49 protein-coding genes and 1 pseudogene (2 of these 50 only partly in view) are annotated in these 57,508 nt (G+C 71.3%); 16 read left to right on the top strand and 34 right to left on the bottom strand.

Annotated features, from left to right (window positions below):
- The 5 genes and pseudogenes from ACFT32_RS41040 to ACFT32_RS41020 all read left to right on the top strand — a co-directional run.
- On the top strand, positions 1-504 hold the final stretch of the coding sequence (locus tag ACFT32_RS41040) for a glycoside hydrolase family 30 beta sandwich domain-containing protein (RefSeq protein WP_382499379.1). It extends 924 nt beyond the left edge of the window; only the last 504 of its 1,428 coding nucleotides appear in the window; the start codon falls outside the window, past its left edge; the stop codon is at positions 502-504.
- A gap of 102 nt (positions 505-606) precedes the next feature.
- Positions 607-1,581, top strand: a pseudogene (locus ACFT32_RS41035) (non-reducing end alpha-L-arabinofuranosidase family hydrolase); the annotation flags it as partial.
- A gap of 118 nt (positions 1,582-1,699) precedes the next feature.
- Complete coding sequence (pulA, locus tag ACFT32_RS41030) at positions 1,700-7,111, top strand: pullulanase-type alpha-1,6-glucosidase (RefSeq protein ID WP_382499378.1); 5,412 nt, start codon at positions 1,700-1,702, stop codon at positions 7,109-7,111.
- 74 nt (positions 7,112-7,185) lie between these two features.
- Positions 7,186-8,805 carry a SpoIIE family protein phosphatase gene (locus ACFT32_RS41025; RefSeq protein WP_382499377.1) on the top strand — a complete coding sequence of 540 codons (1,620 nt, stop codon included), beginning with the start codon at positions 7,186-7,188 and terminating at the stop codon, positions 8,803-8,805.
- Positions 8,806-8,833: 28 nt separating this feature from the next.
- Positions 8,834-9,190: a 5-carboxymethyl-2-hydroxymuconate Delta-isomerase gene (locus tag ACFT32_RS41020; protein WP_382499375.1), complete on the top strand. Its 357-nt coding sequence runs from the start codon at positions 8,834-8,836 to the stop codon at positions 9,188-9,190.
- 12 nt (positions 9,191-9,202) lie between these two features.
- Here the strand turns inward: ACFT32_RS41020 and ACFT32_RS41015 are convergent, their stop codons facing one another.
- The 3 genes from ACFT32_RS41015 to ACFT32_RS41005 form a co-directional block, all read right to left on the bottom strand.
- Positions 9,203-9,892 (bottom strand): TetR/AcrR family transcriptional regulator, encoded by a 690-nt coding sequence (locus ACFT32_RS41015; RefSeq protein ID WP_382499372.1) that lies wholly within the window; start codon positions 9,890-9,892, stop codon positions 9,203-9,205.
- Positions 9,893-9,986: 94 nt separating this feature from the next.
- Positions 9,987-11,909, bottom strand: coding sequence for a hypothetical protein (locus ACFT32_RS41010; RefSeq protein WP_382499370.1), 1,923 nt, complete (start codon positions 11,907-11,909; stop codon positions 9,987-9,989).
- Positions 11,910-11,957: 48 nt separating this feature from the next.
- Positions 11,958-12,485, bottom strand: coding sequence for a tetratricopeptide repeat protein (locus ACFT32_RS41005; protein ID WP_382499368.1), 528 nt, complete (start codon positions 12,483-12,485; stop codon positions 11,958-11,960).
- A 145-nt stretch (positions 12,486-12,630) separates the two neighbouring features.
- On the opposite strand from ACFT32_RS41005, the gene ACFT32_RS41000 reads away from it, so the two are divergent.
- The gene (locus tag ACFT32_RS41000; RefSeq protein ID WP_382499367.1) at positions 12,631-13,077 is read left to right on the top strand and encodes a hypothetical protein; all 447 of its coding nucleotides are present in this window, start codon (positions 12,631-12,633) and stop codon (positions 13,075-13,077) included.
- A gap of 55 nt (positions 13,078-13,132) precedes the next feature.
- Here the strand turns inward: ACFT32_RS41000 and ACFT32_RS40995 are convergent, their stop codons facing one another.
- The 9 genes from ACFT32_RS40995 to ACFT32_RS40955 all read right to left on the bottom strand — a co-directional run bounded on the left by ACFT32_RS40995 (position 13,133) and on the right by ACFT32_RS40955 (position 21,614).
- The gene (locus ACFT32_RS40995) at positions 13,133-14,713 is read right to left on the bottom strand and encodes a DUF1996 domain-containing protein (protein WP_382499365.1); all 1,581 of its coding nucleotides are present in this window, start codon (positions 14,711-14,713) and stop codon (positions 13,133-13,135) included.
- A gap of 203 nt (positions 14,714-14,916) precedes the next feature.
- On the bottom strand, positions 14,917-15,570 hold the full coding sequence (locus ACFT32_RS40990; protein WP_382499363.1) for a LuxR C-terminal-related transcriptional regulator: 654 nt from the start codon (positions 15,568-15,570) through the stop codon (positions 14,917-14,919).
- Positions 15,555-16,820 carry a sensor histidine kinase gene (locus ACFT32_RS40985; RefSeq protein ID WP_382499361.1) on the bottom strand — a complete coding sequence of 422 codons (1,266 nt, stop codon included), beginning with the start codon at positions 16,818-16,820 and terminating at the stop codon, positions 15,555-15,557. Before ACFT32_RS40985 ends, ACFT32_RS40990 begins: the two co-directional genes overlap by 16 nt.
- Positions 16,821-16,922: 102 nt before the next feature.
- Positions 16,923-17,933 (bottom strand): SDR family oxidoreductase, encoded by a 1,011-nt coding sequence (locus tag ACFT32_RS40980; RefSeq protein ID WP_382499359.1) that lies wholly within the window; start codon positions 17,931-17,933, stop codon positions 16,923-16,925.
- A 94-nt stretch (positions 17,934-18,027) separates the two neighbouring features.
- On the bottom strand, positions 18,028-18,615 hold the full coding sequence (locus ACFT32_RS40975; RefSeq protein WP_382499357.1) for a winged helix-turn-helix domain-containing protein: 588 nt from the start codon (positions 18,613-18,615) through the stop codon (positions 18,028-18,030).
- A gap of 120 nt (positions 18,616-18,735) precedes the next feature.
- Positions 18,736-18,858, bottom strand: coding sequence for a hypothetical protein (locus tag ACFT32_RS40970; protein WP_382499356.1), 123 nt, complete (start codon positions 18,856-18,858; stop codon positions 18,736-18,738).
- A 167-nt stretch (positions 18,859-19,025) separates the two neighbouring features.
- On the bottom strand, positions 19,026-20,057 hold the full coding sequence (gene glnII / locus ACFT32_RS40965; RefSeq protein WP_382499354.1) for a glutamine synthetase: 1,032 nt from the start codon (positions 20,055-20,057) through the stop codon (positions 19,026-19,028).
- Positions 20,058-20,415: 358 nt separating this feature from the next.
- Positions 20,416-21,144 (bottom strand): hypothetical protein, encoded by a 729-nt coding sequence (locus ACFT32_RS40960; protein WP_382499352.1) that lies wholly within the window; start codon positions 21,142-21,144, stop codon positions 20,416-20,418.
- Positions 21,145-21,254: 110 nt separating this feature from the next.
- Complete coding sequence (locus ACFT32_RS40955) at positions 21,255-21,614, bottom strand: arsenate reductase family protein (protein WP_382499350.1); 360 nt, start codon at positions 21,612-21,614, stop codon at positions 21,255-21,257.
- Positions 21,615-21,843: 229 nt separating this feature from the next.
- Between ACFT32_RS40955 and ACFT32_RS40950 the strand changes: the two genes are divergently transcribed.
- Positions 21,844-22,158: a hypothetical protein gene (locus ACFT32_RS40950; RefSeq protein WP_382499347.1), complete on the top strand. Its 315-nt coding sequence runs from the start codon at positions 21,844-21,846 to the stop codon at positions 22,156-22,158.
- Here the strand turns inward: ACFT32_RS40950 and ACFT32_RS40945 are convergent.
- Positions 22,146-23,219 (bottom strand): aldo/keto reductase, encoded by a 1,074-nt coding sequence (locus ACFT32_RS40945; protein WP_382499345.1) that lies wholly within the window; start codon positions 23,217-23,219, stop codon positions 22,146-22,148. The two genes, ACFT32_RS40950 and ACFT32_RS40945, sit on opposite strands and share 13 nt — an antisense overlap.
- Positions 23,220-23,314: 95 nt before the next feature.
- Here ACFT32_RS40945 and ACFT32_RS40940 point away from each other — a divergent pair, with 95 nt between their 5' ends.
- Positions 23,315-23,926: a TetR/AcrR family transcriptional regulator gene (locus tag ACFT32_RS40940; protein ID WP_382499344.1), complete on the top strand. Its 612-nt coding sequence runs from the start codon at positions 23,315-23,317 to the stop codon at positions 23,924-23,926.
- A 16-nt stretch (positions 23,927-23,942) separates the two neighbouring features.
- On the opposite strand, the gene ACFT32_RS40935 is transcribed toward ACFT32_RS40940, so the two are convergent.
- From ACFT32_RS40935 to glnA, 7 genes are all read right to left on the bottom strand, one after another.
- Positions 23,943-25,133 (bottom strand): winged helix DNA-binding domain-containing protein, encoded by a 1,191-nt coding sequence (locus ACFT32_RS40935; RefSeq protein WP_382499632.1) that lies wholly within the window; start codon positions 25,131-25,133, stop codon positions 23,943-23,945.
- A 100-nt stretch (positions 25,134-25,233) separates the two neighbouring features.
- The gene (locus ACFT32_RS40930; protein WP_382499341.1) at positions 25,234-26,868 is read right to left on the bottom strand and encodes an alpha/beta fold hydrolase; all 1,635 of its coding nucleotides are present in this window, start codon (positions 26,866-26,868) and stop codon (positions 25,234-25,236) included.
- A 40-nt stretch (positions 26,869-26,908) separates the two neighbouring features.
- Entirely contained in the window at positions 26,909-27,496 is a 588-nt protein-coding gene (locus ACFT32_RS40925; protein WP_382499338.1) for a hypothetical protein, read from the bottom strand.
- A 4-nt stretch (positions 27,497-27,500) separates the two neighbouring features.
- Positions 27,501-28,418 (bottom strand): zinc metalloprotease HtpX, encoded by a 918-nt coding sequence (gene htpX / locus ACFT32_RS40920; protein WP_382499337.1) that lies wholly within the window; start codon positions 28,416-28,418, stop codon positions 27,501-27,503.
- 97 nt (positions 28,419-28,515) lie between these two features.
- The gene (locus ACFT32_RS40915) at positions 28,516-28,887 is read right to left on the bottom strand and encodes a signal peptidase I (RefSeq protein WP_382499335.1); all 372 of its coding nucleotides are present in this window, start codon (positions 28,885-28,887) and stop codon (positions 28,516-28,518) included.
- Between the two features lie 50 nt (positions 28,888-28,937).
- A complete protein-coding gene (locus tag ACFT32_RS40910; RefSeq protein WP_382499333.1) occupies positions 28,938-29,237 on the bottom strand; it encodes a hypothetical protein in 300 nt (99 codons plus the stop codon).
- Positions 29,238-29,346: 109 nt separating this feature from the next.
- Positions 29,347-30,756 carry a type I glutamate--ammonia ligase gene (glnA, locus tag ACFT32_RS40905; RefSeq protein ID WP_382499331.1) on the bottom strand — a complete coding sequence of 470 codons (1,410 nt, stop codon included), beginning with the start codon at positions 30,754-30,756 and terminating at the stop codon, positions 29,347-29,349.
- A 210-nt stretch (positions 30,757-30,966) separates the two neighbouring features.
- On the opposite strand from glnA, the gene ACFT32_RS40900 reads away from it, so the two are divergent.
- Positions 30,967-31,434, top strand: a complete 468-nt coding sequence (locus ACFT32_RS40900) for an RDD family protein (protein WP_184596315.1) — start codon at positions 30,967-30,969, stop codon at positions 31,432-31,434.
- Between the two features lie 79 nt (positions 31,435-31,513).
- Here the strand turns inward: ACFT32_RS40900 and ACFT32_RS40895 are convergent, their stop codons facing one another.
- The 4 genes from ACFT32_RS40895 to lipB form a co-directional block, all read right to left on the bottom strand.
- Positions 31,514-32,215, bottom strand: a complete 702-nt coding sequence (locus ACFT32_RS40895; protein ID WP_382499328.1) for a DUF4191 domain-containing protein — start codon at positions 32,213-32,215, stop codon at positions 31,514-31,516.
- 76 nt (positions 32,216-32,291) lie between these two features.
- On the bottom strand, positions 32,292-32,504 hold the full coding sequence (locus ACFT32_RS40890; protein ID WP_382499327.1) for a hypothetical protein: 213 nt from the start codon (positions 32,502-32,504) through the stop codon (positions 32,292-32,294).
- A 261-nt stretch (positions 32,505-32,765) separates the two neighbouring features.
- Complete coding sequence (lipA, locus tag ACFT32_RS40885) at positions 32,766-33,731, bottom strand: lipoyl synthase (RefSeq protein ID WP_382499324.1); 966 nt, start codon at positions 33,729-33,731, stop codon at positions 32,766-32,768.
- A 94-nt stretch (positions 33,732-33,825) separates the two neighbouring features.
- Positions 33,826-34,626, bottom strand: coding sequence for a lipoyl(octanoyl) transferase LipB (gene lipB, locus ACFT32_RS40880; protein WP_382499321.1), 801 nt, complete (start codon positions 34,624-34,626; stop codon positions 33,826-33,828).
- A 238-nt stretch (positions 34,627-34,864) separates the two neighbouring features.
- On the opposite strand from lipB, the gene ACFT32_RS40875 reads away from it, so the two are divergent.
- Positions 34,865-36,343, top strand: coding sequence for a regulator (locus ACFT32_RS40875; protein WP_382499320.1), 1,479 nt, complete (start codon positions 34,865-34,867; stop codon positions 36,341-36,343).
- Between the two features lie 53 nt (positions 36,344-36,396).
- Here ACFT32_RS40875 and ACFT32_RS40870 read toward each other — a convergent pair whose 3' ends face one another.
- Positions 36,397-37,812: an NAD(P)/FAD-dependent oxidoreductase gene (locus ACFT32_RS40870; RefSeq protein WP_382499317.1), complete on the bottom strand. Its 1,416-nt coding sequence runs from the start codon at positions 37,810-37,812 to the stop codon at positions 36,397-36,399.
- Between the two features lie 225 nt (positions 37,813-38,037).
- On the bottom strand, positions 38,038-38,934 hold the full coding sequence (locus ACFT32_RS40865; RefSeq protein WP_382499315.1) for a TIGR01777 family oxidoreductase: 897 nt from the start codon (positions 38,932-38,934) through the stop codon (positions 38,038-38,040).
- Positions 38,935-39,005: 71 nt separating this feature from the next.
- Here ACFT32_RS40865 and ACFT32_RS40860 point away from each other — a divergent pair, with 71 nt between their 5' ends.
- The gene (locus ACFT32_RS40860) at positions 39,006-39,503 is read left to right on the top strand and encodes a GNAT family N-acetyltransferase (protein WP_382499312.1); all 498 of its coding nucleotides are present in this window, start codon (positions 39,006-39,008) and stop codon (positions 39,501-39,503) included.
- Positions 39,504-39,525: 22 nt separating this feature from the next.
- Here the strand turns inward: ACFT32_RS40860 and ACFT32_RS40855 are convergent, their stop codons facing one another.
- Entirely contained in the window at positions 39,526-40,710 is a 1,185-nt protein-coding gene (locus tag ACFT32_RS40855; protein ID WP_382499310.1) for a MarP family serine protease, read from the bottom strand.
- Between the two features lie 190 nt (positions 40,711-40,900).
- On the opposite strand from ACFT32_RS40855, the gene ACFT32_RS40850 reads away from it, so the two are divergent.
- Both ACFT32_RS40850 and ACFT32_RS40845 read left to right on the top strand, forming a co-directional pair.
- The gene (locus ACFT32_RS40850; RefSeq protein WP_382499308.1) at positions 40,901-41,821 is read left to right on the top strand and encodes a peptidoglycan recognition protein; all 921 of its coding nucleotides are present in this window, start codon (positions 40,901-40,903) and stop codon (positions 41,819-41,821) included.
- Entirely contained in the window at positions 41,818-42,012 is a 195-nt protein-coding gene (locus ACFT32_RS40845; protein ID WP_382499306.1) for a hypothetical protein, read from the top strand. The genes ACFT32_RS40850 and ACFT32_RS40845 overlap by 4 nt, the downstream gene beginning before the upstream one ends.
- Here ACFT32_RS40845 and ACFT32_RS40840 read toward each other — a convergent pair.
- From ACFT32_RS40840 to ACFT32_RS40810, 7 genes are all read right to left on the bottom strand, one after another.
- On the bottom strand, positions 42,002-42,523 hold the full coding sequence (locus ACFT32_RS40840; RefSeq protein ID WP_382499303.1) for a DUF4240 domain-containing protein: 522 nt from the start codon (positions 42,521-42,523) through the stop codon (positions 42,002-42,004). The genes ACFT32_RS40845 and ACFT32_RS40840 overlap by 11 nt on opposite strands.
- Positions 42,524-42,576: 53 nt before the next feature.
- A complete protein-coding gene (locus ACFT32_RS40835) occupies positions 42,577-43,563 on the bottom strand; it encodes a helix-turn-helix transcriptional regulator (protein ID WP_382499301.1) in 987 nt (328 codons plus the stop codon).
- A 59-nt stretch (positions 43,564-43,622) separates the two neighbouring features.
- Positions 43,623-46,325, bottom strand: coding sequence for a pyruvate dehydrogenase (acetyl-transferring), homodimeric type (gene aceE, locus ACFT32_RS40830; protein WP_382499299.1), 2,703 nt, complete (start codon positions 46,323-46,325; stop codon positions 43,623-43,625).
- A 267-nt stretch (positions 46,326-46,592) separates the two neighbouring features.
- Positions 46,593-47,216: a GntR family transcriptional regulator gene (locus tag ACFT32_RS40825; RefSeq protein ID WP_184596340.1), complete on the bottom strand. Its 624-nt coding sequence runs from the start codon at positions 47,214-47,216 to the stop codon at positions 46,593-46,595.
- Between the two features lie 234 nt (positions 47,217-47,450).
- Positions 47,451-49,244, bottom strand: coding sequence for a 2-oxoglutarate dehydrogenase, E2 component, dihydrolipoamide succinyltransferase (gene sucB / locus ACFT32_RS40820; protein WP_382499297.1), 1,794 nt, complete (start codon positions 49,242-49,244; stop codon positions 47,451-47,453).
- 62 nt (positions 49,245-49,306) lie between these two features.
- Entirely contained in the window at positions 49,307-50,695 is a 1,389-nt protein-coding gene (lpdA, locus tag ACFT32_RS40815; protein WP_382499295.1) for a dihydrolipoyl dehydrogenase, read from the bottom strand.
- A 280-nt stretch (positions 50,696-50,975) separates the two neighbouring features.
- The gene (locus ACFT32_RS40810) at positions 50,976-52,502 is read right to left on the bottom strand and encodes a leucyl aminopeptidase (protein WP_382499293.1); all 1,527 of its coding nucleotides are present in this window, start codon (positions 52,500-52,502) and stop codon (positions 50,976-50,978) included.
- 355 nt (positions 52,503-52,857) lie between these two features.
- Between ACFT32_RS40810 and ACFT32_RS40805 the strand changes: the two genes are divergently transcribed.
- The 3 genes from ACFT32_RS40805 to ACFT32_RS40795 all read left to right on the top strand — a co-directional run.
- Complete coding sequence (locus ACFT32_RS40805) at positions 52,858-54,891, top strand: hypothetical protein (protein WP_382499290.1); 2,034 nt, start codon at positions 52,858-52,860, stop codon at positions 54,889-54,891.
- 114 nt (positions 54,892-55,005) lie between these two features.
- Positions 55,006-56,529 carry a GT4 family glycosyltransferase PelF gene (gene pelF / locus ACFT32_RS40800; RefSeq protein WP_382499289.1) on the top strand — a complete coding sequence of 508 codons (1,524 nt, stop codon included), beginning with the start codon at positions 55,006-55,008 and terminating at the stop codon, positions 56,527-56,529.
- A protein-coding gene (locus ACFT32_RS40795) for a hypothetical protein (protein WP_382499287.1) crosses the window boundary here: on the top strand, positions 56,526-57,508 show its 5' portion. Its footprint extends 529 nt past the window's final position; 983 of the gene's 1,512 nt are visible here — the first part of the coding sequence; its start codon is at positions 56,526-56,528; its stop codon lies beyond the right edge, outside the window. Before pelF ends, ACFT32_RS40795 begins: the two co-directional genes overlap by 4 nt.

Genomic DNA, 57,508 nt, shown 5'->3' with positions numbered 1-57,508 from the left:
ACCTGGAACGAGGCCTGGGACGACGGCAGCGGCTACGACGGGTTCACGGTCGCGGGCGCCGTGCACGACGCCCTGACCAAGGGCAACACCAGCGGCTACGTGTACTGGTACGGCGCCTCGACCGGCGCCACCCGTGGGCTGATCCAGATGGACGGCGCGAACTACCGCGTCTCCAAGCGCCTGTGGGCCCTCGCGAACTACAGCCGCTTCATCCGCCCCGGGGCCACCCGCATCGGCGCCACCACGACCGACGGCAACCTCAGGCTGTCGGCGTTCCGCAACACCGACGGATCGGTGACGGTCGTGGCGCTCAACGCGGCCGGCAGCGCCACCCCGGTCTCGTTCGGCCTGCGGAACCTCGGCTTCACCACCGGGACGGCGACCCCGTACCTCACCAACGGCTCCCAGGGCATGGCCCGGCAGTCGGCCGTGCCGGTCGCCGGGGGATCCCTGAAGGCCACGGTTCCGGCCCGCTCGCTCGTCACCTACACCCTCACGCGTTAGGAGAGACGATGCGCCTGACAAGGCACTTGGGAGTCCTGATCGGAGGCCCCGTCCCTGTTACTGGGTGCCCTGGTGGCGCCGTCCGCCGCGTCCTCGGAACAGCGGGCGGCGGCCCTGCCCGGCAGCTTCAAGTGGAGTTCCAGCAATGTGCTGATCTCCCCGAAGTCGGACGCGAGTCACCAGCTCAGCGCCATCAAGGACCCGTCGGTCGTCTACCACAACGGCCGCTGGCACGTGTTCGCCAGCACCGCCAGCACCAGCGGCGCCTACAACATGGTGTATCTGAACTTCGCCAGTTGGCAGGAGGCCGCCTCCGCGCAGCACCACTATCTGGACCAGACGGCGATCGGCGCCGGGTACAAGGCGGCACCGCAGGTGTTCTACTTTGCGCCGCAGAAGCTCTGGTACCTCGTCTACCAGACCGGCGACAACGCCGCCTACTCGACCACGGCGGACATCAGCAACCCCAAGTCCTGGACCGCGCCGAAGAAGTTCTACGCGAACGGCATGCCGCAGATCATCAGGGACAACATCGGCAGCGGCTACTGGGTCGACTTCTGGGTCGTCTGCGACAGCGCCAAGTGCTACCTGTTCTCCTCCGACGACAACGGCCATCTGTACCGCTCGGAGACCTCGCTGGCCGGCTACCCGAACGGCTTCACCAACACCGTCATCGCGCTCCAGGACTCCAGCAAGTACCGCCTCTGGGAGGCCGCCAACATCTACAAGATCAAGGACTCGAACACCTATCTGCTGCTCAACGAGGCGATCGGCACCAACGGCAAGCGATACTTCCGCTCCTGGACGTCGAACAGCATCGCCGGCACCTGGACCCCGCTGGCCGACACCGAGTCCAACCCCTTCGCGCGCTCGAACAACGTCACCTTCAGCGGCACCCCCTGGAGCCAGGACATCAGCCACGGCGAGATGGTCCGTCACACCAACGACCAGACACTCACGGTCAATCCGTGCCGGCTCCAGTACCTCTACCAGGGCCTGAACCCCTCGGCGAGCGGCCCCTACAACACGCTCCCGTGGCGGCTGGGTCTGCTGACGCAGACCAACTCGACCTGCTGACGGTTCTGCTGAAATTTCTTTCCAACAGTTTCAGGACTCTTGCTGTAAGTGTTTCGGCGGCGATACGGTCGCGCGGGGTCGGACCCGTGAGAGCCGCAATCGCAAGGAGTCCACGTCAGTGATACCGAGATGGCGTGCGCCCTCAAGGCGCCGAACCTCCCGTGCCGGACGGGTCGCCGCGGTCACCGCAACCGCGCTGGCCGCAGCGCTCGTCCAGCCTCTCGCCGCCAAAGCGGCCACCCCACCGGCGCCCCCGTCCGACGCGAAGCTCGCCGCCGAGCCCGCCCGGCACGACGCGACCCGTGAGCAGTTCTACTTCGTCCTCCCGGACCGCTTCGCCAACGGCGACCCGCGCAACGACAAGGGCGGACTGACCGGCTCCCGGCTGTCCACCGGCTACGACCCCACCGACAAGGGCTTCTACCAGGGCGGCGACCTCAAGGGCCTGACCAAGAGGCTCGACTACATCAAGGGCCTCGGCACCACCGCGCTCTGGATGGCCCCGATCTTCAAGAACCAGCCGGTACAGGGGACCGGGGCGAACGCCTCGGCCGGGTACCACGGTTACTGGATCACCGACTTCACCCAGGTCGACCCGCACTTCGGCACCAACAAGGACCTCGAGACCCTCATCGACAAGGCCCACGCCAAGGGCATGAAGGTCTTCTTCGACGTCATCACCAACCACACGGCCGACGTCGTCGATTACGAGGAGAAGTCCTACGACTACCTCTCCAAGGGCGCCTTCCCGTACCTGACCAAGGACGGCAAGCCCTTCGACGACGCCGACTACGCGGACGGCACGAAGAAGTTCCCGCCGGTCGACGCCGACTCCTTCCCGCGCACGCCGGCCGTCCCGGCCGCCAAGAAGAACGCCAAGGTCCCGTCGTGGCTCAACGACCCGACGATGTACCACAACCGCGGCGACTCCACCTTCGCCGGTGAGAGCTCCGAGCACGGCGACTTCGGCGGCCTCGACGACCTGTGGACCGAGCGGCCCGAGGTCGTCGAGGGCATGGAGAAGATCTACCAGCGCTGGGTGCGGGACTTCGACGTCGACGGCTTCCGGATCGACACCGTGAAGCACGTCAACATGGAGTTCTGGACCCAGTGGGCCACGGCCCTCGACGCCTACGCGTCCAAGCAGGGCCGCGACGACTTCTTCATGTTCGGCGAGGTGTACTCGGCCGACACCGCCGTCACCTCCCCGTACGTCACCCAGGGACGGCTCGACGCCACGCTGGACTTCCCCTTCCAGGAGGCGGCCCGCCAGTACGCCTCGCAGGGCGGCAGCGCGCAGCGGCTCGCGGGCGTCTTCGGCGACGACTACAAGTACACGACCGGCAAGGCGAACGCCTACGAGCAGGTCACCTTCCTCGGCAACCACGACATGGGCCGGATCGGGACCTTCCTGAAGCAGGACAACCCCAAGGCCACCAAGGCCCAGATCCTGGCCAAGGACCGGCTCGCCAACGAGCTGATGTTCCTCAGCCGCGGCAACCCCGTCGTCTACTACGGCGACGAGCAGGGCTTCACGGGCGCGGGCGGCGACAAGGACGCCCGGCAGAGCATGTTCGCCTCCCGTACCGCCGACTACCTCGACGACGAGCAGATCGGCACCGACCGCACCCACGCCGAGGACGCCTACGACACGAGAGCGCCGCTCTACCGCCGGATCAGCGCTCTCGCGAAGCTCCGCAAGGCCAACCCGGCCCTCACCGACGGCGTCCAGCAGGAGCGGTACGCGGCCGACGGCCCGGGTGTCTACGCCTTCTCCCGTACGGACGCGCGCACCGGCACCGAGTACGTCGTCGCCTTCAACAACGCCGCCGAGAAGAAGACCGCGACCTTCGCCACCGGCTCGGCCGGCATGGCCTTCAAGGGCGTCTACGGCACCGGCGCCTCTCTGAGGAGCGACGGCGACAAGAAGCTCACCGTCACCGTCCCGGCCGGTTCGGCGATCGTCCTCAAGGCGGCCGGCAAGCTCGCCGAGCCCGCCACGAAGCCGACGATCAGCCTGAAGGCCCCGGCGGCCGGCGCCACCGGCACCGTGGAGCTCTCCGCCGACGTCGACGGAGGCCGGCTCAACCGGGTCGTCTTCGCGGCCCGGACCGGCAACGGCACGTGGCAGACCCTCGGCTCCGCCGACCACGCCCCCTACAAGGTCACCCACACGGTCGCCAAGGACGTAGCGGCCGGCACGGCCCTGCGCTACAAGGCGGTCGTGGTCGACTCGGCCGGCCGCACCGCGAGCGCCCTGGCCGCCTCCACCACCGGCACCCCGCCCGTCGAGGAGCCGCCCGGCGCCTTCTCCCGTGACTACGCGATCGTCCATTACAAGCGCACCGACGGAAACTACGCCGACTGGGGCCTGTACGCCTGGGGCGACCTCGCCGACGGCGAGGCCACTCCATGGCCCGAAAGCCACCCCTTCACCGGCCGTGACGCCTACGGCGCCTTCGCCTACGTCAAGCTCAAGCCCGGCGCCTCGAACGTCAGCTTCCTCGTCATCGACAAGGACGGCGACAAGGACGTCTCCGCCGACCGCACCATCGACGTCACCAAGACCGGCGAGGTCTGGATCGAGCAGGGCAAGGAGACCGTCCGCACGGAGAAGCCGGCCGCCGACTATCCGGCGCCCGACAAGACCAAGGCCGTCCTGCACTACCACCGGGCCGACGGGAACTACGACGGCTGGGGCCTGCACGTCTGGACCGGCGCCGCGAACCCCACCGACTGGTCGAACCCCCTCAAGCCGGTCAAGACTGATACCTATGGTGCGGTCTTCGAGGTACCGCTCACCGACGGTGCCACCAGCCTCAGCTACATCCTCCACAAGGGCGACGAGAAGGACCTGCCCTCCGACCAGTCGCTCGACCTCAAGGCCAACGGCCACGAGGTGTGGCTGGTGAGCGGCCAGGAGAAGTACCTGCTCCCGCAGCCGGCCGGTGCCGCGGCCGCGCTCGACCTGACCACGTCCAAGGCGGTCTGGGTCGACCGGAACACTCTCGCCTGGAACGGCTCCGACGCGGCCGCCTCCACCCAGTTGCTCTACGCCCGCGACGGTTCGATCGAGGTGAAGGACGGCGCCCTCACCGGTGACGCCAAATGGCTGCGCCTGGCGAAGACGGAGCTCACCGACGCCCAGAAGGCCAGGTTCCCGCACCTGAAGGCGTACGACGCCTGGACCGTCGACCCGCGCGACCGCGACCGGGTCCGCGAGGCCCTGCGCGGCCAGGTCGTCGCCACGCAGCATGCCGCGAACGGAGCCGTGCTCGCGGCGACCGGCGTCCAGATCGCCGGCGTCCTCGACGACCTGTACTCCGGTGCGACCAAGGCAGACCTGGGACCGACGTTCTACCAAGGCCGCCCCACGCTCTCCGTATGGGCACCGACCGCGCAAGGGGTGTCACTGGAGATCGGTGACGCCACCGTGCCGATGAAGCGCGACGCCACCACTGGCGTCTGGTCCGTCACCGGCCCGAAAGCCTGGAAGGGCAAGCCCTACCGGTACGTCGTGAAGGTCTGGGCCCCCAGCGTCCGCAAGGTCGTCACCAACAAGGTCACCGACCCCTACTCCCTCGCCCTCACCGCCGACTCCGAGCGCAGCCTCGTCGTCGACCTGGACGACAAGGCCCTCGCGCCGAGCGGCTGGGGCGCCCTGAAGAAGCCCGAGGCCGTACCGCTCCGGGACGCCCAGATCCAGGAGCTGCACATCCGGGACTTCTCCGTCGAGGACCGCACGGCGAAGCACCCCGGCAGCTACCTCGCCTTCACCGACAAGGACAGCGACGGCTCCAAGCATCTGCGCGAGCTGGCGAAGGCGGGCACCTCGTACGTCCACCTGCTGCCCGCCTTCGACATCGCCACCATCCCGGAGCGCAAGGCCGACCAGGCGAGCGTCGACTGCGACCTCGCCTCCTACCCGGCCGACTCCGACAAGCAGCAGGAGTGCGTCGGGAAGATCGCCGCGAAGGACGCCTACAACTGGGGCTACGACCCGTACCACTACACGGTCCCCGAGGGCTCCTACGCCACCGACCCGGACGGCACGGCCCGCACGGTCGAGTTCCGCAAGATGGTGAAGGCGCTGAACGACGACGGACTGCGGGTCGTCATGGACGTCGTCTACAACCACACCGCGGCCGGCGGCCAGGAGCGGACGAGCGTCCTCGACCGGATCGTGCCCGGCTACTACCAGCGGCTCCTCGCCGACGGCTCGGTCGCCAACAGCACCTGCTGCGCCAACACGGCCACCGAGAACGCCATGATGGGCAAGCTCGTCGTCGACTCGATCGTCACCTGGGCCAAGGAGTACAAGGTCGACGGCTTCCGCTTCGACCTCATGGGCCACCACCCGAAGGCCAATATCCTCGCGGTCCGCAAGGCCCTCGACGCGCTCACCGTGGAGAAGGACGGCGTCGACGGCAAGAAGATCATCCTCTACGGCGAGGGCTGGAACTTCGGCGAGATCGCCGACGACGCCCGGTTCGAGCAGGCCACGCAGAAGAACATGGCCGGCACCGGCATCGCCACCTTCTCCGACCGCGCCCGCGACGCCGTGCGCGGCGGCGGCCCCTTCGACGAGGACCCCGGCGTCCAGGGCTTCGCGTCCGGCCTGTACACCGACCCCAACTCCTCGGAGAACAACGGCACTCCGGCCGAACAGAAGGCCCGCCTGCTGCACTACCAGGACCTCATCAAGGTCGGCCTCTCCGGCAACCTCGCCGCCTACCGGTTCACCGACACCGACGGCAAGGAGGTCACCGGCGCCGAGGTCGACTACAACGGGCAGCCCGCCGGCTACGCGGACGCCCCCGGCGACGCCCTCGCCTACGCCGACGCGCACGACAACGAGTCCCTCTTCGACGCCCTCGCCTTCAAACTGCCCGCCACGACGAGCGCGTCCGACCGCGCCCGTATGCAGGTCCTGGCCATGGCGACGGCCACCCTCTCCCAGGGCCCGGCCCTCTCCCAGGCGGGCACCGACCTGCTGCGCTCCAAGTCCCTGGACCGCAACTCCTACGACAGCGGCGACTGGTTCAACGCCGTCCACTGGAACTGCGCCGACGGCAACGGCTTCGGCCGCGGCCTGCCCCCGGCGGCCGACAACGCCGACAAGTGGCCCTACGCCAAGCCCCTGCTGAGCAGGGTCAAGGTGGGCTGCGAGCAGATCGAGGGCACCTCGGCCGCCTACCGCGACCTGCTGCGGATCCGGGCGGCCGAACGGGACTTCTCCCTCGGCACGGCCGAACAGGTGCGGTCCCGGCTCTCCTTCCCGCTGTCCGGCAAGGAGGAGACGCCCGGCGTGATCACCATGCGGCTCGGCGATCTCGTCGTCGTCTTCAACGCCACACCCGAGCGGCAGGAACAGCGGGTCACCGCGCTCGCCGGAACCGGCTACCGGCTGCACCCGGTGCAGGCGGCGGGGGCGGACCCTACCGTCAAGTCGTCCTCCTACGCGGCTGAATCGGGCACGTTCGCCGTTCCGGGGCGCACGGTCGCCGTCTTCACCCGGGCCGCCGAATAGCGCACTACGTTGGACGGTGCGGGCCGCGACCGGCGGTCCGCCCCCCTCATGTACGGCCCGAGGTGCTCCTCGAGATGGACGGCAACGGCACACAGCACACCCCCGGCACCACCGTGCTGGTCGTGGACGACGTCGCGGCCAGCCGGTATGCCATGGGCGCGGTGCTGAGCCGGGCCGGCCACCGGGTCGTGCCCGTCGCCAGCGGCGGCGAGGCGCTCGTCGAACTCGACGTCCGGCTCCGCGACGGCGCCCTGCCCGACGTGGCCCTCGTCGACGTGGGCCTGCCGGACATGAGCGGCTTCGAACTGTGCCGCCGGCTCCGGGCCCTGCCGCCCATGGCCGCCCTGCCCGTCGTGCACTTCTCGGCCGCCGCCACCGCGCCCGGCGACCGGTGCCGGGGGCTCGACGCGGGCGGCGACGCCTATCTGACCGTGCCCGCCGAACCGCTGGAGATCCAGGCCGTCGTCCGGGCCGCCGTACGCGGAGCGCGCCGCACCACGGGCGCCGAGGCCGTCGTCCACCGGCTGACACTGCTGTCCGAGGCCATCATCACGGTGCAGACGGCGCGCTGCCCCCGGGAACTCGCCGCCGCGGCCGCCGACGGCGCCGCACGCCTCACCGGCTCGCCCGCCGTGGTGTTCGTGATCGCCCCGGACGGCGAGCCCTACCAGGGCACGGCCCGAAGCCGCCCCGCACCGACGGACAGCGGCGCGCACCAGGCGGCGGCACGCCTGGCCGCCCGGCTCGCGGAGGGCCGTACGGGTGTGCACAGCACCGTCGTCCCCGCACCGCTGTGGCCGGCCGGGATCTTCCGGCCGGGCGTCGAGGAGGACGCCCTCCTGACCGTGGCGACGGCTCAGGACGGCCGTACGGCGGTGTGCCTGGCCACGCCCGTCCGGCGCGCGGCGATCACCGGGCCCGCGGACGACGGGCTGCTGGCCCGGCTCGCCCAGGCCGCGGCGCTCGCCGCCGAACCGCTGCTGCTGTACCAGGTGGAGCGGCACGTCGCCCTCACCCTCCAGCACAGCTTCCTGCCCCGGCCGCACAAGCTGCCCCATCTGCCCGGCGTCGACATCGAGGTCCGCTATGTGCCCGCCTCCCGGCAGACCGAGATCGGCGGCGACTTCTACGCCGCCCTGCGCACCGCCGACGGGGTGCTCACCGCGGTCGGGGACGTGGTCGGGCACTCGCTGGACGCCGCCACCGTCATGGTCGAGATACGGCACGCGCTGCGCGCCTACTGCGTGGACGAGAGCGACCCGGTCGTGCTGGCCGAGCGGCTCGACCGGATGCTCCAGCGGTACCACCCCGACATCACGGCCACCGTGTGCCTGGCCCTGGTCGACCCCGGCAGCGGACGGGTGCGGATCGCCAACGCCGGTCACATCCCGCCGCTGATCCTGCGCGACGGGGGCGGCGCGCAGTACACCGACGCGTGCGGTCCGCTGCTCGGCCTGGGCCTGGAACGCCCCCCGGCGACCGAGCACCACCTGACCCCCGCCGACCGTCTGCTCATGGTCACCGACGGCCTCATCGAGACCCGCGGCATCCCCCTGGAGACCTCCCTGGAACAGCTCCGCACAGCCGCCGCCGACGCCCCCACCGCCCTGGACACCCTCTGCGACGTGCTCCTCGGCTGCTTCGGCCACGAAAGAGAGGACGACATCGCCCTGCTGGCCCTCCGGTTAGGGTGACCCCGTTGGCCGCCCAGAAGGAGTACTGATGCCGCAGATCACCGTCGACTATTCCGCCGACCTCGCGGACGGCTTCGACCGGCCCGGATTCGCCAAGGCGCTGCACGAGGCGACCGTCGACATCGCGGCCGCCAAGCCGCCGGCGTGCAAGAGCCGGTTCCGCCCCACCGAGGACATCGTGGTCGGACCCGACACCGAGGGACATGCCCATGTGCACGTCCACATCGCACTGCTCGCCGGCCGCACCGAGGACACCAAGGCCCGGCTCACCGAAGCCGCGCTGGAGCTGCTGCGCAGGTATCTGAAGACCGCCGACGGAATCGTGCTGCACGCCTCCGCCGAGGTGCGCGACCTGGACGCCTCCTACCGGAAGTTCGAAGGCTGAGGCTGCGCGGGCTCAGGTCGCCAGCGTCAGGAGCCGGCCGGCCAGGTCGGCGAACGGACCGTCGGCCGGCTCCTCCTTGAAGATGCGGCGCAGCAGGGCGCCCATCTCGGTGTCGTAGGCGGCGCTCACGGAGGCCAGCGCGGCGAAGTCGTGCACGAGCTGGCTCTCCAGCTCCTCCCGGGGGATGCGCCGGCCGTCCAGCCAGATCAGCGCCGTCGACTCGGCGAGCGAGATCCAGGAACGGACGACCAGTTCCAGACGCGCGGGCGGATCGGTCACGCCCAGATGCGAAAGGATCTGGACATAGGCGGCCTGCCGTACGGAGTCGACGAGCGCGTTGGTCGTCGAGGAGCCGACCGCGGGTCCGCCGCGCATGAGGGCGGAGAAACCGGGCCCGTGCTCGTCCACGAAGTCGAAGTAGCGGCCCATCACACGATGCAGCCGCGCCCCCAGCGGACCTTCGTGCGGCTCCACGAACCGAGCCGCGAGTTCGTCCGCCGCCCGCTGCAACGCGGCCTCGTACAGGCTGAGTTTGCCGGGAAAGTAGTGATAGACCAACGGCCGCGAAATGCCCGCGGCCGACGCTATCTCGTCGATGGAGACCTCGTCGGGCGAGCGGCGGCTGAACAGTTCGAGGGCGACGCCGATCAACTGCTGCCGCCGCTCCTCGACTCCCAATCTGCGGCGAACCCCGGTACTCATACGAACACCTTACCGATCGATTCCAGCCTCGAACGGACCGGATCGATCGCGGAAGTTCACCCGGGTGCACCGGGCGGGCACGAGAACGGCCCTGTCAGCGCAGCCCGCCGAGTGAACGCCCGTCCCGCAGCGTCCCCTTCAGCTCGGCTCGCGCCCCCTGCTCGCCCGGCAGGGTCAGCCGACTGCCCCGCGCCGACCCGCTGATCCCGCCCGTCGCCCGGATCGACTCGGTCTGACGGCTGCCCGCGGCCAGCAGGTACCAGGTGCCCGCCTCCGACTTCCACAGCACCCCGGCCAGCACCTGCGGGTCACGCGCCCCGCACGCCGGGACGTTCTCGGCCTTCGCCGCCACCGCCCCGTACCTCCCGCCCGGCGTGTGGAACTGCGCCAGCACCCGCGCCCCGCCGCCCCGCCAGGTCTCGGCCCGCGTGCACACCCACGCCGCCGAACCGCTCGCGTCCGGCAGCGGCTGCTCGTTGAACGCCCAGGCGTTGACCGTCCGCACGCCCGCGGAGCGCACCGAGCCCAGTGAGCAGGCGTACGGCTGCCAGGTGCGCAGCGCCGCCGCGCCGGACGCCTCTCCCGGAGAGCCGGGCCGGCCGCTGGTGAGCCGGGCCGGGACCAGTTCGCCGAGGTCGCTCAGCAGCCGGGTCCGCTTGCCGTCGGCCAGTTGCAGCACGTTCCACGACGTGCACGGACCGGACCTGAGGGCCGGGCTGGCCATGGGCGTGGTCACCCCGTCGGTGAGGGCGAGGTCCATCGACCCGGAGCCCGGCTTCAGCAGATCCCGCTCGCCCGCCTTCGACACCCAAGGGGCCGTCAGATAGCGGACGTTGCCGTCGGACCGGCCCAGGACCACCGCGCTCGCCTCGGCCCGGCCCGCGCCGTCGACCCGGGCGAAGTCGAGGGCGGCGCCCTGTGTGCCGTCCTCGGGCTCGGCGTACCGGGCGATGCGCAGACCGTCGTAGAGGATCACCACGCGCGCGGCGTCGACCGTCCCCGCGTACAGCAGCTGGGGCGGTCCGGCCGGGCCGCCGGACAGGGTGCCGGGCGTCGCCGACACCTGGACCCGCTCGCCGGGGCGTGCCCAGACGGCCAGGGCGCGGCGCAGCAGGGCCGTGTCGCCGGTGAGGCCGCCGCGGGCCGGCCAGACGGAGAAGTCGGTGCGCGCCGAGCTCTGCCACGCGGCGGGATCGACCCGGGTCAGTTTCGCCGGGTCGAGGGCGGCCTGGGCGGCCGGGTTGCGCGCGTACGGGGGTGCGGCGGCGCCGTCGGGACCCCAGCCCTCGCCGGGCAGACCGAGCAGTGCCCCGCACACCAGCAGCGCCGCCCCGGCGGCCAGCGCGGCCTTCAGGTGCTGGCGGCGCCGCATCAGGTCGGTGGGACGGGCCTGCAGCGAGCAGGGGTCGAACTCGGGGGAGTCGAGCAGCCCGTACTGCGCGGGGATCCCGTCGGCCTCCAGCAGCGCGCCGTCCGCGTCGGCGACACCCGCGGCCGTGAGCACCTTGCGCACCCCGTCGTCCGCGAGCCGCTCCACGCCGCGCAGCGCGTAGGCGGCCCGGGCCGGTCCCGACAGGGTGGACAGCCGCTGGTCCAGGGCGAGTTCATCGGCGCCGCCCGACCGCGGGAACAGCTTCAGGCCCCACACCTGTGGCAGCAGCGGCGGCAGCTGGGACCGCTTGGGCCATGCCTTGCGCCGCAGCGGCAGCCCCGCCTCCAGCGCCGTACGCAGCACCTGGAGGCGGACCAGGGCGTAGCCCGGGTCGCCGTCACGGCCGGTCGACTGGGCCGGGATGACCGGTGCCGGTGTGCGGTTGCGGGGGAGTGCGCGCTGGGTGAGGGCGTGGGCGGTCACGACACGCCTGCTGCGGCCCAGGCCCGGTGGCAGCACCAGATAGGCGAGCCGCACGAGCCGCGGGTAGTGCTCGACGAGCGCGGCCTCGGCCTGCTCGACGTCGACGACCGGGCCGGCGGGGGAGGAGGGTGCGGGGCGCTGGGCGACATCCTGTGACTGCACGTTCAGCAGAACGAGCGAATGGTTGGATGGTCACCTGACCGCGGAGCGTCACGCCCGCGGCTGCTCCCGCGGCTCCACGAGCAGCCGGGCGTAGTTCGCCATCGACCGCTGGTAGCGGGGCAGATGCGGGGCCAGGGCGCCGAGGGCCAAGGACAGCGCCTCACGGTCCCGGCCCAGGCTGGACAGGCACAGAGCGAGACAGGCGCGCACCGGGTCGTCCAGCTCGTCGGACGGGGCGACCAGCTCGGGCGAAAGCAGGGCGACGCCCTCCTCCGCCCGGCCGATGTTCCGCAGCGAGCTGGCGAGCTGGATCTTCGTCCGGCGGGCCTTGTAGGGGCTGACGTCGGGGAGTCCGCGCCGCAGCGCCTCCTGGTACAGCGGGACCGCCCGGTCCGAGCGGCCCGTGGAGTCCCAGGCGCAGGCCTGCTCGAACGGCCCGAGCGGGCTGCCCTCCGGCAGCTCGGCGACGAGGGCGTCGACCTCGGCACGGAAGCGCGCCTCGTCCGCTTCCTCTTCGGCGTACTCGTCGAAGCGGGCCCACAGAGCGGCTACGCGATCTTCCCAGTCCTGGTTCACCGTGCCACCCTCGCACAGGCGTGCCTACGGAGGCAGCGGAAATTGAGCGCTATGGGCTCCGCAGCCGTATCGAAGGCGAGAGCCCTTGCCGGGGCTCCGTGCGGCATGCGTCCGGACCGTGCCGTGACAAGGACCGGAGGAACAGATGAGGGTGACCCGACCGATGCTCGCGCTGAGCGGCGCGGTGGCGATACTGGCGCTGGCCGGCTGCGGATCCGGCGGCAAGGACGAGGCAGCCGTGCCGAAGGAGGTGAGCGGCAGCCTGGAGCACATCGCGGCCGAGGCCAAGTGCAAGCCGAACATGCAGACCGACGCCGACACCATCCGCCAGGCCCTCTGCAAGAAGGGCAAGGAGAAGTACGTCCTCGCGACCTTCTCCACCGACCGCGGCCAGCGCGAGTGGCTGAACGGCGCGAAGGACTACGGCGGCTACTACCTCGTCGGCCGCAAGTGGGTCGCCGTGGGCCAGCAGAAGACGGTCACGGCGCTGCAGAGCACCCTCGGCGGGACCATGGAGGAAGGGTCCGAGCACATGAACCCCGGCGGCAGCCACAACAAGGGCGGTCACGACGGTGGCGGCCACAGCGGCTGAGCGTGAGAAAGCCGGCGGTGGGAATTCCCACCGCCGGCTTTCTACTGGCTGAGGACTACTGGCAGTTCTCGCCGTTGTTGATGCACTGGACCATCTCGTTCATCACGTTCTCGTCGAAGAAGTTGATGAAGTCGTTGTGGTCCGTGATCGGCTTGTGCAGCTGCTCCGGGAAGGAGTCCACCGCGAAAGCGTTCTGGACCTGTCCATTGTTGATCTGCGGCGCCTGCACGTCGTAGACCAGACGGACCTGGAGCTGCGGGATGGCCTGGAAGCCGTTCGAGCAGCTGCCGTCCGCTTCCACGAAGTCCACGTGGGTGCGGTGGTTGGCACTGTCGATGTTCTGGCCGTCCCAGCAGCTCTGGAAGTTGGACAGCCGGACCATGCTGCTGCCGTCGGGGCAGATCGGGTACTTGTCCGTCACCTGACGGTCCTCGAAGCCCGTGCAGGTCCAGGACGTGTTGGCGTTGTTCAGGCCGTTGGTGAAGGACTTCGCGTCACCGGTGATGATCCGCAGGGCCTTCGGCATGGCGACGACGTCGCTCGTGCGGTTGCCCACGAACTTCAGCTCCGCCTGCGCGGGCTCGACGATCTTGCCGACGTTGCCGTCCTGGCCACCGCCGGGCTGACCCGCGTCGATGTCGTCCGAACCGTCCTGGATCCGGATGACCGGCCAGAAGTACGTGGACTTGTCGCCCTGGTTCTGGCAGGTCGTCTCGCCGTTCTCCAGGTCCTCGTCGCTCGCGAAGGCGTTGTTGGCCTGGTTGCCGACGTAGTCGTGCTGGTGCTGGGCACCGTTGGACACGCCGGGCGCCACGATCACGTTGTCCGAGTTGCGGTTCTCGTTCTCGTTGGTGCCGCACTGCGTGGTGAACGTGCCCGTGGAGCCGCCGTCACCGTTCGCCGCGAGACCGTTCGGCAGGTTGCGGGAGTTCGGCTGGACTTCCTCGATGTTGACGAAGTCCGCGGCCGCCGGGCCGTTGCCGCCCTGACCGCCGTTGCCGCCCTGGCCCTGGTCCTGACCCTGGTCCTGACCACCCTGGTCCTGGCCCTGGTCCTGACCGTCCTGGTTCTGGCCGTCCTGGTTCTGACCGTCCTGGCCGTCCTGGCCGTCCTGGTTCTGGCCGTCCTGGTTCTGATCGCCCCCGGCCTGGCCGTCGTTGGTGTTCGCGTCGGCGTTCATCCCCTGGCACTCGGCCATCTGGGCGAGGTTGTCCGGGGCCTGGCCACCAACACGCTTGATGTTGATGCCGATCCGGTCGATGGCGGCGGTCCGCTTCGACTTCAGCGGGCCGAGGATGGCGTTGTTGACGAAGCCGGAGTCACCGGCCTGGGCCTGACGCGTGGAGGCGAGCCGGGTGTAGGCCTCGCTGATCTGCTTGTCGAGGTTCGCCAGCTCCTTGTCCACGCCCTGGCGAGCGCCGTCCGGCACGTCGGTCAGGCTCTGTCCGACGTCCGGGCACTGGATCGTGGCGACCTGCGCACCCGCGGACTTCGTCTGGTTCGCCGAGTTCTCCTCATGCGCCGAGGCATAGAAGTTTGCCCAGATCAGCCCGCCCCCACCGAGCGCTAGGGCCGCCGATGCGGCTATGGCCTTGGTGGCCATCGGCGTCCGGCGTTTTCTTGTGTTGCGTCCCATGGAACTCCTCTGACTTCCTTTTTCGGGGGCATCGAGGCGCCCGACAGGAGTGAAGCGGCTCCCTTCCATACGGAGGTGGTCCCAGGGGTGTTCAGATGTCTCTGAAATTGATGCGAGATTCGTGAGGGCTCTGTGTTCTCAACAGCCTATTCGGTACCGGCAGTTGCTGATCCCCCACAGTCGGTGAACCAGCGGGTCCGCTTTCACCGGCCCTGGTCGAGATAGGCCAGAACCGCCAGCACGCGGCGGTTGTCGTCGTCCGAGACCTCCAGTCCCAGTTTGGCGAAGATGTTCGCGGTGTGCTTGGCGATGGCCCGTTCCGTCACCACCAGCCGCCCGGCGATCGCCGCGTTGGTCCGGCCCTGCGCCATCAGCTCCAGCACCTCCCGCTCCCGGGGCGTCAGCCGCGCCAGCGGCCGGTCGTCGCCCGACCGGCGCGCCAGCAACTGCTGGATGACCTGCGGATCCATCGCCGTACCCCCGGCGGCGACCCGCCGTACGGCGTCCACGAACTGCTCGGCGTCGAACACCCGGTCCTTCAGCAGGTACCCGACTCCGCCGCTGCCGTCGGCGAGCAGCTCACGCGCGTAGAGCTGCTCCACGTGCTGGGAGAGCACCAGCACCGGCAGGCCGGGCCGCTCGCGGCGGGCGTCGAGCGCGCACTGGAGCCCCTCGTCGGTGTGCGTGGGCGGCAGGCGCACGTCGACCACGGCGACGTCCGGTTCCAGCTCGGCCAGGGCGGCGGCCAGTTCGGGACCGGACTCGACGGCCGCCGCGATCTCGAAGTCGTGCGCCTGGAGCAGCCGGACGAGTCCGTCGCGCAGCAGGAAGAGGTCTTCGGCTAGGACAACGCGCAAGGGATCTCCATGGTGACCATGGTGGGACCGCCCGCGGGGCTGCTGACGGCCAGGACGCCGTCGAATGTACCGAGCCGCCGCTCGACTCCGGAGAGTCCGGAACCGGCTTCGATCACCGCACCTCCCTTGCCGTTGTCGGTGACGGACACCCGCAGCATCCCGTCGGCGTGGTGCAGGTCGGCCCAGATCCGGTCGGCTCCGGAGTGCTTCACCGCGTTGGTGAGGACCTCGCTGACGGCGAAGTAGGCGGCGGACTCCACGGGCGCCTCCGCCCGCCCGGGCAGGTCCACGTTCACCTCGGTGGTCACCGGCAGCCGCAGCGCCAGCGCCCGTACCGCGTCGCCGAGCCCGCGTTCGGCGAGGACCGGCGGATGGATGCCGCGCACCAGCTCGCGCAGTTCGGCCAGGGCCTCGACGGACGACGTACGGGCCTGCGCGATCAGTTCCCTGGCCTTGGCCGGGTCCTTGTCGAGGAGCGCCTCGATGGTCCCCAGGTCCATGCCCACCGCGACGAGCCGGGCCTGGGCCCCGTCGTGCAGGTCCCGCTCGATGCGCCGCAGCTCGGCGGCGGAGGTGTCGACGGCGTCGCGCCGCGTCTCGGTCAGGACCCGCACCCGCTCGGCCAGTTCGCCCTGGCCGGAGCCCAGGACGGCCTGGGTGAGCCGGAAGTGGACGTCCAGCAGCCGGGTGGTCAGGAAGTGCGCCAAGAACAGGACGACCAGGCCCAGGAGGGCGGCACCGAGCGCGGACACCTGCCCGGTGACCTTGACGAAGCCGTACCAGTAACCGTCGGGGAAGACCCGCCACAGCCCGGCCCCGAGCGCCAAGCCCTCCAGCGGATACAGCCACAGCGCGGCCGGCAGCAGCGCGGTGAGGAAGCCGGCCGTCATGTCGACCGGCAGCCACATCAGGTCCCGCCAGGTCGCCGGGTCGCGCAGCATCCCGAACGTGGCCGCCCACGGGTTGGCGTCCTTCGGCAGCGGCCGGTACGCCGGCGGGATCCGCACCCCGCCCCACTCCGCCGCGAGCACCCGCCGCCAGTTGGCGAACGCCCGCACGCCCTTCAGTACGTACGGCGTGGTGACGAGCCCGACGCCGATCGGGATGAGCCCGATGGACACCAACGACAGGGTGAAGCACAACACCGCCCCCGGCAACGAGACGAGGGCCACCCCCAGCCCCCGTAGCGCGGCGAGCGCGACGCCCCGCCCCTTCGCTCCCCTGTAACCGCTCTTCGTGTCGATGGTCATGACGTCAGTCTTGCCGAGCGGGGGAGCGGGGTCACTGGGCCGGGACACCCGGTCAAGGGGTGGTGCTACGTACACCTCAGGAGGCACAGCGGTGCGGGGGGTTCATACGTCTCCGCCGGCCGCGAGCACCTTCGCCTCCACCTCCGGGTCGAGCCCCGAGCGCGGCCGGTCCGGCCGCTGGGGTGCCGTGCCGCCGATGTCCTGGAGCCAGTTCCAGGTGTCGGTCACGGTCTCGGCGACGGGCCGGCAGCTCAGTCCCGACTCCACCGCCCGGGAGACGTCCGCTCTGTGCAGGGCGTCGTGCAGGTCGCTGCCCGGCGGCACCCACACCGGCAGCTGGGTCCACGGCTCGATGCCCGCTTCCAGGATCACCTCGGGCTCGGTCCACCGCGGTTCGGCACCGCCGCCGGTGACCCGTACACACGCGTCCAGCAGTTCGCCCATCGTGGCGTGTCCCTGCGGACCGGCCAGGTTGAACGGCCCGCTCAGCTCCCGCTCGGCGGCGAGCAGGATCCACTCGGCCAGGTCCCGGACGTCCACGTACTGAAGAGGCAGCTCGCGCGGGCCCGGGGCGAGTACCGGACCACCGCGCGCCATGCGGCCCAGCCACCAGGGCAGCCGGCCGATGTTCTCGTACGGGCCGAGGATCAGCCCGGCCCGGACGAGCACCGACCGGTCCTCGCCGAAGGCGTCCAGCACGGCCAGTTCACCGCCGCGCTTGTCCTGCGGGTACGCGGTCTGCTCCGCGTCGGCGGCGGCACCTTCCACCAGGGGCGCGTCCTCGTCGTACCCGGCGGGCGGGGCCCATGTGTACACCGAGCAGCTCGACACGTACACGTACCGGCCGGCGCGGCCCCGCAGCAGCCGCGCTGTGTCCCGCACCGCCCGGGGCTCCGCCGACCAGGTGTCGACGACGACGTCCCACTCGCCCGGGTCGTCGGCGAGGGCGGCGAGACCGCCGGGCGCGGTGCGGTCGCCGAGCAGCGACCGCGCGCCCGCCGGAGCCTCGTGCCGTCCCCGGTGGAAGACGGTCACCTCCCAGCCCCGTCCCAGGGCCGCCTCCACGACGGCCCGACCTGCGAACTCCGTACCACCCAGCATCAGTAGCCTCATGCCGCTGACTCTGCCCGGTGGAACGGCGGTAGGGAATGGGGGTCTGCCGTCAGCAGAGCCGCCGGCGGACTCGCAGGCGGGCGGGGCCGGTGGTTCAGCGGCTGACGGGAGGCACGTACTTGTATCCGACCCGGCGTACCGTCCGGATCGTGTCGCGGTGCTCCGCGCCCAGCTTGCGGCGCAGCCGGGCGACATGGACGTCGACCGTGCGGCCGTCGCCCACGTGCCCGTAGCCCCACACCGTGCCGACCAGCTGGTCACGGGTGTGCACCCGGCCCGGGTGCGCCACCAGGTGGGCGAGCAGCTCGAACTCCAGATACGTGAGGTCGAGCGGCCGGCCGGCCACCTGGGCGGTGCGCTGCACGGTGTCGACGCGGATCAGCGACTCGCCGCCCGGCTCGGGGCCGGCCTCGGGGGCGACGGGCTCCGGACGGTCCGGCACTGCCACCGGGAACGGCGGCTGCTGGTCGGCCGGGACGAGCACCAGATAGCCGATCATCGGCGGCTGGCCCGGCAGTGTGGGCAGCGTGTGCTGCGGCGCCGGAAGCCAGGTGGCACCCGGCGGCAGCAGATCCGCGACGGTCACCACCTCGTCCCGGTCGACGGCACGCAGCCGATGCCGGGCGCTGTTCGCCGGAGTGGTGTTGAGGGCGGCGGTGGACAGAGAACGAGTGGTCGCCATGAGAGGTCAGCTCTTTCGCGCGAGGAGTTCGTCGGAGAGGTCGACGGCCGCGAGTTCGTGGTCGGGCTCGCCGAGGGACGTACGCGGTTCGCGCTGGCCGAAGGCCGGGGGTGTACGGCTTTAGAGGGCCGGCGCGTTCGTCGCGCGGCAACACACCCGGTCGAAGTCGTAGTCCTGACGGGACGGCCAGAAGGGCTCGAGGTCATGACGACCCGTCGAGGTGTGCTTCCGGTAGCTGGCCATGGCCCCATTGAAGCAGAGCTGATCCCGCACCGGGACCCTCCTCTCACTGCTTGGACACCCGCGCCCCGTCAGGGGCGCGGGGAACTGCGCGAAAAGCCACGACGGCAAGGCAGGCGAAAGGGGGCGCCCACCGCGAACGGTGAGCGCCCCCTCAGGAACTCAGCGGATCAGACCTGGCCGGCCTTCTCCAGCGCCGAGCAGCAGGTGTCGACGAGCAGACGCGTCACCACGTACGGGTCGACGTTGGCGTTCGGGCGGCGGTCCTCGATGTAGCCCTTGCCGTCCTTCTCGACCTGCCACGGGATACGGACCGAGGCACCGCGGTTGGAGACGCCGTAGGAGTACTCGTTCCACGGGGCGGTCTCGTGCAGACCGGTCAGACGGTCGTCGATGCCGGCGCCGTAGTTCTTGACGTGGTCGAGCGGCTTGGAGCCCTCGCCGAGCGACTCGGCGGCGGTGATGATCGCGTCGTAGGACTCGCGCATCGCCTTGGTGGAGAAGTTGGTGTGCGCGCCGGCGCCGTTCCAGTCGCCCTTGACCGGCTTCGGGTCGAGGGTGGCGGCGATGTCGAAGTCCTCGGCGGTGCGGTAGAGCAGCCAGCGGGCCACCCACAGGTGGTCGGAGACCTCCAGCGGGGAGACCGGGCCGACCTGGAACTCCCACTGGCCGGGCATGACCTCGGCGTTGATGCCGGAGATGGCGAGGCCCGCCTCCAGGCAGTTGTCCAGGTGCGCCTCGACGACGTCACGGCCGAAGATCTCGTCCGCGCCGACACCGCAGTAGTAGCCGCCCTGCGGGGCCGGGAAGCCGCCCTTGGGGAAGCCGAGCGGGTAGCCGTCCTGGAAGAACGTGTACTCCTGCTCGATACCGAAGATCGGCTCCTGGGCCGCGAACTTCTCGGCGACCTCGGCCAGCGCGGCACGGGTGTTGCTGGCGTGCGGGGTGAGGTCGATGTTCAGGACCTCGCACAGCACCAGGATGTCGTCGCCGCCGCGGATCGGGTCGGGGCAGGTGAAGACCGGCTTGAGGACGCAGTCCGAGGCGTGGCCCTCGGCCTGGTTGGTGGACGACCCGTCGAAGCCCCAGATCGGCAGTGCGTCGAGACCGGCGGGCGAGCCCGTGATGATCTTGGTCTTGGAACGCAGTTTGGCCGTCGGCTCGGTGCCGTCGATCCAGATGTACTCAGCCTTGAAGGTCACGGGCCACATCCTTCGGGGGTGTGTCTGGGCGCGTATCGCGGGTGCTGCGGCGCTGCGGCACCGGTGCGCCGCGTCAACTGTCCGGCAGCCTGTCAACGGGCGATTTCCCGGCCATTGCTCGAATGTGAACCCCGTGTTACCTGGTGTGCCCGTGCCGTACTTCACGCCGAGAGGGCGTTTTCGCCCGTGGAGGTGGCGGTCACCGGCTCCCCTCCGTCAAGCCGGTGACCGTCGCCCGTGTGACCCCGGACGTGCCGGTCCTGCTGCTCCTGGCCGGGAGCAGCAGGACCGGTGACACGTACGAGGGGGCGGCCGAGGGGTGGGCCGCCGCCTCAGTGACCCGTTCGGCCGTCCGGCATCACCCCACCTTCTCGATCACGGCCCGGCGGATCAGGAACTTGCCGGGCTCACGGACCTGTTCGAAGGCCGCGTTGTTGAGCAGCGCACAGCTGCCGGAGACCGAGGTGACCTCCACCGTCGTGGACTTGTTGTTGTCCAGGTTGGTGACCTTCAGCTGCGTGCCGACCGGGAACTGGTTGCTGGACGCGGCAGGGGCACCGCCCTCGCCGGAGAGCGTGACGGTGGAGCCGTTGCACACCTGCTGCCCGGAGGCAGCGGCGCCACCGCCGGCGTTTTCCGCCGGGGCGGACTCCGCGGGCTGCGAGGCCTCGGCGCCCCCGGCAGCGTCCTGACCGCCGCCGGCCTGCTCACCGCCGGCCTGCTCACCGCCCTGCGCGGGCTGCGACGGCTGCGCGGCCTGGGAGTCCTGAGCCGACTCCCCAACCGTGCACCCCGACGCCTCCTGCTTCCGCTTGATCTCCTCGACGACCGCCTCGCGGTTGGCGATCCGAGCCTCCGACTGAGCGTCGGGGTTGGCCTTCTGGTCCGCGATGAACTTCTCGTTGTTGCCGAGAGCGGTGGCGAGTCCCAGGCAGGCCGTCGACTCCGCCGCCGACTTGGTGTCGGTGGCCGGCGGCGTGGCGTTCGACGTGCTCGCCATGACGAAGGCCCCGCCTCCCGCCACGGTCACCGCGCTCACCAGCAGCGCGATCTTCTTCTTCGGACCGAGAGTTCTCCTACGCGACATGCGCGCCTCCTGAAGAGGTAGGGGAGCGTACGTCGCTATGTACGAGATACCGAACGAGGTTACTCAGCGGTTACAGGAGTCACTGAAGTGACCTGCGTCACGGTGCGGTTCTAGCGGGAGAGGGCGTCCCGCACGGCCTCGTCGGTACGGCCCACCACGGCCGTACCGTCGTCCGCGGTGATGATCGGGCGCTGGATCAGCTTCGGGTGCTCGGCGAGCGCCTTGACCCACCGGTCACGCGAACCGGCGTCCCGCGGCCACTCCTTGAGCCCGAGCTCCTTGGCGACCGCCTCCCCGGTGCGGGTGATGTCCCAGGGTTCGAGCCCGAGGCGCTCGAGGACGCCACGGATCTCTTCCTCGCTCGGCACGTCCTCCAGGTAGCGGCGGACGGTGTAGTCGGCCCCCTCGGCGTCGAGCAGCGACACGGCACTACGGCACTTCGAACAGGCCGGATTGATCCAGATCTCCATGGGGGTCACGGTACGCGCTGCCGCCATTGTTCGAATTTCTGCCGACTCATGCGCCCCTCGCGGACCTGCCGTGACGCGACGCCAATTTCCCTGCTCACCAGGGTATTTGCGGCTCTCGGCGGACTCCCCGTTGTCAGTGCCGGGCGGTAAACTGTAAGCAGTGTTCGAGGGTGGCGCCGGGGTCGCAGACGACCTCGGTGAGCCGCCCGACCGCGACAGGAGGATGCCTGTGCCCGCTGCCGCTCTGAAGTCGAAGCCGTTGCCCACCCAGTCCACCGCGAAGCGTCCCGTCCTGCTCGACCTGCCGTATGTGCCCGTGGAGAAGCGTCCGCTGCCGCCGGGCCGGCCGCGCGAGTGGTACGTCACGCACAACCGTCGCCTCAAGGCGATGCGACTCGCCATCGCCCTGCTCGACTCCGGCGTCTACATGCCGAACCAGGCCCGTAACGAGACGATCCGCGGCGCGGCGGAACAGATCGGCGTCCACCCGCCGTCGGACACGACGTGTCACATGGTGCGGGCGTTCATGCGCTACGCGCGCTGAGGCTCTCCCGCCGGTGTTCCCGGCACGGGGAACACCGGCGGGTTCAGCCGGGCGAAGCCCTCCTGGCGTTCGTAAGGGAAGTGGGGGTAGGGAGCCGGGCGGTGGCTCGCCGCGTCGAGCTTCGCCACCTGCTCGGGGGTCAGGCTCCAGCCGACGGCGCCGAGGTTCTGGCGCAGTTGCCGCTCGTCGCGGGCGCCGATGATGACGGAGGACACCGTCGGCCGCCGGAGCAGCCAGTTGAGGGCGATCTGCGGCACGGCTTTGCCCGTCTCCTCCGCGATCTCGTCCAGCGCGTCGACCACGTCGTAGAGGTGCTCGTCGGAGACGGGCGGTCCGTAGTCGGCCGTGCGGTGCAGCCGGCTCTCGGGCGGCAGCGGTGCGCCTCGGCGGACCTTGCCGGTGAGGCGCCCCCAGCCGAGCGGGCTCCAGACGATCGCGCCGAGGCCCTGGTCGAGGGCGAGCGGCATGAGTTCCCACTCGTAGTCGCGGCCGACGAGGGAGTAGTACACCTGGTGGGCCACGTAGCGCGGGTGGCCGTGCCTCTCCGCGGCCGCGAGGGACTTCATCACCTGCCAGCCGGAGAAGTTGGAGACGCCGGTGTAGCGCACCTTGCCCGCCTGGACGAGTGTGTCGAGCGCGCCCAGTACCTCGTCGACCGGTGTCCCGGCGTCGAAGGCGTGGAGCTGGAAGAGGTCGATGCGGTCGGTGCCGAGCCTGCGCAGGGCGTCCTCGCAGGCGGTGATCAGACGGGAACGGGATGAGCCCGCGTCGCCCGGTCCGTCGCCCATCGGCAGGCCGGTCTTGGTGGAGACGATCACCTGGTCCCGGCGGCCCTTGATCGCCTGCCCCAGCACCTCCTCGGAGGCGCCGGCGGAGTAGACGTCGGCGGTGTCGAACATCGTGACCCCGGCGTCCAGGCAGATGTCCACCAGGCGGCGCGCCTCCCGCGCGTCGGTCGTGCCCCACGCGCCGAACAGCGGGCCCTGCCCACCGAAGGTGCCGGCTCCGAAGCTCAGCGCGGGAACCATGAGTCCGGACGCGCCCAATCGTCTGTACTCCATCGCGGCCTCTTTCGATCTCGGTTAACGGGTCTGTGGTTCCGTTAGTGGTCACTAAGGTAGCAGGGTGAACCGCTTAATGGAACGGGAGTGCCGTTATGGCTGACGGAGGCGAGCCGGGGACCGTACGGCCGGGAGGGCGCACGGCGCGGGTACGGGAAGCGGTGCTGCGGGCGGCCGAGGACGCCCTGACCGAGCAGGGCTTCACCGGCCTGGACCTGGCCGACATCGCCCGCCGTGCCGGAGTCGGCAAGACGACCGTCTACCGCCGCTGGGCGACGGTCACCGGGCTGGTGGCCGACCTCCTGCTGGACATGGCCGAGCAGTCCGCGCCGCGCACCGAGACCGGCTCGCTGCTCGGCGACTTGACGGCCAACGCCCGGCTCGTGCAGCGCACCCTGACGGACCCCCGGCAGGGGCCGCTGTTCAAGGCGCTGATCGCCGCCGCCACCGGCGACCCCAGGACGGCCGCCGCGCTGCGGCGCTTCTACGACATCCGCGTCAGGGAATGGGCTCCCTGTGTGCGGCAGGCCGTCGACCGGGGCGAGGTGCCCGAGGGCACCGACACGCACGAAGTGATCCGCGCCGTCTCCGCCCCGCTCTACTACCACCTGCTGATCAGCGGCGCCCGGCTCGACGGCGCCACGGCCGACCGGGCCGCCGAGGCCGCCGCGACGGCGGCACGCGCGGGCGTGTACGTACGGACTTGAGGCCCCGAGGACCCGCCTACCCCGCCGCCAGTTCCTTCTCGAGCGGTGTGCGGAAGCGTGGTGTGATCCTGGTCGTCCCCACCCACCCGCTCAGCCGCTCCGCCTCCGTCCCGATCGCCGCGCGGGCCTCACGGCCGATGCCCTCCTCGTCGAGGATCCGCCAGGTGATCTCCCCGTCGGGCCGCTGGGCCCACCCGCCGACCACCCGGCCGTTCCACCACACCGTCGGCCCGACGTTGCCGCTGCGGTCGAACAGCGGGGCCCGCAGATCCGCCGCGAGATACCAGTCGCGCTGCCGCCACCCCATCGTGGTCGGGTCGAGGCCGGGCAGCAGCGCGGCCCAGGGCTCGTCGGGGGCGGACACCGGGCCGGCATCCCCGTCGGCCACGTATCCCGTGCCCTCGTCCAGGGACACCTCCCGCGCTCCGATCGCGGCCAGCGCCCTGCGGACCTCCGTCACCCGCCACCCCGTCCACCACTTCAGGTCGGCCTCGGTCGCGGGACCGCACGCGCCGAGCCACCGTCTCAGCAGCTCCGCCTGCGCCTCGGCGATGTCCATCTCGGGGTGCTCGGGCGCCACAGCCCAGCGGAACTGGCCGGACGTCCAGGAGCCGAGCGGTCGGCCGCGTACGAGCTTCCCCTCGACGCCCAGCACCCTGAGCAGCCGGGTCGAGACCGTGTGCGTCCCCTCGTAGCTCTTCCCGGCCGCGTAGACGAACTGCTCCCGCAGGCGCGGCTCGTCACGGGCGAGTTCGGCGGCCGTGGCCTGCCCGCGCCGGGCGAGGGCCCGCAGCGTCGACTCCTCGACCTCCTCCAGCCAGGCCGCGTCCGGTGCCCCCGCCGTCGCCATGTGCTTGAGCAGTGTGGACCGCTCCCGGGCGGCGACCGCCAGGCCGGTCGAGGCGTGCACGACGGCGGTCAGGGCCGTGGGGAACACGAACACGGTGTGCCGCATGCCGTGCATCCGCACCAGGGAACGGTCCTCGTACAGCGCGCGCCCGGTCTCCGCCACCGTCTCCGCCGGGTCCGCGAGCCGCGCGCCCACGGCCAGGTACACCGTCGCCGGGTCCGTGCCGTGCAACGCGACGAGCGAACCGGCGACCTCCTCGGGCGTCCCCGCTCGCGCCCGCCCGGCCAGGCGCTGCCGCAACGCGAGGCGGGCCCGCCGCTCCGCCACCCCGATGTACCGCCGCGCCCCGCCGCCCATGCCGGCCTCCACTCGTCCAGCCCCTCCGACCCGACTGATCTGACCGCATCATCGCGGACGCCACTGACAATCGGCCGTCACCGGCACCGGTCACCACCGCTCAGGCCGGGCCGTACCGCTCCAGCAGCCCCGCCACGTAAGCCTCCAGCCGCCCGGCCAGCACCTCCGGTGTCAGGTCGGTCCGTCCCAGCTCCCGCCAGGGGACCGCCAGCTTCGCCGCGTCGGGGACGTAGGCCAGAGCGTCGAGCAGCCGCCAGTACAGATGGTCCGGGCCGTCGGCCAGGGGCCGGCCGCCGTGTGCCTCGTAGCGCTCCCGGAATCCGAGGCCGTACTCCGGGCCGTACAGCAGCGCGAGCGCCGTCGAGCAGTGGGCGACGTCCAGATCGGCGGGACCCCAGGAGGTCTCCACCCAGTCGACGACACCGCCGATCCGCAGACCGGGCCCCGAGCCTGTGAACAGCACGTTCCCGGGGTGGAAGTCCCGGTGCAGGAAACAGCCCTCGTACGGCGGGGGATCGCGGCGGATGACGTCCACGGCCCGCTCCCAGCCCGGGGGAACGGCCGTCGGTGACGTCCACGCCTGGTACGCGCGCGGACGCTCCTCGGGGACGACCCGGTGGATCGCGGCGAGTTGAGCCGCGAGCAGCTCCACGCGAGCGTCGAGGTCCTCCTCGTCGACCCGGACCCGCCCCGGCAGCACGGACATCAACAGGGACGGATGGTCACAGTGCTCGGCGGTCGCGTCCACGCCGATCAGGCCGGGGGCCGGCACGCCCTCCTGCCCGGCCAGCAGCGTGAGCACGTCCGCCTCTCGGGCCAGCAGCCCGGGGGCGTGCCGCCGGAAGAAGGGTTTCACGAAGGTCCGCAGGGCGAGGGCGGTGCCGTCGTCGAGGGTGAGCCGCCGCATCTGGGCACTCCAACCGCCCTGCAGAAAAGACGACTTGTCGACTGTACGGCCTTCAGGGAGCTGCTTGGCCACCCAAGCCCGGGTCGCCGTCCAGCCCTGCTCGCCGAGCCCGGTCAGGAGGGCGGTGACGAACGCCCGCCGGTCCTCGGGACGGTCGCGGAACCACAGGCCCAACCGGTGCTCCGCCTCGGGCAGTTCCCAGCGGGTGAACTGGGCGCGCCGGGCCAGCGCCTCCGAGACGGCCTCCGTCACGGCCGGCGGGATGACCTCGTCCGTGCCCGGCACCGCGAGCACCGCCCGCCCCTCGTACGCCCGCAGCGCGTCGAGCGCGGGCGACGCACGCCAGCTGCCGGGCCGGCGGATGATCTCGCTGAACCGCCCGTCGTCCTGCCCGAAGGGCACGTCCCACGCCTCGGCCGCGTACACCGCGGGCGCGCACAGCCCCAGCGCCGCCACCCGGTCCCCGTAGTGCCGGGCGAGATCGGCCACGGTCTGACCGCTCATGCTGAACCCGGCCAGGATCAGCGGCCCGTCCCCGCGCGCGTGCGCGTCGATCACGGACACGGCCTGCTCGAAGCGGCGGCGCAGGCTCAGCTCCGGCAGCCGGCCGGTGCTCTCCCCGTGGCCCGTGAAGTCGAAGGCGAGGACGTGGCAGCCGTGCGCGGCGAACTCGGACAGCAGCGGCACCAGCCGCTCCTTGCTGCCGTTGCCCGCGCCGTGCAGGACCACGGCAGTCGCTCTCGCCGGCGCACCGGCTCCGCGGTACAGCCCGCTGAGCCGTTCACCGCCGAGGGTGTGTATGAAGGGGATCAGCTCCAGCTCACTCATACGGTCATTCACTCACGCCGCGCAGGCCCGTGAGCGGCGGTCACAGTCCGGGCGCTCCCCACACCGGGAACCAGCGGCCGAGATCCTGCTCGATCCGCAGGTCGCCGTCGAGCGCCGACCGCACCTGGAGCTCCAGCCCGTTGTCGCGCCGCTGCGCCTCGTCGCCCGGCAGGGGCGCGAACGGGTAGAAGGTGCCGCGTTTGTAGAGGTAGACCAGCGCGAGCCGCCGGCCGGCCCGGTTCCGGAACCCGGCCAGGGAGCAGAGCAGTTGCGGGCCGAAGCCGTTGACCTCCATCTGGCTGTTCACGGCGTGCAGGTCGTTCACGAGCGCGTGCAGCTGCTCGGGGGCGCGGCGCGAGACCAGCCAGGAGTAGCCGTAGTCGTCCTGCCGCAGTTCCACCGGCGGGCCGTCGCGCTCGGTGTCGGCGTCCAGCAGGGCCTGCACCTCGCGGTGGGTCTGTTCGAAGGCCGCGCCCTCGACCGTGGCGAAGCACACCGCGCCCTGCCCGGTCGGGGTGAAGCCCGCCGCGGCCTCCAGGGTCACGGCCGCCGAGGGCAGTGCGAAAAGCCGGTCGAGATCCGGTGTGACCGGCTTCGTACGGCCGAGCAGAATGTCCAGCAGCCCCATTCGCTCACACCCCTCCGGGTGCCGCCGCCTCGCCCAGCTCGGCGGAGATCCGGCCCAGTTGGTCGAGCCGCTGTTCCAGGCTCGGGTGGGTCGAGAAGAGCCGCGCCACACCGGGGTCGCGGCCCAGTGCCGGGGTGAAGTAGAAGGCGTTGAAGGCCTGGGCCGTGCGCAGGTCCTTGTTCGGGATGCGGGCGATGTCGCCGGAGACCTTGGTGAGCGCGGAGGCGAGCGCCGAAGGCCGGCCGGTGAGCAGCGCGGCCGCCCGGTCGGCGGCCAGTTCCCGGTACCGGGACAGGGCCCGGATCAGCAGGAAGCTCAGCGCGTACACGGCGGCCGACACGCCCATCACCGCCGCGAAGATCACCGCGGTGTTCTGGTCCCTGCGGCCCCCGCCGAACAACTGAGAGTAGAAGGCGAACCGCACGATCAGCCCCGCGATCACACCGAGGAACGAGGCGACCGTGATCACGGCGACGTCCTTGTGCGCCACATGCGACAGCTCGTGCGCGAGGACGCCCTCCAGCTCGGCCGGCTCCAGCCGCCGCAGCAGCCCGGTCGTCACACAGACCACGGCGTGGTCCGGGTTCCGCCCGGTCGCGAACGCGTTCGGCATGTCCATCTCGGACACGGCCACCACCGGCTTGGGCATGTCCGCGATGGCACACAGCCGGTCCACGACCCCGTGCAGCTCGGGAAACTCCTCCCGCTCCACGACCCGCCCGCGCATGGCGTACAGCGCGATCCGGTCCGAGAACCAGTACTGAGCCCCCAACAGTCCCGCCGCGATCACCACGACGAGCACCCAGGACTTCAGCAGCACGATCAGCGCCGCCACGAACCCCACGTACAACAACCCGAGCAGGAACAGCGTGATCCCCATACGGGTGGTCAACCGCCGGTCGCTCCGGAAGCGGCTGTGCATCTGCATCACCCCGCAGTCAGGCACTCGTCCCACTGCAAGTGTGCACCCGGTCACGCCCATGAACGGGTCGTGATCGGCCCCAGGACAGGCAAAGGCGTCAGCCGCCCGCGCCCACCGCGTACCCGGCCACCGACGGCCACCGCACGGTCAGCACCACCGACTCCTCCTCCGCGACCCAGGAGTGATCGACCCCGCGCCCCCACACGACGTAGTCCCCCTGCCGCTCCAGCAGGACACTCCGACCGGGAAGCTCCACCCGGAAACGCCCGCTGATCAGCACCAGCAGCGCGGTCCGCTCCTCACCCCGCACCCACTGCGCCCGCTCGTCACCCCGGGGATGAACACCCCACTTGATCTCGACGGCCCCACTGTGCCGGGGGTCCCCGACGTCCTTGAAGTGCCCGAGAATCCAGCCACGGTCCAGCGCGGCGTCCTGGCCCGCGTTGCCCACATACACACTGTCGTCCACGCGCGGGGACGCTAGCAGCCGCCCGGCCGGCCCTCTCGGCGCACGCTCCGCTACGGCGCCCGGAAGTTGATGTACCCCAGCAGCACGATCAGCGCCGCCATACAGCCGAACACCACGGCCGTGGAGATCCACGATGAGCGGGAGCGGGAGCGGGGGCCGGAGCGTGAGCGTGAGCGGCGGCCGCGTGAGCGGTGGTCGGGGTCGGGGCGGAAGGGCACGGGGCCGGGAGGGTTGTGTTTCCAGCGTGCGGCGAGCATACGGGCCCGGGCCGAGGGCTCCTTGTGCTCGGCGTCGTCCGCCCATCTGAGGTCGAACTCGCGCTCCTGGCCGTCCTGTTCGTGCTCCGGCATACCCACTCCACCCCCGTGTGGTCCTGTCAGCAGAATAGAACAAATGCCCGCGCCCCCGCTGCCGGTAGGACAGCGGGGGCGCGGGCGTGATGCCTCGATCAGGCGTCGATCACACGTCGAAGTACAGCTCGAACTCGTGCGGGTGCGGACGCAGCTGCAGCGGCGCGATCTCGTTCGCGCGCTTGTAGTCGATCCACGTCTCGATCAGGTCCGGCGTGAACACGTCGCCCTGGAGGAGGAACTCGTGGTCGGCCTCGAGGCGGTCGAGGACGGCCGGGAGGGAGGTCGGGACCTGCGGGACGCCCGCGTGCTCCTCGGGGGCGAGCTCGTAGAGGTCCTTGTCGATCGGCTCGGCCGGCTCGATCTTGTTCTTGATGCCGTCCAGGCCCGCGAGGAGCAGCGCCGAGAAGGCCAGGTACGGGTTGCCGGAGGAGTCGGGCGCGCGGAACTCGACGCGCTTGGCCTTCGGGTTCGAGCCCGTGATCGGGATACGCATGGCCGCGGAGCGGTTGCGCTGCGAGTAGACCAGGTTGACCGGCGCCTCGAAGCCCGGGACCAGGCGGTGGTACGAGTTCACCGTCGGGTTGGTGAAGGCCAGCAGCGACGGAGCGTGCTTGAGGATGCCGCCGATGTAGTAGCGGGCGGTGTCCGACAGGCCCGCGTAACCGGCCTCGTCGTAGAAGAGCGGCTGGCCGCCGGTCCACAGCGACTGGTGGACGTGCATGCCCGAGCCGTTGTCACCGAAGATCGGCTTCGGCATGAAGGTCGCCGTCTTGCCGTTCTGCCACGCCACGTTCTTCACGATGTACTTGAAGAGCTGCAGGTCGTCGGCTGCGGCGAGCAGCGTGTTGAACTTGTAGTTGATCTCGGCCTGGCCGGCGGTGCCCACCTCGTGGTGCTGGCGCTCCACCTGCAGACCGGCACGGTCCAGCTCCAGGGAGATCTGGGCACGCAGGTCGGCGAAGTGGTCGACCGGCGGGACCGGGAAGTAGCCGCCCTTGTAGCGGACCTTGTAACCACGGTTGTTCTCGAGGGCACCGGTGTTCCAGGCGCCGGCCTCGGAGTCGATGTGGTAGAAGGACTCGTTCGCGCTGGTCGCGAAGCGGACGCTGTCGAAGACGTAGAACTCGGCCTCCGGACCGAAGTACGCCGTGTCGGCGATCCCGGTGGAGGCGAGGTAGGCCTCGGCCTTCTTCGCCACGTTGCGCGGGTCACGGGAGTACTGCTCACCCGTGATCGGGTCGTGGATGAAGAAGTTGATGTTGACCGTCTTGTCACGGCGGAACGGGTCGACCCGCGCGGTCGACAGGTCCGCGCGCAGCGCCATGTCGGACTCGTGGATGGCCTGGAAGCCGCGGATCGAGGAGCCGTCGAAGGCCAGCTCCTCGGCCGGGTCGAAGGCCGATGCGGGGATCGTGAAGTGCTGCATCACGCCCGGCAGGTCGCAGAAGCGGACGTCGACGAACTTGACGTCCTCGTCCGCGATGAACTTCTTGGCCTCGTCGGCGTTCTGGAACATCCAGCTCCTCCTACTCCCGACCGTCCCGCCGGGGTGGTAGTTCGTTCGTGCTGCCAGTGCGGGTGGCACACGCTGACGTAGACCCTAGGGACGGGTGATTTCTCTGGCGTGACTCATTTGTTTCGCACAAGTTAACCGGCTCACCCTCCACCGTAGCCCGACCACACCCCGCCGTGCCCTGGTCATTTACGGGCGCAGTACCGTGGACGGGTGGACAACAGGCAAGCACTCGGATCGTGGCTTTCCGGGCCCCGCGCGGCTGCGGAAGAGGCCGGTGTCGACTTCGGATACCGGGGTGAGCAGCTCGGTCTGCCCGAGGAGGGACCCGGCTCGATCGCCCGTCCGGGCCGCCGGCTGGGCGCCCTCGCCGTGGACTGGGGTCTGAGTCTCCTGATCGCATACGGTCTTATCACGCAGAGCTACAACGAAGCGGCACAGATCTGGGCACCGCTCATCCTGTTCGCCCTCATGGTGCTCACGGTCGGTACGGTCGGCTTCACCCCGGGCAAGCGGCTCCTCGGCCTGCGGGTGCTCGCCCTGGACACCGGCCGCGTCAGCCCCTGGCGCACCCTCCTGCGTACGGTCCTGCTCTTCCTCGCGATCCCCGCCCTGATCTGGGACCGCGACGGCCGCGGTCTGCACGACCGGCTGGCGGGCACGGTCGAGGTCCGCATCTAGCGACCCCAACGGCCTTCGCTGACGACGAAGGGGCGCCCGGATCACCGGGCGCCCCTTCGTCGTCAGCGTGTGCGGGGAGTCAGCGGGCCTTCGGCCCGCCCTTCGGCAGCTTCATGCCCTTCGGCATGGGCCCCTTCGGCAGCGGCATGTTGCTCATCAGGTCGCCGAGGGCGCGCAGCCGGTCGTTGGTGGCCGTGACCTGCGGGCCGGTCAGCACGCGCGGCAGCTTCAGCATGGTCGTGCGCAGCTTCTTCAGCTCGACCTGGCCCTCGCCCGTGCCCACGACCAGGTCGTGCACGGGCACGTCCGCGACGATGCGGTTCATCTTCTTCTTCTCGGCGGCGAGCAGGGACTTCACCCGGTTCGGGTTGCCCTCGGCGACCAGGACGATGCCGGCCTTGCCGACCGCGCGGTGCACCACGTCCTGGCTGCGGTTCATCGCCACCGCGGGGGTCGTCGTCCAGCCCCGGCCGACATTGTCGAGTACCGCCGCGGCGGCGCCGGGCTGTCCCTCCATCTGCCCGAAGGCGGCCCGCTCGGCCCGGCGCCCGAACACGATCGCCGACGCGAGGAAGGCGAGCAGGAGGCCCAGGATGCCGAGATAGATGGGGTGACCGATCAAGAAACCGATCGCGAGGAAGACACCGAAGGTGACGATTCCGACTGCCGCGAGTACAAGACCGATCTTCTTGTCGGCCCTGCGGGTCATCTTGTAGGTCTGAGCGATCTGCTTCAGTCGCCCGGGGTTCGCAGCGTCCGCTGCAGGTTCCTTCCTCGCCATGCCACGCAGTCTACGTGGCCCCACAAGCGCCGACGACGGCAGTGCCCGCGGGGGCCCATGGGGGAGGGGCCGGGGTTCAGGGACGGACGGAGCCGGACCCGGGAACGGACTGGTCGAGGACGCGCTGCGTCTCGACCCGGTCCTTGGCGCGACGGCGGTCCTCCAGCACGGAGGTCCACGCGTTGCGGCGGGCGGTGCGCTGACCGCTGCTCATCAGCAGCGACTCGACGGCACGCAGTGCGGTGGTGAAGGACGGAATCGCGGTGGCGCGGACCGGCGCGGCCTGCATGGGTGAGGTCCCCCCTCGGTATGGGTGTACGTGCTGTGAGTTCAGCGTCACTGATTGGTGTTACCAGGGCGTGACCGGCCGGTCAAACACCCATGAAGCCCCGGCGGTGAGTGGTGAAACGCCGACGCGGTCCCGACATGTGCCCTCATCTGCGAGGACGGTCGGGACCGCGTCAAATCGGCCGCTACTGGCGGGTAGCGTCTTGTGCGAGAATTCACACGCTTGTCTCGCCCTGTTTGCGGCAGGGGTGGTGACGATGTGTCAGACGGCCTGGGCCGCGATGCGCGCGTCCCGCTGCTCCATGGCCATCTTGAAGAGCCGTCCCGCGCGGTACGAGGAGCGCACCAGCGGGCCGGACATCACACCGGAGAAGCCGATCTGCTCGGCCTCCTGCTGGAGCTCCACGAACTCGTGCGGCTTGACCCAGCGCTCCACGGGGTGGTGGCGCACGGAGGGCCGCAGGTACTGCGTGATGGTGACCAGCTCGCAGCCCGCGTCGTGCAGCTGCTTGAGCGCGTCGCTGACCTCCTCGCGGGTCTCGCCCATGCCGAGGATCAGGTTCGACTTGGTGACGAGGCCGTAGTCGCGGGCCTCGGTGATGACCTTCAGGGAGCGCTCGTAGCGGAAGCCGGGGCGGATGCGCTTGAAGATCCGCGGGACCGTCTCGACGTTGTGCGCGAAGACCTCGGGGCGGGAGGAGAAGACCTCCGCCAGCTGCTCCGGGACGGCGTTGAAGTCGGGCGCGAGCAGCTCGACCTTCGTCCGGCCGGCCTCGCGGCCCGCCGTCTGCTGGTGGATCTGGCGGACCGTCTCGGCGTACAGCCAGGCGCCGCCGTCCTCCAGGTCGTCACGGGCGACGCCGGTGATCGTGGCGTAGTTCAGGTCCATCGTGACCACGGACTCGCCGACCCGGCGCGGCTCGTCGCGGTCGAGCGCCTCGGGCTTGCCCGTGTCGATCTGGCAGAAGTCACAGCGCCGGGTGCACTGGTCGCCGCCGATGAGGAAGGTCGCCTCGCGGTCCTCCCAGCACTCGTAGATGTTGGGGCAGCCGGCTTCCTGGCAGACCGTGTGCAGGCCCTCGCTCTTCACGAGGTTCTGCATCTTGGTGTACTCGGGACCCATTTTCGCCCGGGTCTTGATCCACTCGGGCTTGCGCTCGATGGGGGTCTGGCTGTTGCGGACCTCCAGGCGCAGCATCTTGCGTCCGTCGGGTGCGACTGCGGACACGACCGGCTCCCTAGCGATTGATTCTTCGGCGTCCTCAAGGGTACGCCCGTTGATTTGAATGCCTGTGTGGGTGCTAGCCCCTCCACGCGCGGCTTTATGCCGCCGGCGTCTTCTCGATCTCCCGCGGCTTCAGCTCCGCGTTCTCCAGTACGTCCCTCAGGTGCCGCTCCACCACCGGCAGGACCTCCTCGATCGTCACGTCGCGGCCCAGTTCGTTCGCCAGGGACGCGACGCCCGCGTCGCGGATGCCGCAGGGGATGATCCGGTCGAACCACTTGTTGTCGGGGTTCACATTGAGCGCGAAGCCGTGCATGGTGACGCCCTTGGCCACGCGGATGCCGATCGCGGCGATCTTGCGGTCCTCACGGCGCTGGCCCGCGTTGGACGGGGCGTACTCCGGGCCGTTGAGGCGCGGGTCGAACTCCTCGTCGTGCAGACGCGGGTCGAAGTCCAGGGCGAGGCCGCCGAGTGCGGGGCGCCGCTCGACCGGGTCGCCCAGGACCCACACGCCGCTGCGGCCCTCGACCCGGGTGGTCTCCAGGCCGAACTCCGCGCAGGTGAGGATCAGGGCCTCTTCGAGGCGGCGTACGTGTGCCACGACGTCCACCGGGCGGGGCAGCTTCTGGATCGGGTAGCCCACCAGCTGGCCGGGGCCGTGCCAGGTGATCTTGCCGCCGCGGTCCACGTCGACGACCGGCGTGCCGTCCAGGGGTCGCTCCTTGTCCGCCGTGCGCCGTCCGGCCGTGTAGACCGGCGGGTGTTCCAGCAGCAGGACCGTGTCGGAGATCTCGTCGGCGAACCGCGCCGCGTGCACCCGGCGCTGCTCGTCCCAGGCCTCCTGGTACTCGACGGCCTCGTCACCGAACCCCATGCGGACGAACCGCAACCCACTCACGGCAAGCGCCTCCCTCGGACGGGTGTGTCAGGCACGTATCGCGCCCAAGCCACTGTACGTCCGGCCCGAACACGTCAGTCCCGGGGCCAATCCTCACACGATCGGATGAATGTCCGGGAAAATGTGTGATGGGGTGCTTACTCTCCGCTACATTCGCGCCGTCCAGCAAGCCAAAAGGCCTGCTCACACGCAATCCGGCACAGCACCGACACCGGAAGGCAGGAGACCGCACCGCACCATGACGGAACGACCCGCGCAGCGCACCCCCAACCGACAGCTCGCCGCGCTCATCGCAGAAGCGGGGTTCTCCAACGCGGGACTCGCCCGTCGCGTGGACCAGCTCGGTCTCGAACACGGGCTCGACTTGAGATACGACAAGACCTCCGTCACCCGGTGGCTGCGCGGCCAGCAGCCCCGAGGCACCACGCCGGCGCTCATCGCCGAGGTCTTCACCCGGCGCCTGGGCCGCCGCCTCAGCGCCCAGGACCTCGGCCTGGACGCCTGTGCCCCGGTCTACGCGGGGCTGGAGTTCGCGGCCGCCCCCGAGGAGGCCGTCGACATCGTCAGCGGGCTGTGGCGCAAGGACTCCGGCAGCCACGCCGAGCTGCGCAAGATCGCCTTCACCCCGGCCGGGCTCGTCGTGCCGAGCCGGGACTGGCTGATCGGCCGGGCCGACGAGAAGGTCGCCCGGGGCGAGCCGCCCGCCGCCCGCATCCCGGCGCAGGGCCGCGTCCCCGTCCGCCTCCCGGCGACGGGCGAACCGGGCGTACCGTCCCTGCCCCGCCAGCGCGGCCAGGCCGAACGCGGACCCGGCCAGAAGGTCACCGCAGGCGACATCGCCGCCCTGCGCTCGGTCGGCGAACTCTTCCGCACCCTCGACGACGCCTACGGCGGCGGTCACGCCCGCCAGGCCCTGGTGCGCTATCTGGAGCACGAGTGCGAGCCGATGCTGCGCGGCACCTACGGCGAGCAGACCGGCCGCCGGCTGTTCGCGGCCGCCGCCGACCTCACCCGGCTCGCGGGCTGGACCTCGTACGACATCGCCGCGCACGGACTCGCCCAGCGCTACTTCGTGCAGGCGCTCCGGCTCGCCCAGGCGGCCGGGGACCGGACGTACGGGGCGTATGTGCTGGTCACCATGAGCCGGCAGGCCGTCTACCTCGGGCACGGCCGGGAGGCCGTGCAGCTCGCCCGCGTGGCACAGCAGGGCGTCGGCACCTCGGCCCCGCCCGTCGTACAGACGCTGCTGCACGCCTCCGAGGCACGCGGGCACGGCGTACTCGGCGAGGTCCGCGCCTGCACCGCGGCCCTGGTCCGCGCCGAGCGCGCCCTGGAGACGGCCCGGCCCGGGGACGACGTACCGCACTGGGCGAAGTTCTTCGACGAGGCACAGCTCGCCGACGAGTTCGGCCACTGCCACCGCGACCTGCAGCAGTTCCGCGCCGCCGCCCAGCACGCGGAACGCTCCCTGCAGCTCCGCGCCCCCTCCTACGCCCGCAGCCGCCTCTTCTGCCGCATCGTCCTGGCCACCGCCCGCCTGGGCCTGGGCGAACTCGACCAGGCCTGCCAACTGGGAGCGGAGGCCGCCGGCCAGGCCGCTGAGATGCGTTCGGTAAGGGCGGTGGAGTACGTGAGGGACTTCGAAAGGAGACTCGAGCCGTACAAGGACGCGGCCCCCGTGCGGACCTACCGCGACAAGGTAGCGGCCCTTCTTTAGGGGCGCGGGGAACTGCGCGACCAGCCCCCACGCACCCGCGCCCGACGAATCACCTAGGCAGCCCGTGGCACCGTCGGCAGCGGATCGGCAACATGCATCGACCGCCCCGCGCCCAGATCCGCCAAGATCGCCGCAGACGCCCGATGCCCGGAGTGCAGAGCCCCCTGCACCGTGCTGGTGTCCCGGTGATCCCCGCACACATACAGCCCCGCGATCAACCGCACCGGCCGCCGCAGATCATGCGGCGGCCGCATCGCCGGCACAGCCTCCACGGTCTGGTGCACGGCCAACGTCTCCCACCGAGCCGTCGGCATCCCGTACAGCCGCGCCAAGTGCATCCGCACAGCCGTGTCGACATCCCCCGGCGGCCGCCCCAGCACCGTCGAGGACACCAGCGCCCGCCCGGCCGGCGCCCGGGACGGATCGACACGGCTCACCACCGCCGTGTGCGCGACCGGCCCGCCGAGATCAGCGTCGAGCAGCAGCGACGCCCCCGTCTCCGGCGGCTCGTCGGTCGTGTGATGCACCACCGTCACCGGATGGAAGTCCGGCACCCGCAGCCCGGGCAGCAGCTCGGCGGCGGCCCGGGCATCGGTCGCCACCAGCACCGCCCGGCAGCGGATCTCGCCGTGCTCGGCGGTCGTCACCGAGGTCGTGGAGACGGAGGTGACGCGCACGCCGGTGTGCACGGTGCCCGGCGGCAGCGTGCGTGCCAGCAGCTCCGGCAGGGCCTCCGCACCGCCCTCCGGTACACAGAGCCGGCCGCTCGCGAAGGCCCGCAGCGCCAGGTCCGCGCACCGGCTGGACGTGGTCAGGTCCGGGTCGCACAGCAGGGCGGCGAGCAGCGGACGCAGGAAGCCGTCGATCGTACGGGCGGGCAGCCCGCGCGCAGCCAGGGCCTCACCGGCGGGCAGCTCCGGGCGGGCCAGCAGCCGTTCGGCCGGGGTGCTCGCCAGCCGGGTGAGGGCGGCACCCAGCCGGGCCTGGTCGACGGCCGTGCCGAGCGGGGCGCCGGACCGGCTCCGGGGCACGGAGACCTGCCGGCCCGGCACCGCCACCGGCCTCCTGGGCGGCCTGGGCGCGACAGGTGACCGGGGAGCGCTCGCCAGGGCGCGCACTGCATGGAGTGCGCCTCGTGCGCCCCGTGCGCCCCCCGCGCCCGCTTGGACACCCGCGCGATGGTGGCGTCCGTCGCCGTGCAACAGGACACCGGGCGCGAACGGGCGCAGCACCAGCCCGCCCAGGCCGGGTGTCAGCCGTAGTTCCGGATACGCCGTGGACAGCAACTGGCCGATCCGGTCGAGCCGGAAGCCGTCGACCTTCTCCGTCGCCATGCGGCCGCCGACCCCGTGGGCGGCCTCCAGGACCATGGTCGTCACTCCTGCGCGGGTGAGCCGGTTCGCGGCCGAGAGTCCGGCGACCCCGGCCCCCACGACGACCACGTCCGCCTGGTACGCGGGCTCAAGCACGTGCCCCTCCTCGAGGTTGCGCGGGCGCTGGAGACGTCATGCCCTCAACAGGCCGCAGGGATACGCGAGTTCTGGTCGAGGGTAGGGCTGTGATCGGTCAAATGGGGTCGCGCATCAACAGGGCACGGTCGCACGGCGGTCGCATACGGATGCCTTGTGGGCATGAAGTGGTCGCAGGGGGCTAGGGGCCGACTCGAGGAGCGCCCTCGGAACCGCCGGGAACCGTCACAGCGCCGCCCGGATCGCCCCCTCGATCTCCGGGAACGCGAACCGGAAGCCCGACTCCAGCAGCCGCGTCGGCAGCACCCGGGCGCTGCCGAGCACATCCCCTGCCATCTCGCCGAGCACGCTCCGCAGGACGGGCGCGGGCACGGCGAACAGCGTCGGGCGGCGCAGCACGCGTCCCATCGCCGCGGTGATCTCACGGTTCATCAGGGGGTTCGGGGCGGTGAGGTTGAACGGCCCGGACAGACCGTCCGTGTCGATGAGATGCCGGATCGCGGCAACCTCGTCGTGCAGCGCGATGAACGACCAGTACTGCCGCCCGTCACCCATCCGCCCGCCGAGCCCCGCCTGGAACAGCGGGAACAGCCGCCCCCACGCACCGCCGTCGCGGGACACGACCAGGCCGGTCCGCGTGAACACCGTGCGGACACCGGCCTCCTGGGCCGGTGCCGTGGCGTTCTCCCACTCCACGCAGAGCGCGGGCAGGAAGCCCTCACCCGCCGGCGCGCTCTCGTCGACGGTACGGTCCCCGGTCTCGCCGTAGTAGCCCATGGCGCTGCCGTTCACGAAGACCCGCGGCCGGTCCTTCTCGTCCAGCGAGGCGACGGCCTCGGCGAGCGCCGCCGTGCCGTTCACCCGGCTGTCGCGGATCCGCCGCTTGTAGGCGTCCGTCCAGCGGCGGTCGCCGACCCCGGCCCCCGCCAGGTTCACCACCCCGTGGCACCTGGCCAGCCCGGCCGCGTCCACCCGCCCGCCCTCCGGGTCCCAGCGGACCTCGTCCGCCGCCCGGGGCTCATGGCGCACCAGGCGCACCACCTCGTGCCCGTCCGCGGTCAGGGACCGCACCAGAGCGCTGCCGATCAGACCGGAGGCGCCGGTCACCGCGATGCGTCGCATGGCTCAATCTTGCCGGTCGCCGCCGTAAAAGCCCCGTCGGGAACCGGTCTCGCGGACGTAACGTGACCGCCATGCCGACTCCGCACATACGCCCCGCACGGCTCGACGACGAGGAGGCGCTCGGGCTGCTCGACCGCGCCACCTGGTCGCCCCTGCACGCCGTCCAGCCCCGCCCCGAGCCGCCGTACGGTCCTTTCTTCTCCGAGCGTGACCCGTGGCATGAATGTCTCGTCGCCGAACTCGACGGAGCCGTGGCCGGCTATCTGCGGCTGGGGACCGCGACGTCGCTCGCCTGCAACGCCCATGTGCGGATGATCCGGGGGCTCGCCGTCGCGGAGGAGGCGCGCGGTCACGGCCTCGCCCGGGCCCTGCTGCGGGCGGCGGGGGAGGAGGCGCGGCGGCAGGGGGCGCGGCGCCTCACGCTGCGCGTCCTCGGGCACAACACACCGGCCCGGGGACTCTACGAGTCCGAGGGGTTCGTGGTGGAGGGGGTCCTGCCGGAGGAGTTCTTCCTCGGCGGCGCGTATGTCGACGACGTGTTCATGGGGCGCTCCCTGCCGACCGGGTGACCGGCGGCCACCCGACCCGGCGTCATGACGCGGCGAGATCCCCCGTGTCCACCGGAGCCGTCGCGTCCGCCGCCCGTCGCGCGTCCCGGGCGACCTCCGCCGCCGTCAGGACGTAGCCGGTCTCGGCGTCCGAGGTGGAACGGGCGAAGACCACGCCGAAGACCCGGCCGTCGGTGGTGAGGAGAGGGCCGCCCGAATTGCCGGGGCGGACGGTGGAGCGGATCGAGTAGATCTCGCGGGTGACCGTCCCGTCGTTGTAGATGTTCTGGCCCGTCGCCCGCACGCGGTTGGCGACCGTCGCCCCCTGGAGGTTCAGGTCGCCGTCCTCCGGATAGCCCGCGACGACCGCCGAGTCGCCGCGCTCCGCCGCGTCGTCGAACCGCAGCACCGGCGCCTTCAGACCCGGCACGTACAGCACGGCCACGTCCTTCTGCGAGTCGAAGAGCACCACCCGCGCCTCGTACGTCCGCCCGACGCCGCCGATCTGCACGGTCGGCTCGTCGATGCCGGCCACCACATGGGCGTTGGTCATCACGTGCTCCCGGGAGTACACGAACCCGCTGCCCTCGCGGCCCTGGGTGCCGGCGACGCCCTCGACCTTCACCGTGCTCCGCTTGGCGGCGTCGGTGGCGGCCGCTGTGACACTGTCACCGGAGGGCGCGGCGACCTCGGCCGTCGACTCGTTCTCGAACGGGTTGAAGACCTGCGGGAAGCCCGCCTGGGTCAGCGCGGACGTGGCCCCCGAGAACCAGTCCGGCGTGGTGTCCGGCATCGTCCGCTGCACGGCGTCCAGCAGCCGAGAGTCCCGGATCGCCGAGGTGACCAGCGGCGACGAGGACACGCCCAGGACGCTCGCGGCCACCCAGGCCACGATCAGCACGGCGACGGAGTTGGCCACGGCCCCGCCGATCCCGTCCGCCACTCTGAGCGGCCCCCTGTCCAGCTCCCGCCGCAGCCGCAGCGCGAGGCGCCCCGCCAGCTCGTGGCCCACCACCGCCGGGAGCAGCACCGTGAACACCGCTGTCAGCGTCGCCCCCGTCGTCCCCGGCGTCACCAGGTCCATCACCCACGGCAGGACCCATACGCCGATGACCGCGCCGCCCACGAAGCCCGCCAGTGACACACAGCCGGCCACCAGCCCGCGCCGGTACCCGGACGCCGCATAGGCCAGGACGACCAGCAACAGCAGGATGTCGAGCAGGTCCACGCACGCCGCCTTTCATTCGGAACCCCTTAGTACGTGGGGGGAGGGCCCGGTGATCAGTCACACGCGCGTGGATGATCAGAACCGGCCACGCGTCCGTGCATCCGGAAAAACGTCGCGGACCGTGACGATGGTTCCACCGGGTGGCACATCACACATCGCGGACGGACCGGATCGGGTCGACAGTGAGCACATGCGTGTCTTCCGAAGACGGCAGGGTGCGCGCAGGCGCCGCGCCGCCAGGACACCCGGCATAACCGGCCTGCCGCGCGCCGCCCGGGTGGGCCTCGGCTGCCTGCCGGGCCTCTCCGCCGCCGTCGCGCTGGTGCTGTGCGCCTACGGCGTCGAGAACGCCGCCGACAGCGCCCCCGAGCCGGCGGCCGCCCGCCCCACGGCCAAGCCCTACACCGCCCCCCGGCCGCACATCGTGCTCCGGTCGCACTGGCTGGGCGACGCCGCCCGCACACAGCCGCGCCCCCGGTACGACGACCGGGTCGGCGCCGTGTTCGTCCACCACACCGACACGCCCAACGGCTACGACTGCGCCGACGCGCCCCGCATCATCCGGGACGTGTACACCGGCCAGACCGGCACCCGCGACTGGGACGACATCGGCTACAACTTCGTCGTCGACCGCTGCGGCACCATCTACGAGGGCCGCGCCGGCGGCGTCGAGCGTGCCGTGACCGGCGCCCACACCCAGGGCTTCAACCACGGCACCACGGGCATCGCCGCCCTCGGCACCTTCACCGCGGGCATGCCCGTGCCGCGGGCCATGATCCAGGCCATCGCCGCGCTGTCCGCCTGGAAACTCGGCCTGTCCGGCACCGACCCGCGGGCCAGCGTCCTGCTGGTCTCCAGCAACGGCCTGAGCCGGTACGCGGCCGGCACCTCCGCGAAACTGCCCGCCCTCGCGGGCCACAACGACGGCTACATGACCAGCTGCCCCGGCGCCGCCCTGCACGCCCGCCTGCCGGAGATCAGAGAGCTGGCGGCCCGTCTGCAGCACCGGCCGGAAGACCCACAGCAAGGCCACAGCCGGCGCGCGGTGTCCTCAGATCCCGGCCCCCTACGGTCACCCTCACAGACAGCCGACCGGAGGTGGGGACCATGAACAACCGTCATACGGAGAACCCGCACACCTGGACCGCGGCCACCCGCGGCCCCTGGGCGGTGCTCCGCGCGGTCGCGACCGTCGTCCTGGGCCCGGCGGCGGCCACCGCGTCCGCCCTCGACCAGGCCAACGCGGCCCCGCTGCACCACGCGGTGAAGGCCGACGCCCGGAGCCTGGCGGTCAGCCCCTGAAGCGCTCCCACAGCCGGGGATAGCGCTCGGCGAGGAGCCGCTCGTTCTCGAAGTCGAGCGAGGTGCCCTCCGGTTCCGGGGGCGCGGGCGGGATCTCCAGGTCCGGGGCGACCACGCCGGTGAGCTGCTCGTAGGCCTCGTCCGCCGCGTAGCCGAGCTCCTCGCCGTCGCCGTCGATCTCCTCGTCGAAGTCGCCCAGCAACTCGGCGAGCCCGTCCGGGTCGTGCACGGCGCCCTCGAAGACATGGCGGCCCTGGCCGATCAGCCAGCACCGGAAGAAGTCGAAGGCGTCGTCGCTCGCCCCGTCGAGCAGTACCCAGGCGGCGCCCCACAGGTCCCACCGGTAGGCGCGGTTGTAGCGCGACTCGAAGTGACGGGCGAAGTCTAGGACCGAGTCCGGGTCCAGCCGCGAGAGCCGCTCCACGAGCAGGTCGGCCTGCTCCTCCGGGTCGCCTTCGGCAGCCTCGCGAGAGTCGTCGACCAGCTCCCAGAACTCCGTCTCGTCCATCACGGGACAAGCATCGGCCCTGGGGCACACGGGCGCACCCGGAGTGCGCGGGATCGTTATGCGCCGCTCTCGGGGTGGTACAGCCCCGCCAACCGCAGCGCGTCCGCCGCGAACCGCTCGCGCAGGCCCTCGGGGGCCAGCACCTCCACCTCCGCGCCGAGCGCCGTCAGCTGGGTGTGGGCGACCTCCTCGGACTCCACCGGCAGAGCCACCGTCACCCATCCGTCGCCGTCCGGCTCGTCCGCGTCCGCCAGGGCCTCCCGCGCGGACAGCGAGTCGAGGGCGTACGGCAGTGCGCGCACACCGTCGGGGGACAGCCGCACCACCACCCGCGCCCGCAGGATGGAGCGGGCGAACTGCTCCGCCCGCTCCTCCCAGAAGGCGGGCAGCGCGAACTCAGGCTCCCGCTCGAAGCGCTCCCCGCCCGGGTCCACCGCCGTGAACCGGTCGATCCGGTACACCCGGAAGGCCCCGTTCCCGGCCACCCGCGCGCACAGGTACCAGACGCCCGCCTTCAGCACGAGCCCGTACGGCTCCAGCTCCCGGACGACCTCGTCCTCCCCGCGCCGGTAGCGCGCGACTACCCGCCGGTCGTCCCACACCGCGTCGGCCACGGCAGGCAGCAGCGCGGGCGTCCTCGGCTCCTTGAACCAGTTCGGCGCGTCCAGATGGAACCGCTGCGCCGCCGTCCTCGAGGCGTCCCTCAGGGACGGCAGCAGAGCCGCCGACACCTTCAGCTGAGCGGCGGAGGCGGCGTCCTCCAGGCCCATCTCGCGCAGCGCCCCCGGCACCCCGGACAGGAACAGCGCCTCCGCCTCGCCGCGGTGCAGCCCCGTCAGCCGCGTCCGGTACCCGCCGACCAGCCGGTACCCGCCGGCCCGGCCCCGGTCCGCGTACACCGGCACGCCCGCCTCCGACAGCGCCTGCGCGTCCCGTGTCACCGTCCGCTCCGACACCTCGAGCTCATGGGCGAGCTCGGCGGCCGTCATGGCGGGCCGGGACTGCAGGAGCAGCACCATCTTGATGAGCCGGGCAGCACGCATGGGCACATCATGCAGCAGGCCCCCGCCGCGGCGGGGGCCTGCCGATCACCGGTCCGTGCTCACAGACCGTACTTCTCGCGCGCTTCCTTCACGGCCGTCGCCTTGACCTCGCCGCGCTTGGCGAGCTGGGCCAGGGCCGCGACGACGATGGACTCGGCGTCCACGCCGAAGTGGCGGCGGGCCGCCTCACGGGTGTCCGAGAGACCGAAGCCGTCGGCGCCCAGCGAGGACCAGTCCTGCTCGATCCACTGCGCGATCTGGTCCGGGACCTGGCGCATGTAGTCGGAGACGGCCAGCACCGGGCCCTCGGCGCCCTGGAGCGCCTGCCGGACGAACGGCACCCGCTCCTCGCCGCGCAGCAGAGCCTCGTCCGCCTCCAGGGCGTCCCGGCGCAGCTCGCCCCAGGACGTCGCCGACCACACGTCGGCCGCCACGCCCCACTCCTCGGCGAGCAGCTGCTGCGCCTTCAGCGCCCAGTGGATCGCCGTACCGGAGCCGAGCAGCTGGATCCGCGGGGCGTTGGCCGGGGGCGTGATGCCCGCCGACTCCGCCGTGTTGAAGCGGTACAGGCCCTTGACGATGCCCTCGTCGACCCCGTCCACGGACGGCTTCGCCGGCTGCGGCATCGGCTCGTTGTAGACGGTCAGGTAGTAGAAGACGTTCTGGTCCTCACCCGGGGCCGCCTCGCCGTACATCCGGCGCAGACCGTCCTTGACGATCGCCGCGACCTCGTAGGCGAACGCCGGGTCGTACGACAGCGCCGCCGGGTTGGTCGCCGCGATGACGGGGGAGTGGCCGTCGGCGTGCTGGAGGCCCTCACCGGTCAGGGTGGTGCGGCCGGCCGTGGCGCCGACGAGGAAGCCGCGGCCGAGCTGGTCGCCGAGCTGCCACATCTGGTCGGCCGTGCGCTGCCAGCCGAACATCGAGTAGAAGATGTAGAACGGGATCATCGTCTCGCCGTGCGTCGCGTACGACGTCGAAGCGGCGATGAAGTCGGCCATCGAACCGGCCTCGGTGATCCCCTCGTTGAGGATCTGGCCGTTCTTGGCCTCCTTGTAGTACATCAGCTGGTCACGGTCGACCGGCTCGTACGTCTGGCCCTTCGGCGAGTAGATGCCGAGCGACGGGAACAGCGACTCCATACCGAAGGTGCGCGCCTCGTCCGGGACGATCGGCACCCAGCGCTTGCCCGTCTCCTTGTCGCGGACCAGGTCCTTGACCAGGCGGACGAACGCCATCGTCGTCGCCACGTTCTGCGAGCCGGAGCCCTTGTCGAAGGAGGCGAACGCCTTCTCCGCCGGGGCGGGCAGCGGCGCCACCGGGTGCACACGACGGGCCGGGGCCGGACCGCCGAGGGCGGCGCGCCGCTCCTGGAGGTAGCGGACCTCGGGGGAGTCGGCGCCCGGGTGGCCGTAGGGCACCACGCCGTCGACGAACGCGCTGTCGGAGATCGGCAGCTCCAGCAGGTCGCGCATGTTCTTGAACTCGTCCACCGTCAGCTTCTTCATCTGGTGGTTGGCGTTCTTCGACGCGAAGCCCTCGCCGAGGGTGTGGCCCTTGACCGTCTGGGCCAGGATCACGGTCGGCGCGCCCTTGTGCTCGACGGCCGCCTTGTACGCGGCGAACACCTTGCGGGCCTCGTGGCCACCGCGCGAGAGGTGGAAACACTCGAGGATCTTGTCGTCGCTCAGCAGCTTCGCCAGCTCCACCAGCGCCGGGTCGCCGCCGAAGAAGTCCTGGCGGATGTAGGCGGCGTCGCGCGTCTGGTACGTCTGGATCTGCGCGTCCGGTACCTGGCGCAGGCGGCGTACGAGCGCGCCGGTGGTGTCGAGCTGGAACAGCTCGTCCCAGGCCGTGCCCCACAGCGTCTTGACGACGTTCCAGCCGGCGCCGCGGAACTGGGCCTCCAGCTCCTGCACGATCTTGAAGTTGGCGCGGACCGGGCCGTCGAGGCGCTGGAGGTTGCAGTTGATGACGAAGGTGAGGTTGTCCAGCTCCTCACGGGCCGCCAGCGCGAGGGCCGCCGTCGACTCGGGCTCGTCCATCTCGCCGTCGCCGAGGAACGCCCACACGTGGGAACCGGCGGTGTCCTTGATGCCGCGGTTGGCGAGGTAGCGGTTGAAGCGCGCCTGGTAGATGGCCGACAGCGGGCCGAGACCCATGGAGACCGTCGGGAACTCCCACAGCCAGGGCAGACGGCGCGGGTGCGGGTAGGACGGCAGACCGTCGCCGCCCGCCTCCCGGCGGAAGTTGTCGAGCTGGGCCTCGTTCAGCCGCCCGTCGAGGAAGGCGCGGGCGTAGATGCCGGGGGAGGCGTGGCCCTGGATGTAGAGCTGGTCGCCGGAGCCGTCGGCCTCTTTGCCCTTGAAGAAGTGGTTGAAGCCGGTCTCGTAGAGCCAGGCCGCCGAGGCGAAGGTGGCGATGTGGCCGCCGACGCCGTACTTGCTGCCGCGGGTCACCATCGCGGCCGCGTTCCAGCGGTTCCACGCGGTGATCCGCTGCTCCGTCGCCTCGTCACCGGGCACGCCCGGCTCGGCGGCGGTGGGGATGGAGTTGACGTAGTCGGTCTCGAGGAGCTTCGGCAGCGCGATGCCGGCGCCCTCGGCGCGCTCCAGCGTGCGCCGCATGAGGTATGCGGCACGGTGCGGTCCGGCCGCCTCGGTCACCGCGTCCAGGGAGGCCTGCCATTCGGCGGTCTCCTCCGGGTCCCGGTCCGGGAGCTGGTCGAGCTCGCTCGGCTGGATGGCTTTGGGGTCGGTCATGTCGCCGCCTTCCTCAGTCGAAGGGGGTTCCCTCATCGGTAAGGGTTCGGGGGTGCCCTTTGTCTTTGGCAGGACAGGGCTGGGGCTTGGGTGGAAGCCCGTCGGCGACTGTAACTCTCTGATCGATGATCGATCAAAGGGTTGAGGCGTAAAACCTCTTGATCACGAGAAAGTAGGCACGCGGTGCCTCGGGCGGTGGCACGCGGTGACGGGATTTATGGGGGTTTTCGCAGGTGAGAGGCGTATGAGCGGAGGTGTGCTCGAGTGTCATGCCCTGGGCGCGCAGCCCAGGACGTGGGCCTTCACCAGTTCGGCGATCCGGGGGTCGCGGCGCTTGAAGGCGGCGACCAGTTCCTCGTGCTCCTCCGCGTACGACTGCTGCTGCGTGCCCAGCCAGCGGATCGACAGGGCCGTGAACACCTCGATGCCCAGGCCCTCCCAGGTGTGCAGCAGGACGGAGTTGCCCGCCGCGCGGACCAGTTCGCGGTGGAAGGCGACGGTGTGGCGGACCTGCGCCGTGCCGTCCGACCTGCGGTCGGCCTCGTACAGGGCGTTGACGTGCGGTTCCAGCGCCGAGCAGTCCTCCGCCAGGCCCTGGGCCGCCAGCTCCGCCGCGATGGCCTCCAGGCCCGCCCGGACCGGGTAGCTCTCCTCCAGGTCGGCGGCGGTCAGGTTCCGGACCCGGACGCCCTTGTTGGGGGCGGACTCGATCAGGCGCAGGGATTCCAGTTCGCGCAGGGCCTCGCGGACCGGGGTCTGGCTGACCTCCAGCTCCGTGGCGATCCGGCGCTCGACGATCCGCTCGCCCGGCTGCCAGCGTCCGCTGATGATCCCCTCCAGGATGTGCTCGCGGATCTGCTCGCGCAGCGAGTGGATGACGGGCGCGGTCATGTGAGCTCCTTAAGGGGGTTTGACGTTTAGACAATAAGGCCGGGTCGCTCCGTGGGCGGGGTGGGCGGGGGTGTCTTGGTGCAGGTGAGACGAGACTTACACGGGGGGTGTGAGTTCGTCGTTCGGCTGCCGCGCCGTAGTGGTTGCTCGCGCAGTTCCCCGCGCCCCTTGGGTACGACGGTGCCCCGCCCGGATTATCCGAACGGGGCACCGTACAGCCGTAGCGGCGGAGAATCAGAGGCCGAGCTCGACCTCGAACTCGCCCGCCTCGAGGATGGCCTTGACCGCCGTCAGGTAGCGGGCGGCGTCGGCGCCGTCCACCAGGCGGTGGTCGTAGGACAGGGTCAGGTACGTCATGTCGCGGACGCCGATGACCGTGCCCTCCTCCGTCTCGATGACGGCGGGGCGCTTGACCGTGGCGCCGATGCCGAGGATGGCGACCTGGCCCGGCGGCACGATGATCGTGTCGAAGAGCGCGCCGCGCGACCCGGTGTTGCTGATGGTGAAGGTCGCGCCGGACAGCTCGTCCGGGGTGATCTTGTTGGCGCGGACCTTGCCCGCGAGCTCCGCCGTGGCCTTGGCGATACCGGCGAGGTTGAGGTCACCGGCGTTCTTGATGACCGGGGTCATCAGGCCCTTCTCGGAGTCCACCGCGATACCGACGTTCTCGGTGTCGAAGTAGGTGATGGTCCCCTCGGCCTCGTTGATCTTGGCGTTGATCGGCGCGTGCGCCTTCAGCGCCTGGGCCGCGGCCTTGACGAAGAACGGCATCGGAGACAGCTTCACGCCCTCACGGGCCGCGAAGGAGTCCTTGGCCCGGGCGCGCAGCTTCATCAGACGCGTGACGTCGACCTCGACGACCGAGGACAGCTGGGCCTGCTCCTGCAGGGCCTTGACCATGTTGTCGCCGATGACCTTGCGGATCCGCGGCATCTTGATGGTCTGGCCGCGCAGCGGGGAGGTCTCCAGCACCGGGGCCTTCTTGGCAGCCGGAGCGGCGGCCGCGGCCGGAGCCGGAGCAGCGGCGGCGGCCTTCGCGGCCTCGGCGGCGGCGATGACGTCCTGCTTGCGGATACGGCCGCCGACGCCGGTGCCCTTGACGCCGGCCAGGTCGACGCCGTTCTCGGCGGCGAGCTTGCGCACCAGCGGGGTGACGTAGGCGCCGTCGTCACCGGAGGGGGCGGCGGGCGCGGGAGCCTGGGCCGGGGCGGGGGCCGGAGCGGACGGGACCGGCTCGGGAGCCGGGGTGGTCTGCTGCTGCGGGGCCGGAGCCGAGGGCGCCTGCGGGGCGGGCGCCGGAGCGGCCGGAGCCGGAGCGGCGGGGGCGGCCGGGGCGGGGGCCTCGGCAGCCGGGGCCGGGGCCGGGGCCGGGGCGGCGGGAGCCGGGGCAGCGGCCGGAGCCGCACCCGCGACGCCGATGACGGCGAGCTTGGCGCCGACCTCGGCGGTCTCGTCCTCGCCGACCACGATCTCCAGCAGCGTGCCCGCGGTGGGCGCCGGGATCTCGGTGTCGACCTTGTCGGTGGAGACCTCGAGCAGCGGCTCGTCGGCCTCGACGCTGTCACCGACCGACTTCAGCCAGCGGGTGACGGTGCCCTCGGTGACGGACTCGCCGAGCGCGGGCAGGACCACGTCCGTGCCCTCGGCGGAGCCGCCGCCGGCGGCGGCGTCGGCGGTGGGAGCGGGCGCCGGAGCGGCCTGCTCGGTGGACGGGGCGGCCGGGGCCGGCTCGGGAGCGGGCTCGGCGACCTGCTCGGCGGCCGGGGCCGGGGCGGCAGCGGGCGCACCGCTGCCGTCGTCGATGAGGGCCAGCTCGGCGCCGACCTCCACCGTCTCGTCCTCGGCGACCTTGATGGAGGCCAGGACGCCGGCTGCGGGGGAGGGGATCTCGGTGTCGACCTTGTCGGTCGAGACCTCGAGCAACGGCTCGTCGGCCTCGACGCGCTCACCCTCGGCCTTCAGCCAGCGGGTGACAGTGCCCTCGGTGACGCTCTCGCCGAGCGCCGGAAGGGTTACGGAAACCGCCATGGTTTCGGTTGCTCCTTACGGAAAGTGCGGAAGTCTGTGTCGTCGCTTCTCGACCGAGGGGGTCAGTCGTGCGAGTGGAGGGGCTTGCCGGCCAGGGCCAGGTGGGCCTCGCCGAGCGCCTCGTTCTGCGTCGGGTGGGCGTGGACGAGCTGCGCGACCTCGGCGGGCAGCGCCTCCCAGTTGTAGATCAGCTGGGCTTCGCCGACCTGCTCGCCCATGCGGTCACCGACCATGTGGACGCCGACCACGGCACCGTCCTTGACCTGGACGAGCTTGATCTCGCCCGTGGTGTTCAGGATCTTGCTCTTGCCGTTGCCCGCGAGGTTGTACTTCAGAGCGACGACCTTGTCCGCGCCGTAGATCTCCTTGGCCTTGGCCTCGGTGATACCGACGGAGGCGACCTCCGGGTGGCAGTACGTCACCCGCGGGACACCGTCGTAGTCGATCGGAACGGTCTTCAGACCGGCCAGACGCTCCGCCACCAGGATGCCCTCGGCGAAGCCGACGTGCGCGAGCTGGAGGGTCGGGACCAGGTCACCGACGGCGGAGATGGTCGGGACGTTGGTGCGCATGTACTCGTCGACCAGCACGTAGCCACGGTCCATGGCGACGCCCTGCTCCTCGTAGCCGAGGCCGGCGGAGACCGGGCCGCGGCCGACGGCGACCAGCAGGACCTCGGCCTCGAACTCCTTGCCGTCGGCGAGGGTGACCTTGACACCGTCCTGGGTGTACTCGGCCTTCTCGAAGAACGTGCCCAGGTTGAACTTGATGCCGCGCTTGCGGAAGGCGCGCTCGAGCAGCTTGGACGAGTTCTCGTCCTCGACCGGCACGAGGTGCTTCAGGCCCTCGATGACCGTGATGTCCGCACCGAAGGACTTCCAGGCGGAGGCGAACTCGACGCCGATGACACCGCCGCCGAGGACGATGGCCGACTGCGGCACACGGTCCAGGACGAGGGCGTGGTCGGAGGAGATGATGCGGTTGCCGTCGATCTCCAGGCCGGGCAGCGACTTCGGCACGGAGCCGGTCGCGAGCAGCACGTGGCGGCCCTCGACGCGCCGGCCGTTCACATCGACGGAGGTGGGGGAGGACAGCCGGCCCTCGCCCTCGATGTACGTCACCTTGCGGGAGGCGACCAGGCCCTGCAGACCCTTGTACAGGCCGGAGATCACGCCGTCCTTGTACTTGTGGACGCCGGCGATGTCGATGCCCTCGAAGCTGGCCTTCACACCGAACTGCTCGCTCTCGCGGGCCTGGTCGGCGATCTCGCCCGCGTGCAGCAGAGCCTTGGTGGGGATGCATCCCCGGTGCAGGCAGGTCCCGCCGACCTTGTCCTTCTCGATCAGGGCGACGTCCAGGCCAAGCTGCGCCCCGCGCAGGGCCGCGGCGTAACCACCGCTGCCACCGCCGAGGATCACTAGGTCGAAAACGGTGCTGGCGTCGTTCGCCACGTCACGTCCTCCATGCATGTGCGCCGTACGCCGGTCTTCACTGACCGGCAGGCGGCTGGTGTCCGGCCGCTCGTTCTTCGGCCCTTCGGTGGGGCCCTGTCCTGCCGAGCCCCATCTTCGCACTTGTCGACACACAAAGAGACGCCGGGCTGCTGTGTGAGACGCCCCACGTTGTCCGACCCCGGGGCGTCCGACCCCAGGGGCGCGGGGAACTGCGCGAACAGCCCCCACGCCCCCGCACTCGCCACACAACGGACGAGACCGAGCTCTCAGGCGAAGGTCAGCCCAGATCCCCGGCGGCCGTCAGCTCCGCCAGCCGAACCAGCGTCCGCACAGCCGTCCCCGTGCCGCCCTTCGGCGTGTACCCGAAAGGCCCGCCCTCATTGAACGCCGGCCCCGCGATGTCGAGGTGCGCCCAGGTGATCCCCTCGCCCACGAACTCGCGCAGGAACAGACCGGCGACCAGCCCGCCGCCCATCCGCTCGCCCATGTTCGCGATGTCGGCCGTGGGCGAGTCCATCCCCTTGCGCAGGTGCTCTGGCAGCGGCATCGGCCACGCCGGCTCCCCGACCTCCTCCGCGGCCTCGTGCACCGCGGAGCGGAACGCGTCGTCGTTGCCCATGATCCCGAACGTCCGGTTGCCCAGCGCCAGCACCATCGCCCCGGTCAGCGTCGCCACGTCGACGATCGCGTCCGGCTTCTCCTGGGAGGCCGCCCACAGCGCGTCGGCCAGCACCAGGCGGCCCTCGGCGTCGGTGTTGAGCACCTCCACCGTCTTGCCGCTGTACATCCGCAGCACGTCACCCGGACGGGTCGCGGAACCGGAGGGCATGTTCTCGGCCAGGGCGAGCCAGCCGGTGACGTTGACCTCCAGGCCCAGCCGGGCGGCGGCGACGACGGCGGCGAACACGGTGGCCGCGCCGCTCATGTCGCACTTCATCGTCTCGTTGTGGCCGGCCGGCTTCAGCGAGATGCCGCCCGAGTCGTAGGTGATGCCCTTGCCGACGAAGGCGAGGTGCTTCTTCGCCTTCGAGGAGGTGTAGGACAGCTTCACCAGGCGCGGTCCCGCCGCCGAGCCGGCCCCGACGCCGAGGATGCCGCCGTAGCCGCCCTTCTCCAGGGCCTTCACGTCGAGCACCTGCACCTTGATGCCGTGCTCCTTGGCCGCGGCCTGCGCGACCGCGGCGAACGCCTCGGGGTTCAGGTCGTTCGGCGGGGTGTTGATCAGGTCGCGGGCGCGGTTCAGCTCCTCGGACACGGCGGCGGCACGCTCGACCGCCGCCTTGTACGCCTTGTCGCGGGGCTTGCCGCCGAGCAGGGCGACCTCGGCGAGAGGGCCCTTGCCGTTCTTCGCCTTGGCGTCCTTGCCGTTGTCCTTGTAGGCGTCGAAGGAGTACGCGCCGAGCAGCGCGCCCTCGCCGATCGCTCCGGCGTCGGCGGCGTCCGCCAGCGGCAGGGCGAAGGCGGCCTTCTTCGTCCCGGCCAGGGCTCGGGCGGCGACGCCGGCGGCCTTGCGCAGGGCCTCGGTGTCGTAGTCGGCGTCCTTCTCGGGCACCGCGCCCAGGCCCACCGCCAGTACGAGCGGTGCCTTGAAGCCGGACGGTGCCGGCAGCTTCGTCGTCTCGCCCTCGGCACCGGAGGCGCCGAGAGTCTCCAGGACGCCGGCGAGCTTGCCGTCGTACGCCTTGTCCACGGCCTCGGCGCCCGGTGCGACGACCGGCCCCTTGGCACCCTTGGCGACACCGATCACGATCGCGTCGGCCCGCAGACCGGGCGCCGCGGCGGTGCTGAGAGTGAGAGCAGTCACGGTGGTGAAATCTCGCTTCCGATGTGAAGTTGCGATGGTCGAACGGTGTGGGTCGACCGGGCCCGAGCCGACCCTATTCCGACGTCAGGGTCCGGTATCCACGGGGCCTTCCCCGGTGCGGCGAACACTCGACGACGAGACTACGCGCGTGGTCGCGTTCGCTCATTACTGCGGGTGTTCACCTGTCGGTCGCGTAGTAGCCATTTCTTGATCCCGCATGGCGGTGAACTCGGTCACACTCGCTCGGATCCGGTGAGAGTCCCGCTCGCCGCTTTGCATGATTTTCACTGATCCTCCTCTGTTCGGCCTCTGTTCGACCGCAAGGGGAGCTCTGGGATCTTCTGGGGGAGGAACCATGGCGCAGCGTGCGCGCAGGTGGAGAAACACGGCCGCGGCGATGACGGCGGCAGGCATGATCACGGCCGGGGCGACGGCACCCGGGGCGGCGGCCGCGGAGGAACCGCGCATCGATCTCAAGGTGCTCGTGGTGGACAACGGCGACAGCCCCGTCCAGGCCGTAACCGCCCAGCTCAGAACCACGGGCGTCCCGTACACCACCGTCGACCTGAACGACTCCGGCCGCCCGAGGATCACCGAGTCGTTCCTGAGCGACACCGTGAACGGCAGACCCCGCGCCAAGTACCAGGGCGTCGTCCTGCCCAACGAGGCCCCGTTCGGCGCGGGCTCCGCCGAGCAGACCGCCCTGGAGACGTACGAACGGACGTACGGCATCCCGCAGGTCGACGCCTACACCTGGGCACACCCGGAGGTAGGCCTCGACTACACCAGCGAGGGTGGCTGGGCGGGCACTCTCGACGGCCGCGAGGCATCCGTCACCGCGGCCGGGAAGGCGGGCCGGTTCGGCTACCTCGAGGGCGCGTTCCGGTTCGAGGACAACGCGCCGGATGTGCAGGAGAGTTACGGCTACGTGGCCCGGCCCCGCGCCGGCTTCACCAGCTACGTCGACATCCCCGTGCCCGGCGGCACCGGCCGCGGCAGCCTCGTCGGCGAGTACGCCCACGACGGCCGCCGCGAACTCGTCGTGACCTTCGCCTACAACGGCAACCAGCAGCAGTTCCGGCTGCTGGCCCGGGGCATCGTCGAGTGGCTCACCCAGGGCGTGCACCTGGGGCAGACCCGCAACTCCTTCGCGGTGCACGTCGACGACGTGTTCGCCCCGGACAGCCGCTGGGACACCGAACGCGACTGCACCCCGGGCGACTTCGACTGCGCGGGCGGCGACGGCGAGGGCACCACGCCGATCCGCATGACCGCGGACGACGCCGCCTACGCCGCACAGTGGCAGCGCGAGCACGGCTTCACCATGGACATGGTCTACAACGCCGGCTCCGGCGAGGAGTGGAAGACCGAGCACGGCGGCACCGACGCCCTCACCGACCGGCTGGTCGCCGACAAGGCCCAGTACCGCTGGGTCAACCACACCTACACGCACCCCTTCCTCGGCTGCGTCCAGGACACCTCGAGCGTGCCGTGGAGCTGCGCGAAGAACGCGGACGGCTCGACGAAGTACATGAGCCGCGCCGAGATCGCCGCGCAGATCCGCGACAACCACGACTGGGCCGTGGGCAAGGGCCTCCCGGTCGACCGCGCCGAGCTGGTCACCGGCGAGCACTCGGGCCTGAGGACGCTGCCCCAGCAGCCCGCCGACAACCCCAACCTGTCCGGCGCCCTCGCCGACACCGGCGTCAAGTGGATCGCCTCGGACAACTCCCGCGAGCCCGGGCAGCGGGCGATCGGCAACGCGCTGACCGTCCCGCGCCACCCGATGAACGTGTACTACAACGTGGGCACGGCGGCCGAGATGGCCGACGAGTACAACTGGATCTACACCTCGCGCGGCGACGGCGGCAGCGGCGTCTGCGAGGACAACCCCACCTCGACCTGTCTGGACGAGCCGCTCGACACCACCACCGGCTACGCCGAGCACATCGTCCCGCAGGAGGCGCGCACCGCCCTCGGACACGCCCTCGCGGGCGACCCCCGGCCGCACTACGCGCACCAGTCCAACCTGGCCGAGGACCGGCTGCTCTACCCGGTCATGGAGAAGGTGCTGGCCGATTATCGCTCCCTGTTCGCCGACAGCACCCCGCTGGAGAACCCCCGGCACAGCGCCATCGGCACCGAGGTCCAGCGCCGCGCCGCCTGGCAGACCGCCCTGGCGAACGGCCGCGTGACGGCATACCGCATCGGCCCCACCGTCACGGTCACGGCCCCGTCCGGCACGCAGATCCCCGTGACCGCCCCGGAGGGAACCAAGAAGCAACTCCTGCTGGGCACCACCGCATTCGGCACCCCGTACGCAGGATCCCGCTCGACCTGGACGACCCCGGCAGCACTCCAGTCGGCTCTCACTTTGAAGCTGCCGTAGGGCTACGTACTTCAGGGGCGCGGGGAACTGCGCGACCAGCCCACACGATGCCCGCACTCGGCATCCGGGCAGCAGCTCCCCGCACAACATCCGCAACACAGGGGGAAACACCGCATGAGGCGAACAGGCCGCCACGTCACCATGCTCACGGAAGGCACCTACCCACACGTCCACGGCGGCGTCAGCACCTGGTGCGACCAACTCGTCAAGGGCATGCCGGAGGTCGACTTCCACATCGTCTCCCTCACCGGCAACGGCCGCGAACCCGTCACCTGGGACCTCCCGCCCAACGTCTGCGCCCACACCTCGGTCCCCACCTGGGGCCCCCGCCCCGGCCGCGGCAGGCCCCCCTACGGCAAGGCCCGCCGCCGCTTCACCGACACCTACGAGCGTTTCCTGCTCTCCTTCCTCGACCCCGGCTCGCCCACCGACTTCGGCACGTCCCTGAACGAGCTGGCCGAACTCGCCCGGGACGGCCGCCTCTCGGCGGCCCTGCGCACCGAGTCGGCGCTGCGGTCGCTGATGTGGATCTGGACGATGCCGCATCTGCCCACCGCGGCCGCACGCCCCACGGTCCATGACGCCCTCACCGCGACCGACCTCCTGGAACACGCCCTCCGGCCCCTGGGCGTCCGCATCCCCGAGGACTCCGTCGCCCACGCCGTCAGCAGCGGCCTCGCGACCCTGCCCGCGCTCGCCGCCCGCCACCTGGACGGCGTACCGTTTCTGCTCACCGAGCACGGCATCTATCTGCGCGAGCGCTACCTCGGCTACCGCCGCGACGCCCAGCGCTGGCCCGTGAAGGCGTTCATGCTCGGCTTCTACCGCGAGCTGAACTCGTACGGCTACCGCGCCGCCGATCTGATCACCCCGTGCAACCAGTACAACCGCCGCTGGGAGGAACGCGGCGGCGCCGACGCCGGCAAGATCCGCACGGTCTACAACGGCGTCGATCCGGCCGCCTTCCCGCACGCCGGCCCCGAGCCCGAGGTCCCCACCCTCTCCTGGTGCGGCCGGATCGACCCCATCAAGGACCTGGAGACCCTGATCCGCGCCTACGCGTTGGTGCGAGCCGAGGTGCCCGCGACCCGGCTCAGGCTCTTCGGCCCGGTCCCGCCCGGCGGCGAGGCCTACCGCACCCGGCTGGAGAAGCTCGCCGCCGAACTGGGTGTCACCGACGGCCTGACCTTCGAGGGCCGTATCACCGAGGTCTGGCGTGCCTACGCGGCCGGGCACGTGGTGATGCTGTCGTCGATCTCCGAGGGTTTCCCCTTCTCCATCATCGAGGCCATGTCCTGCGGCCGTACGACGGTGTCGACGGATGTCGGCGGGGTGCGCGAGGCCGTCGGCGACACGGGCCTGGTCGTACCGCCGCGCGAGCCGGAGAAGATGGCCGCCGCCGCGCTGACCCTGCTCAAGGACGACCAAAGGCGTCTCGAACTGGGCGCGTTGTCGCGTCAACGCGTCATCGACCGGTTCACGCTGCGCCGCTCGGTGGACGCCTTCCGCACCGTCTACAAGGAACTCGCGGGCGAGGACGAGGTGTACGAGCCCACGCTGGAGATGGTCGCCGACTGGACCCTGGAGCTGCGCGACCCGTGGTACGCGGCCGTGGCGACGGACGGGACCGGCTGGTGAGCGGAAGCGTCTGGCTCCCGCCGGGCTCCCGCCCGGACACCCTCCCGTACATCCCCCGGCAGCGCGCCACCCCCAGCTGGGCCCGGCCCGACCCGGTCGACGAACTCGCCGCCCGTCTCGAGGACTTCATCGCCGCGGCCGTCCACCCGGACGAGATCGCCGCCCTGCTGGAGTCCGACGGACTCTCCGACGACCAGATACGCGAGCGGTACGGCGTAAAGAACTCCTTCGCGCTCGCCGAGACCCTCTACGAACGCGTCGAACGCCGCTATCCGGAGCCCGACGGCCCGTTACCCGACCCCTGGCGGACCGGCCTGCTCGGCTGTCTGCTGCGCGGCGTCGTCTTCGCCCTGCCCGGCCTCGCCTACGTCCTCGGCGCGCCCCTGTTCGCCGGCGACGACGACTTCGGCCTCCCGCCGGGCACGGTCCCGCTGCTCGCCGGAGCCCTGTGCGGCTGGACGTGGAACCAGGGCCTCGCCCACCGGGCGTACGCGTGGCTGGGGCTGGGCGACCGGACGGCCGCGCGGCGTGCCCTGCTGCTCGGCGCCCCGGCCGGCGCCCTGCTCGGCTCCCTGGTCTCCCTGGCCTGTGCGGCCGGTGCCGCCCCGGCCGCGGTCGCCTTCGCCGCCGGGCAGTCCTGGTATCTGGCGGCGGCGACCGTCCTGCTGGTGATGGGCCGCGAACGGCTCCTGCCGGCCGCCCTCGCGCCGATGGCGACGGGCGCGGTCCTGTCCCTGACCGACCCGCTGCCGGAAGCCGTGAGCCTGATTCTCCTGCTGGGCTCCCTGGCGGCCGTGGCGGCCCTCGCCGCGCGCGAAGTGGCACCGGCCGCGAAGGAGGAAGGCGGGTGGACCGCCGGTCTCACCGCCCTGCTCCCGCTGAGGGCATTCGCCGCAGCCTCCGCCCCCCGGCGCCCCGCCGGGCCCCGGCTCACGGGCTCCCTGCCGTACGCCCTGTTCGGGCTCGCCACCGGCGTTCT

Origin of the sequence: Streptomyces sp. NPDC057002, from assembly GCF_042673825.1 — a bacterium.
GTDB lineage: Bacteria > Actinomycetota > Actinomycetes > Streptomycetales > Streptomycetaceae > Streptomyces.
This window is presented reverse-complemented; position numbering and strand designations above follow the sequence as displayed.

Excerpts from the sequence above, each read along its gene's own strand:
- ACFT32_RS41025 (WP_382499377.1), top strand. The coding sequence starts at position 7,186 with ATGGACGGCAACGGCACACAGCACACCCCCGGCACCACCGTGCTGGTC.
- ACFT32_RS41020 (WP_382499375.1), top strand. The coding sequence starts at position 8,834 with ATGCCGCAGATCACCGTCGACTATTCCGCCGACCTCGCGGACGGCTTC.
- ACFT32_RS41015 (WP_382499372.1), bottom strand. The coding sequence starts at position 9,892 with ATGAGTACCGGGGTTCGCCGCAGATTGGGAGTCGAGGAGCGGCGGCAG.
- ACFT32_RS41000 (WP_382499367.1), top strand. The coding sequence starts at position 12,631 with ATGAGGGTGACCCGACCGATGCTCGCGCTGAGCGGCGCGGTGGCGATA.
- ACFT32_RS40995 (WP_382499365.1), bottom strand. The coding sequence starts at position 14,713 with ATGGGACGCAACACAAGAAAACGCCGGACGCCGATGGCCACCAAGGCC.
- ACFT32_RS40985 (WP_382499361.1), bottom strand. The coding sequence starts at position 16,820 with ATGACCATCGACACGAAGAGCGGTTACAGGGGAGCGAAGGGGCGGGGC.
- ACFT32_RS40980 (WP_382499359.1), bottom strand. The coding sequence starts at position 17,933 with ATGAGGCTACTGATGCTGGGTGGTACGGAGTTCGCAGGTCGGGCCGTC.
- ACFT32_RS40975 (WP_382499357.1), bottom strand. The coding sequence starts at position 18,615 with ATGGCGACCACTCGTTCTCTGTCCACCGCCGCCCTCAACACCACTCCG.
- ACFT32_RS40970 (WP_382499356.1), bottom strand. The coding sequence starts at position 18,858 with ATGGCCAGCTACCGGAAGCACACCTCGACGGGTCGTCATGACCTCGAG.
- ACFT32_RS40960 (WP_382499352.1), bottom strand. The coding sequence starts at position 21,144 with ATGTCGCGTAGGAGAACTCTCGGTCCGAAGAAGAAGATCGCGCTGCTG.
- ACFT32_RS40955 (WP_382499350.1), bottom strand. The coding sequence starts at position 21,614 with ATGGAGATCTGGATCAATCCGGCCTGTTCGAAGTGCCGTAGTGCCGTG.
- ACFT32_RS40945 (WP_382499345.1), bottom strand. The coding sequence starts at position 23,219 with ATGGAGTACAGACGATTGGGCGCGTCCGGACTCATGGTTCCCGCGCTG.
- ACFT32_RS40940 (WP_382499344.1), top strand. The coding sequence starts at position 23,315 with ATGGCTGACGGAGGCGAGCCGGGGACCGTACGGCCGGGAGGGCGCACG.
- ACFT32_RS40935 (WP_382499632.1), bottom strand. The coding sequence starts at position 25,133 with ATGGGCGGCGGGGCGCGGCGGTACATCGGGGTGGCGGAGCGGCGGGCC.
- ACFT32_RS40930 (WP_382499341.1), bottom strand. The coding sequence starts at position 26,868 with ATGAGTGAGCTGGAGCTGATCCCCTTCATACACACCCTCGGCGGTGAA.
- ACFT32_RS40925 (WP_382499338.1), bottom strand. The coding sequence starts at position 27,496 with ATGGGGCTGCTGGACATTCTGCTCGGCCGTACGAAGCCGGTCACACCG.
- htpX (WP_382499337.1), bottom strand. The coding sequence starts at position 28,418 with ATGCACAGCCGCTTCCGGAGCGACCGGCGGTTGACCACCCGTATGGGG.
- ACFT32_RS40910 (WP_382499333.1), bottom strand. The coding sequence starts at position 29,237 with ATGCCGGAGCACGAACAGGACGGCCAGGAGCGCGAGTTCGACCTCAGA.
- glnA (WP_382499331.1), bottom strand. The coding sequence starts at position 30,756 with ATGTTCCAGAACGCCGACGAGGCCAAGAAGTTCATCGCGGACGAGGAC.
- ACFT32_RS40895 (WP_382499328.1), bottom strand. The coding sequence starts at position 32,215 with ATGGCGAGGAAGGAACCTGCAGCGGACGCTGCGAACCCCGGGCGACTG.
- ACFT32_RS40890 (WP_382499327.1), bottom strand. The coding sequence starts at position 32,504 with ATGCAGGCCGCGCCGGTCCGCGCCACCGCGATTCCGTCCTTCACCACC.
- ACFT32_RS40875 (WP_382499320.1), top strand. The coding sequence starts at position 34,865 with ATGACGGAACGACCCGCGCAGCGCACCCCCAACCGACAGCTCGCCGCG.
- ACFT32_RS40865 (WP_382499315.1), bottom strand. The coding sequence starts at position 38,934 with ATGCGACGCATCGCGGTGACCGGCGCCTCCGGTCTGATCGGCAGCGCT.
- ACFT32_RS40860 (WP_382499312.1), top strand. The coding sequence starts at position 39,006 with ATGCCGACTCCGCACATACGCCCCGCACGGCTCGACGACGAGGAGGCG.
- ACFT32_RS40850 (WP_382499308.1), top strand. The coding sequence starts at position 40,901 with ATGCGTGTCTTCCGAAGACGGCAGGGTGCGCGCAGGCGCCGCGCCGCC.
- ACFT32_RS40845 (WP_382499306.1), top strand. The coding sequence starts at position 41,818 with ATGAACAACCGTCATACGGAGAACCCGCACACCTGGACCGCGGCCACC.
- ACFT32_RS40835 (WP_382499301.1), bottom strand. The coding sequence starts at position 43,563 with ATGCGTGCTGCCCGGCTCATCAAGATGGTGCTGCTCCTGCAGTCCCGG.
- aceE (WP_382499299.1), bottom strand. The coding sequence starts at position 46,325 with ATGACCGACCCCAAAGCCATCCAGCCGAGCGAGCTCGACCAGCTCCCG.
- ACFT32_RS40825 (WP_184596340.1), bottom strand. The coding sequence starts at position 47,216 with ATGACCGCGCCCGTCATCCACTCGCTGCGCGAGCAGATCCGCGAGCAC.
- sucB (WP_382499297.1), bottom strand. The coding sequence starts at position 49,244 with ATGGCGGTTTCCGTAACCCTTCCGGCGCTCGGCGAGAGCGTCACCGAG.
- ACFT32_RS40805 (WP_382499290.1), top strand. The coding sequence starts at position 52,858 with ATGGCGCAGCGTGCGCGCAGGTGGAGAAACACGGCCGCGGCGATGACG.
- pelF (WP_382499289.1), top strand. The coding sequence starts at position 55,006 with ATGAGGCGAACAGGCCGCCACGTCACCATGCTCACGGAAGGCACCTAC.